Below are 57,312 nucleotides of genomic sequence, written 5' to 3' on the forward strand. Positions count from 1 at the left end.
ACGAGGACAACCCTCCGCCTTGCGATCGCACGCACCAGACGCCACGGGCCCCGCCCTTTGGGCGGACGGCGCTACTTCCAAAACACGGCCTAACCGATCGTGCCGTAGAGGCGGTCGCCCGCGTCGCCGAGGCCGGGGACGATGAACCCTTGGTCGTTGAGCCGCTCGTCGACCGCGGCGGTGACCACGGTGACGGGCTTGCCCGCGAGTTCACGCTCCATCAGTTCGACGCCCTCGGGGGCGGCGAGCAGGCAGAGGGCGGTGACGTCGTCGGCCCCGCGCTCGATCAGCAGCCGTATCGCGGCGACCAGGGTGCCGCCGGTGGCCAGCATCGGGTCGACCACGTACGCCTGACGGCCGGACAGGTCCTCGGGCAGGCGGGTGGCGTACGTCTGGGCCTGGAGGGTGTCCTCGTCGCGGACCATGCCGAGGAAGCCGACCTCCGCGGTGGGCAGCAGCCGGACCATGCCGTCGAGCATGCCGAGCCCCGCGCGCAGGATCGGCACCACCAGGGGCCGGGGGTGGGACAGCCGCACCCCGGTGGTGGGCGCGACCGGAGTGACGATGTCGACCTGTTCGGTGCGCACGTCACGGGTCGCCTCGTAAGCGAGCAGGGTGACGAGTTCGTCGGCGAGCCGGCGGAAGGTGGGCGAGTCGGTGCGCTCGTCGCGCAGCGCGGTGAGCTTGTGCGCGACCAGCGGATGGTCGACAACATGGAGACGCATGGGAGGACTGTATCCGGCGCCCTCCGCCCGGCGCCCCGCCTTCCTCACCCTCGCCCTCTGTGCGCGGGCACGGGTAAACCGCACCTTCGGGGGAAGGTTCCCGAGGAATCGCGACACAGACGCGGGGACGGTGGCACCCATGCCGGACACGACGGGCCGCGGCAGCGGCGGCGCACGCGGTGAGCGGACCGTTCCGCAGGCCCAGCACGAACGGGAGCGGGAACGGCGCCACAAGCGGGCCGCGTTCCTGCGCGAGCTGGACGAGGCGAAGGAGCTGCGCGACCGGGTCCAGCCCCGGCGGGCCCGGGCGGCGCGGATGCGCCAGCAGATGCGGATGCGCACCTTCCGCTGGTGATCCGCGCGTGGCCCGAGGGTGGTCCGCGGGCGTCGCCGAGGCGCCCCGCGCCCGCCGGCTCGATGTGCGCAACGTCACCATGTGGAGCGGTCGGGTGACCGCTGCGGCCGGTCGGGGGTCCGCCAAGATCGCGTTTTTCCCGAGAAGTGACCAAGTCCTGGCACGTCGCGGTGTCGAAGACCCTTCGCGACGCCCTTGTTTCTGCCACGATGCCGAGTGGGTGGGACCGTCATGAACCCTCATGAACCGCAAGTGGGCCCACCCGGTCCGGACGGCCTGAGACCTGTGGGAGAGTCACGGTGTACTTCGCCGCACTGCTCGCGCGCACCGAGGACGGTTGGCAAGCGAGCGAACCCGATCTCGACGATGTGGAAACCCTCGCCGACCTGAGCGACCTGGCTCGTACGGCCGGCGACGAGGAGGAAACGGTTCTGGTCTTCATCGAGCAGGAGGACGCCTGGTTCGGCGTCATCCGCGTCGACGGTGAAGAGGACCCCAGAATCTATGTGTCAGACGCGGCGGCCGCTGCCCGCAGCTCGTACGGAGAGATCCTGCTCACCGACGAGGTGCTGGGCCGCGACCCGGAGAACGCGGACGACCTCGACGACCTTGTCGACCTCGACGGCACCGAGGACGGCGACACCGACGACACCGACGAGGACGCCGTGGTCGGCTCCTCCGAGGACCATGTGCCGACCGGCCCGCTCGGCGAGACCGACCTGCTGGCCGACCTGGGCATGAGCGCCGCCGAACTGCTCGCGTTGAGCGGGGACGGCGCCCTGACCGGCGAGGCCCTGGGCGAGATCGCCGACGCGCTGGGGGCGGCCGACGTGCTGGAGGCCGTCCGCTGACCGACACCGGCGCCGAACCCGACGTCCTGCGCGACCCCTGGGCGCCCGCCATGCGGATCGCCCTGGCGGAGGCCGAGCACGCCCCGCTCACCGGTGACGTACCGGTGGGCGCGGTCGTGCTGGCCCCCGACGGCTCGGTGCTGTCCCGTGCGCACAACGAGCGCGAGGCGACCGGCGATCCGACCGCCCACGCCGAGGTGCTCGCCGTCCGCCGCGCGGCGGCCGCGCTGGGCCGGTGGCGGCTGACCGACTGCACCCTGGTGGTGACCTTGGAGCCGTGCACCATGTGCGCGGGCGCCATCGTGCTGGCCCGGCTGGAGCGGGTGGTCTACGGCGCCCCCGATCCGAAGGCGGGCGCGGCCGGTTCCCTGTGGGACCTGGTCCGCGACCGCCGCCTCAACCACCGCCCCGAGGTGATCGCCGAGGTGCTGCCCGCCCCGAGCGCGAACCTCCTCACCCGCTTCTTCCGCCCAAACGATTTCTGACCACGGCTCCCCGTGGGCTAAGCTCTCTCTCGGTAGCGTGTCCGAGCGGCCTAAGGAGCACGCCTCGAAAGCGTGTGAGGGGGCAACTCCTCCGTGGGTTCAAATCCCACCGCTACCGCCATGAGCTGGACGAACGGGACCGCCTCCCCTGTGGAGGCGGTCCCGTTCGCCGTGTTCCCCCAGGTGCCCGAAGTGGCCGCTCCGCCCCAGCCGCGCCCTGCACCACGTCGTCCACGTCGGGGCCGGGGCCCAGCAGGCCCAACGCCACGGCTCGCATGCCGACCTGACGCCGTTCCGGCAAAAGCCCCGGCCCGGTCACCGCACCGCGCCGCGCGGCCCTGGTGAGCGCCACGCCCCCGCCCCGCGCGTTCTCCCCCGGTCCCCGCTCCCGCGGGTCCGGCCATCGCGGGCCCTCCCGTCCGCTCGGCCGTCAAAGCCTCGCAATCATCATCGTTTTTGCGGATGATGATGCTGTCCGCTCGTCTGGTTACTCCGTACGGCGGATAGAATTCGGCGATTGCACACGTGTGACCGCTGGTGCCGAGTCGCTGCTGGGGAGGCCAAGGAGCATGGCGCAGGCGAGGAAGATCGCCACCATCGTGCTGGTGATCTTCGTGCTCTATACGATCATCGACCAGCCGGCTCGGGCGGCCGACCTCGTGCAGGTAGGGTTCGTCGGGATTTCGAACGCTGCCAAGAGCATCGGGCAGTTCATGCACGACCTGGCCAACTGACGGCCGTGGGGCAAGGCGAGGAGTGGCGATGATCCGTCATCTGGTGCTGTTCAAGCTGAACGAGGGCGTCAGCCGGGACGAGGAGAGGGTGGCCGCGGGCGCTCGCGGGTTCGCCGAACTCGGCGACCGGATACCCGAGGTGGCCTCCTGGGAGTGCGGCTGGAACGTGTCGGACCGGCCGATCGCCTACGACTTCGCGATCAACTCCTCCGTCCCGGACCCCGACGCGCTGGTGCGCTATCTCGAACACCCCGCGCACAAGGCGGCGGTCGCGCCATGGTCGAGCTTCGCCACCTGGGTCGTCGCCGACTACGAGATCTGATCGCACACCCATTCGCAGCAGCCCCTCGCCGTCCACGGTGGGGGGCTTCGCCGTGCCGGTCCACCCGCGGCCCGTTCGTACAACACGGCAATATGCGGTGCTTGCACAAAGCACACATGAATTGTGATGCTATGACCGCTTTGCCCGACGTTTTGACGGATGTTCGCCGGATGCTGCAGTCGCAGCAGGCTGGAGTGGACCGATAAGGGGTGTGGTGTGCCGGTGTCGGCCCGAACGGCGTCAACGTCAGCGACGACGTATCCGCGTGCCAGGACGCGGACGCCGAACAGCAACGCGGCCGACGCGCGGGCGCTGACCCAGGTGCTCTTCGAGCAGATCGTCGACCTGGAGCCGGGCACGCCCGAGCACAGCAGGGTGCGGGCCGCGCTGATCGAGGTGAACCTGCCGCTGGTGCGGTACGCCGCCGCCCGCTTCCGCAGCCGCAACGAGCCCATGGAGGACGTGGTCCAGGTCGGCACGATCGGCCTGATCAACGCGATCGACCGGTTCGACCCGGAGCGCGGGGTGCAGTTCCCGACCTTCGCGATGCCCACCGTGGTCGGCGAGATCAAGCGCTACTTCCGCGACAACGTGCGCACCGTGCATGTCCCGCGCCGGCTGCACGAGCTGTGGGTGCAGGTCAGCGGCGCCATCGAGGACCTGACGGTGCTGCACGGCCGCTCCCCGACCACCGCGGAGATCGCCGAGCGGCTTCGGCTGTCCGAGGAGGAGGTGCTGGCCTGCCTGGAGGCGGGCCGCGCCTATCACGCCACCTCGCTGGAGGCCGCCCAGGAGGGCGACGGCGCCCCCGGGCTGCTGGACCGGCTCGGCTACGAGGACCCGGCGCTCAACGGCGTCGAGCACCGCGACCTGGTCCGGCATCTGCTGGTGCAACTCCCCGAACGCGAACGGCGCATCCTGCTGCTGCGCTACTTCGGCAACCTGACGCAGTCGCAGATCAGTGCGGAGCTGGGGGTTTCGCAGATGCACGTGTCCCGTCTGCTCTCCCGCAGCTTCGCTCGACTGCGGTCCGCAAACCAGCTCGAAGCGTAACCCAACGGGATTAAGCCACCTGCACAGATAAGTCGACATGACGCTACAGCGTGTTGCCGACATGTGACATTCTGCGGATAGCGCGTTTGTGACGGCCGGACCTCCGGTATTCCAGTGGAGGAACAACCGTCGCTCGCGACGCCCGTCCGCGACCTCAAGGGGGTGGCATGTCCGTACAGTTGGGCAGTCCCAAGGTGCTTCGTACCGACGCAACCGACGCTGACGTACCGCATGACGCTGTGCACGACACGGTGCGCAGCGATGCCATCGACACCCGCACGCTGTCCCGTTCGCTCTTCCTGCGGCTGGCGGAGCTACCGGTCGACAGTCCGGACCGCACCTACGTCCGTGACACGCTCATCGAGCTGAACCTCCCGTTGGTGCGGTACGCCGCCGCCCGGTTCCGCAGCCGCAACGAACCGATGGAGGACATCGTCCAGGTCGGCACGATCGGCCTGATCAAGGCGATCGACCGGTTCGACTGCGAGCGCGGGGTGGAGTTCCCGACCTTCGCGATGCCCACCATCGTCGGCGAGGTGAAGCGGTTCTTCCGCGACACGTCCTGGTCGGTGCGGGTCCCGCGCCGGTTGCAGGAGCTGCGGCTGGCGCTGACCAAGGCGAGCGACGAGCTGTCCCAGAAGCTGGACCGCTCGCCGACCGTCGCCGAACTGGCCGGCTGCCTCGGCGTCTCCGAGGAGGACGTGGTCGACGGGCTCGCGGTCGGCAACGCCTACACCGCCAGCTCGCTGGACTCCCCGCCGCCCGAGGACGACGGCGGCGAGGGCACCCTGGCCGACCGGCTGGGATACGAGGACAGCGCCCTCGAAGGCGTCGAGTACCGCGAGTCGCTGAAGCCGCTGCTGGCCCAACTGCCGCCGCGCGAACGCCAGATCATCATGCTGCGGTTCTTCGCGAACATGACGCAGTCGCAGATCGGCGAGGAGGTCGGGATCTCCCAGATGCACGTCTCCCGGCTGCTGACCCGGACTTTGGCCCAGCTGCGGGTGGGACTGACCGCTGAGGCGTGACGAGCGAGCTCCCGGAGTGGCCGACCGAGGCACGAGGTCGTCCGCGCAGGGAGCGAGGAGGAACGCCGACCAGAGGATGCGAGGCGTAGGAGGGGGGAGTGGTCGCCGGATGTCCGGCGGACCCGCCGCTACTTCATGGCGAGTGCGACCACTCCCACGATCACCACCAGGACCACGATCACACCGATGATCAGGCCCGCGCGGCTGCGGCCCTGGGCACGCTGCACCTGCACGGCGGGCGGCTGCTCGTCGACGAAGGCGCGGAACATCTGGGTGCTGCCGGCCGGGTCGTAGTTGTTGTCAGGGTTGGGCGAGGAGTTCGACATGCCGCCTGACCCTAGCGTGTCGGCGGAATAACCCGCACCCCCCGGCTGTTGCATCAGCACATGGCACGTATCGGCAACTCGGCGCTCGACGTCTTCCCCCTGTCCCTCGGCGGCAATGTCTTCGGCTGGACGGCCGACGAGGCGCAGTCCTTCGCCGTCCTCGACGCGTACACCGCGCAAGGCGGCGACTTCATCGACACCGCGGACGTGTACTCGGCCTGGGTGCCGGGCAACTCCGGTGGCGAGTCGGAGACCATCATCGGTGCGTGGCTGGCCCGCCGCGGTCGCCGCGACGACGTGGTGATCGCCACGAAGGTCGGCAGCCACCAGGACTTCAAGGGGCTGCGGGCCGACACCATCAAGCGGGGCGCCGAGGCGTCGCTGCGCCGGCTCGGCGTCGACCACATCGACCTCTACTACACGCACCGCGACGACCCCGAGGTCCCGGTCGAGGAGATCATCACCGCGCTGGACGCCCTCGTGCGGGAGGGCAAGGTCCGGGCGATCGGCGCCTCCAACATCTCGGCCGAGCGGCTGGCCGCCTCGCTGGACTTCTCCGAGCGCGAGGGTCTGGCGCGGTACGAAATCATCCAGCCCAAGTACAACCTGGTCGAGCGCGACGAGTTCGAGGGCCCGCTGGCCGACCTGGTGGCGGCCCGCGGCCTGTCCACCGCCCCTTACTACGGGCTCGCCTCCGGCTTCCTCACCGGCAAGTACCGCTCGGGCGCCACCGAGGTCTACAGCGCCCGCGCCGAGCGCGCCGCGGGCTTCCTCGACACGGAGAGCGGCCCGAAGGTGCTGGCCGCGCTGGACGAGATCGCCGCCGCCCACGACGCCGAGGTCGGCACGGTCGCGCTGGCCTGGCTGGCCGCGCAGCCGACGGTGGTCGCGCCGATCGCCAGCGCGCGTACGGCCGAGCAGGTGCCGGCGCTGACCGCCGTGGCCGAGCTGAAGCTCACCGACGCGGAGGTGGCGGCGCTGACCGCCGCGGCGTCCTGACCGCCGTGCTGTCCTGACCGCCACGTCGTCCTGACCACTGTGCTGTCCTGACCGCCACCTCGTCCTGACCACCCTCTGACGGCGGCCGCTCCAGGCACCCCTTCCCGCGCGCCTTCTCTTCCCGCACTCCTTCCCGCGCGCCCTTCCCGCACCAGCGTTCGCCCGCTCCCGCCACGGGGGCGGGCGATTGCTCTGTCGTGACCTTGCTCTCAGTCGGCTCACAGCACTTGTGTCATACAACCATTTCCTCCTATGGTTGCTTCAGGCAACCAAGAGGAAGGCTGGCGAACCGAGCCGATGGCGACACCCACCCCGACCGCCGAGACGTCCGCACCCATGTCGCACCGCCAGATCATGGAGGCGCTGTCCGGTCTGCTGATCGGCCTGTTCGTGGCGATCCTGTCGTCGACGATCGTCTCCAACGCCCTGCCGCGCATCCTCTCCGACATCGGCGGCGGCCAGAGCGCGTACACCTGGGTGGTCACCGCCTCGCTGCTCGCGGTCACCGCGACCACGCCGATCTGGGGCAAGCTCTCCGACCTGTTCAGCAAGAAGCTGCTGATCCAGCTCGCGCTGGTGATCTACGTGGCCGGGTCGATGGTCGCGGGGCTGTCGAACAGCCCGGGCATGCTGATCGCCTGCCGGCTGGTGCAGGGCATCGGCGCGGGCGGGCTGTCCGCGCTCACCCAGGTGATCATGGCGGCGATGATCTCGCCCCGGCAGCGCGGCCGGTACAGCGGCTACCTCGGCGCCACCTTCGCGGTCGCCACCGTCGGCGGACCGCTGGTCGGCGGGGTGATCGTCGACTCCGCGCTGGGCTGGCGCTGGTGCTTCTACGTCGGGGTGCCGTTCGCGATCATCGCGCTGGTGGTCCTGCAGAAGACGCTGCACCTGCCGGTGGTCAAGCGGCAGGTACGGATCGACTGGGCGGGTGCCTTCTTCATCACCGCCGCCGTGTCGCTGCTGATGGTGTGGGTCTCGCTGGGCGGCCAGAACTACCCGTGGATGTCCACCCAGACCTATGTGATGGTGCCGCTCGCGCTGCTGCTCGGCCTGGTCTTCATCTTCGTCGAGACCCGGGCCGCCCAGCCGATCGTGCCGCTGCGGCTGTTCCGCAGCGCGACGATCACCCTCACCTCCTTCGCCAGCCTCTTCGTCGGCGTGGCGATGTTCGCGGGCACGGTGTTCCTCAGCCAGTACTTCCAACTCGCCCGCGGCAAGACCCCGACCGTGTCCGGGCTGATGACCATCCCGCTGATCGGCGGGCTGTTCGTGGCCTCGATGGTCAGCGGCCGGATCATCACCCGCACCGGCCGCTGGAAGGTCTTCCTGGTCGCCGGCGGCCTGCTGGTCACCGCGGGCTGCGCCCTGCTCGGCACGATCCGCCACGACACCGCGTATCCCGAAGTGGCGCTCTACATGGCGCTGCTGGGCCTGGGCATCGGCATGATGATGCAGAACCTGGTGCTCGCCGTGCAGAACCAGGTGACGGCGGCCGACCTCGGCTCGGCCAGTTCGCTGGTCACCTTCTTCCGCTCGCTGGGCGGCGCGATCGGCGTCACCGCGCTCGGCGCGGTGCTCGGCAACCGGGTCACCCACTTCACCTCCACCGGCCTGGCCGCGCTGCACATCAAGGCCACCGGGGCCGACGGCTCCGGCGGCATCCCCGACGTCGACAAGCTGCCCGCGCCGGTGCGCGGCGTGGTGGAGGGCGCCTACGGCCACGGCGTCGGCGACGTCTTCCTGTACGCGGCCCCGTTCGCGCTGATCGCCTTCCTGCTGGTGGTCTTCGTCAAGGAGGTGGCGCTGCGCGACCGCAGCGGGTTGCAGCAGGCCGTGAAGACCGCCGAGGCCCCGGCGCGGGTGGGCGACGGCCAGGCGGGGTAACCGAGCAGGTAGCGCACAGCACAGCGCCCCGGCAGGGGCGACAACTCCCGGTCGTACGGCCCGCACCCGCAGCGGAGAGGTCCGGTACGCACGACACGGGTCAGGGTTCCGGCGGCGACCGGAGCAGGGGACGGCCGAGGCCGCCGCCGGGACCCGCACTTCCTTCACGGACCGCACCACGCGGCGACGTAAGGTGCCGTCATGGCTCCCAACATCGCCACCACCACCAAAGTCGGCCTCGACGAACTGCTGGAGTTCATCCGGCCGCGGCACCACGCCATCCTGCTCACCACCCGCGCGGACGGCCGCCCGCAGGGCTCGCCACTCACCTGCGGGGTGGACGACTCCGGGCGGATCGTGATCTCGACCTACCCCGAGCGGGCCAAGGCCCGCAACGTCAAGCGCGACCCCCGGGTCAGCGTGATCGTGCTGTCCGACTCCTTCGGCGACGCGTGGGTCCAGGTCGACGGCAGCGCCGAAGTACTGGACATCCCCGAGTCCGTGGAACCCCTGGTGGAGTACTTCCGGAACATCTCCGGCGAGCACCCCGACTGGGCGGAGTACCGCGAGGCCATGGTCCGGCAGGGCAAGTCCATCATCCGCGTCACCCCCGAGCGGTGGGGGCCGATCGCGACCGGTGGCTTCCCGGCCCGCCTCGCCTGAGGACGAGGACGAGGACGCGCACGAACACGCGCGCGAACACCAGCGAGCCCGCGGACCGGCTGGACCGGTCCGCGGGCTCGGGCTTGCGGGCGTCCTACTTCGGCGCCGTGAGGTCGTAGACGGTCGTGCTGCCCACGGTCTTGGCGGTGAAGTGGGACTCGACCCACGAGCTGATGGCGGAGGACGCGTTGCTGCCGCCCATCGAGCCGCCGCCCATGCCGCCGCCGCCGATGAAGTAGTGGATACGGCCCTGGGCCACGTACTTCTCGAACTGGGCGAGGGTGGGTGACGGGTCGGAGCCGTTGAAGCCGCCGATGGACATCACCGGCTTCTGGGTGGCCAGTTGGTAGCTCGCCTGGTTCTGCGAGCCGATGGCGGCCGCGACCCAGGTGTAGTCGCCGGCGTTCTTCAGCAGCAGGGACTTCACGGCGGAGCTGACCTGGGCACCGTCGAGCAGGCCGCCCATGCCGCCTGCGCCGCCCCGGCCGTTCCCGCCGCCGAAGCGGGACTCACCGGTGGTGCCGCCCGGGAAGCCGTTCGTGCCCTGCCCGGGCAACTGGCCCTGGGACCCGCCCTGGCCGGGCGCCTGGCCCTGGCCGCCCTGGCCCTGACCCTGGCCGGGCGCCTGGCCCTGACCGGGCGCCTGGCCCTGGCCGAACCCGCCGGTTCCGCCGGTGCCGCCGGTTCCGCCCGTACCGCCGCCGGGGAACGTGCCGGTCGGCGGGGTGCCGCCCATCCGGCCCATGCCGCCACGGCCGCCGCCCCCGCCGGGGAACCCGCCCATGCCGCCCTGCACGGAGGGCCCCGCGGTCACGATGGACCCCTGGTGCCCGGTGCTCACGGTGTCGAGGGTGTACGCCACCGGTCCGCCCAGGACCGCGGCGATACCGACCACGGCCGACAGCACCGTCAGCCGGGCGCCGGCCCGCGCGGTGGCCATCCCCGGGAGCGCGCCCGCGAGCAGCGCCAGCGCGGCCACCGCTCCGGCCACGACCAGCGCGGTACGCAGCCACGGGTGCCAGTCGGGGCTGCGGTGCAGCAGGGTGTACGCCCACACGGACGTGCCCGCGACCGTGACCGCCAGGACCGAGGCGGCCGCGATGTGGGTCCGCCGCTGCCACAGCAGGGAGGCGCCCATCCCGACCAGCGCCGCGATGTACGGCGCGAGCGCGATGTTGTAGTACTGGTGGAAGATGCCGGACATGTAGCTGAACGTCGCGAAGGTCATCAGCAGCGCGCCGCCCCAGACCAGGAACGCCGCCCGGGTCGCCGAGGTGCGGCGGGCCTTCCGGGTGATCCACACCCCCGCGATCAGCATCACGAACGCGGCCGGCAGCAGCCAGGAGATCTGCCCGCCCATCTCGGAGTTGAAGAGCCGGCCGATCCCGGTCGCGCCCCACATGCCGCCGCCGTTGCCGACGCCGCCTCCCCCGCCGCCGCCGACACTGCCGGTCTCGTCGCCGGTGATCCGGCCGAAGCCGTTGTACCCGAAGGTCAGCGACAGGAAGCTGTTGTCCTGGGAGCCTCCGATGTACGGCCGCGAGGACTTCGGCCACAGCTCGACGATCGCCACCCACCAGCCGCCCGCGAGCACCATCGCACCGCCGGCGTACAGCAGTTGGAGCAGGCGGCGGCGCAGCGGGGTGGGCGCGCAGACCGCGTAGACCACGGCGAGCGGCGGCAGGATCAGCCACGCCTGGAGGGTCTTGGTGAGGAACGCGAAACCGAAGACGGCGCCGGCCAGCAGCAGCCACTTGGTACGGGCGTCCTCGATGGCGCGCAGCACGAGGTAGATCGCCGTGACCATGAGCAACGCCAGCAGCGCGTCAGGGTTGTTGAAGCGGAACATCAGCGCGGCGACCGGGGTGAGCGCGAGCACCGCGCCCGCGGTCAGGCCCGCGCCCGGCCCGAACCGCCGCCGTACCGCCGCGTACAGGACGCCGACGGTGGCCACGCCCATCAGCGCCTCGGGCACGAGGATCTGCCACGAGCCGAGGCCGAACAGCCGTACCGACAGGCCCATCGGCCACAGCGCGGCGGGGGGCTTGTCGACGGTGATCGAGTTCGCCGCGTCGGAGGAGCCGAAGAAGAACGCCTTCCAGCTCTGGCTGCCCGCCTGGACGGCGGCGGAGTAGAAGGAGTTGGCGTATCCGGAGGCGCCCAGGTCGTAGAGGTAGAGCACCAGGGTGGCGGCCAGCAGGGCGAGGAAGGCCGGGCGGGCCCAGGTCGGGTCCTCCGGGCGGCCGCGCCAGGTGCGGTGCAGCAGGCGCCGGGTGGAGCGGGCCGACCGCGCGGTGACCGAACTGTCGGCGGCCTGACCGTCGGACGGGGGGCCGTCGATGGCGTGGGGCGGGCCGCCGGGGGCGGCGACAGGACCGGGTGCGGGGCCGGGCAGGCCGGCCACGCCGTCCAGCGCGTGTGCGTCGCTCGGGGAGGTCATCGGGCGCTCCTCAGGTCGTGGTCGTCGCGGTCGTCGAAGTCGTCGAAGTCCGCCTGGCCGGCACGGTCGGCACGGTCGGCACGGTCGGCTCGTCCCTCGTGGTCGCCGGGGGCGGCCACGACGGCACGGCCCTCGGGGGCGGTGCCGGCGTCGCGGCCGTACTGGTCGGTGCGGTCGGGGAAGAGCCAGGCGCGGAAGAGCAGGAAGCGCAGCACCGTGGCGGCGAGGTTCGCCGCGACCAGGACGGCGAGTTCGGTGTGGTGCGCGGGGTGCGGCGCCGCGGTGTGCAGGGCGGCGAGCGAACCGCTGGTCAGCGCGAGGCCGATGGCGAACACCACCAGCCCCTGGGCCTGGTGGCGGACCGCCCGGGCCGGGCCGCGCACCCCGAAGGTGAGCCGCCGGTTGGCGGCGGTGTTGCCGAGCGCGGACAGCAACAGGGCCAGCGCGTTGGCGAGTTGGGAGTCCATCGCGCCGCGGAAGAGGAAGTACAGCGCGAGGTAGACGACCGTGCTCAGCACGCCGATCGCGCAGAACCCGACCAGCTGGCGGGCCAACCCGGGCGGCACGCCCGGCAGTTCGCGGTCGCGCGGGTCCTCCCCGAACGGCCTGCGCAGCCGGTCGAGCGCGAGCCGCCCGGTGGCCAGCGCCCGGCCGACCCGCCAGACGCCGCGCAGGTCGGCGGTGGCGGTCCGCACCAGGTCCACGCTGCTGTTCGGGTCGTCGATCCAGTCCACCGGCACCTCGTGGATGCGCAGCCCGGCGCGTTCGGCGAGCACCAGCATCTCCGTGTCGAAGAACCAGCCGGCGTCCTCCACCATCGGCAGCAGGCGCTGCGCGACGTCCGCGCGGATCGCCTTGAAGCCGCACTGCGCGTCGGAGAAGTGCGCGGCGAGCGAGCCACGCAGGATCAGGTTGTAGGCACGGGAGATGAACTCCCGCTTGGCGCCGCGCACCACCCGCGAGGACTGCGCGAGGCGCGAGCCGATCGCGAGGTCGGAGTGGCCGGAGATCAGCGGGGCGACCAGCGGCAGCAGGGCGTTGAGGTCGGTGGACAGGTCCACGTCCATGTACGCCAGCACCGGCGCGTCCGAGGCGGTCCACACGGTGCGCAGCGCCAGCCCGCGCCCCTTCTGCTCCAGCCGGAACGACTCGACCTCGGGCAGCTCGGCGGCGAGCCGCGCGGCGATCGCGGGGGTCCGGTCGGTGCTGGCGTTGTCGGCGATGGTGATCCGGAACGGGTACGGGAACGTGTCGACGAGGTGCGCGTGCAGCCGGCGCACGCCGGGGCCGAGGCCGGCCTCCTCGTTGTAGACGGGGACGACGACGTCGAGCACGGGCGCGACGGGCACGGGGGGCACGCGTGGTGCGCCGGTGGTCGGGTGGGTCGCGGCGCCGGACGGATGTACTGCGGCCGTGACCGGCAGGTGCCGACGGGCGGGCAGATTGCCGAGAGTGGTTCGCATGCCACGAGCCTCGACAACGGTCCTGTCATGGTGATGTGTCGAGGCTGAGCAGCACCTATGAGTCTGTTGGTGCGGGTGGGATGTGCGTGCCATGCGTCACCCGTGAGGCGCGCGCGGGCGGCCCGACGGCACCCCGCGCGGCCGCTGCGGGGGGCGCGGACACGGCCGGACCGGGTGCGGCCGTACCGGGTACAGCTGATCCCGGCGCATCTGAACCCGGCCCGCCCGCTTCCGGCCCGCCCACTCCCGGCGCTCCGCCTTTCGCGGGCACCTCGGTGGCGGGCAGCGTGACGGTGAAGACCGTACGGCCCGGGACGGACGCGACCTCCACGGTGCCGCCGTGCGCGGCGACCACCGAGTGCACGATGGCCAGGCCCAGTCCCGTGCTGCCCGCCGAGCGGGAGCGGGAGGCATCGCCGCGGGCGAACCGCTCGAAGACGTGCCGGCGCAGTTCGGGCGGGATGCCGGGGCCGTCGTCCTGGACCTGGAGCACGACATCGGACGGGCGGCGCAGCACCCGCGCGGTGATGGTCGTGCCGGGCGGGGTGTGGGTGCGGGCGTTGGCGAGGAGGTTGGTGAGCACCTGCTGAAGGCGCGGCGCGTCGCCGTGCACGGTCGCGGGCTCGTCGGGCAGTTCCAGCCGCCAGTCGTGGTCGCGGCCGGCCGCGCGGGCGTCGCTGACCGCGTCCACCACCAGCGGGGACAGGTCGGTCTCGGTCCGGTCGACCGGGCGGCCCGCGTCGAGCCGGGCCAGCAGCAGCAGGTCCTCGACGAGCGTGGTCATCCGGGCCGCCTCGGACTCGATCCGGCCGAGCGCGTGCCGGGTGTCGGGCCCGACCGGCTCCTGGCCGCGTCGGGTCAGCTCGGCGTAGCCGCGGATGGAGGCGAGCGGGGTGCGCAGTTCGTGGCTGGCGTCGGCGACGAAGCGCCGGACCCGGGTCTCGCTCTCCTGGCGGGCGTGCAGCGCGGAACCGACGTGCCCGAGCATCCGGTTGAGGGCGGCGCCGACCTGGCCGAACTCGGTGCGCGGGTCGGTGTCCGAATCCGGCACCCGGCTCAGCGGGGCCACCTCACCGCGGTGCAGCGGCAGTTCGGCGACCCGGGTGGCCGTGGCGGCGACCCGGCGCAGGGGTTGCAGGGCGATCCGCATCAGCGCGGCGCCGGCCAGCCCGGCCGCGACGAGCCCGGCGGCGGCGACCGAGACCTCCACCCACAGGAGGGTGGACAGGGTGTCCTCGGTGCCCGCGGTGCTCAGGCCGACCAGGATGGTGCTGCCGTCGTCGGCGGGCGCGGCCGACTCGACCCGGTAGTCCCCGAGGCCGGGGACGGTCACGTTGTGCGGCTTGCCGTCGTGCGGCACGCCGGCGAAGGCCGCGGCCTGCTTCGCGGTGAGGTCGTCGGCGACGAGCTGGCCGGTGCTGGGGCTGGTGGCGCTGACCGCGGCCTCGGTGACGGTGCCGGTGGAGCTGACGGTCGCGGCGACCGTCTCGCCCGGCTGGCCACCGCCGGCGAGGAAGACGAAGGGGATGCTGCGGGGCATGTCGGTGGCCCTGCCGTGGCCGGTCGGCCCCAGCGCGCCCCGGTCGCCGGGGGCGCTCTGGCCGGGGGTGGCCTGGTCGGGGCGCGGGCCGTCGGCGCGCACCGCCGTGTCGTGCACCTTGGCGTCCAGCTGCCCGTACAGGAAGTCGTGCAGCGCGAATATCGTGACCGCGCCGATCACCGCGCAGACCACCGCGACCAGCGCGACGCAGGAGGCGACCAGGCGGCGGCGCAGGGACCAGCGGCGCGGCGCCCAGCGCCCGCGGTGCGGCCGGCCGCGCGGGCGGGGGGGCGCCGTCGCACCGGGGGCGCGGGTCGAGCCGGTGCCGGGGGTCGAGCCGGTGCCGGGGGTCGCGCCGGGGCCGGGGGTCGCGCCGGGGCCCGTGCCAGGCCCCGCGCCGGGGCCCGGTCCGGCCTGCGGGGCCGGGCCGTCCGCGTGGGGTGCGGTCGGTGCGGGGCGGGTCACACCGGTTCGCCGGGCTTGATGAGGTAGCCGGCGCCGCGCCGGGTGTGGATCATCGGCGAGCGGCCGGCGTCGATCTTGCGGCGCAGGTAGGAGATGTACAGCTCGACGACGTTGGCCTGACCGCCGAAGTCGTACGACCAGACCCGGTCCAGGATCTGCGCCTTGCTCAGCACCCGGCGCGGGTTGCGCATGAGGTAGCGGAGCAGCTCGAACTCGGTCGCCGTGAGGTGGATGTTGTCGCCGCCGCGGCTGACCTCGTGGCTGTCCTCGTTCAGGACGAGGTCGCCGACGGCGAGCACGGACTCGTTGCGGATGGCGGCGGCGCCGGAGCGGCGCAGCAGTCCGCGCAGGCGGGCGACGACCTCCTCCAGGCTGAACGGCTTGGTCACGTAGTCGTCGCCGCCGGCGGTGAGCCCGGCGATCCGGTCCTCGACCGCGTCCTTCGCGGTGAGGAAGAGCACGGGCACGTCGGGGGTCTGGCGGCGCAGCCGGGCGAGCACTTCGAGCCCGTCCATGTCCGGGAGCATCACGTCGAGCACCACCGCGTCGGGGCGGTTCTCACGGGCGGAACGCAGCGCGCTCGCGCCGTCACCCTCGGTACGGACCTGCCAGCCCTCGTAGCGCAGGGCCATCGAGAGCAGGTCGGCGAGCGGGGCCTCGTCGTCCACCACGAGGACGCGGACCGGGGAGCCGTCCGGGCGGGCGAGGTCGCCGGCCGGGGCGGACGCGGGGGCGGTGTGGGTCGCGGGGGCGGCGGGGTGGGTGGAGCGGGTGGCCGCCGATGAAGTGGAAGGCATACGGGACACCCTGTGCACCGGCTATGAGAGGAGCCTTAATCCGTTTCTGTGAAAACTCTGAGAATCCGGTGACGGTGGAGTAAAGCGGGGCAGGGGTGCACCAGCCGGTGGACGGGGCGAGGCGGGGGCGGGGGCGGGCCGCGCACGTACGCGGGCGTACCGGCGCGGGCGTACCGGCGCAGGCGTACCGGCGCAGGCGCTTACCGGCGTACCGGCGCCCCCTTGCGGCCGCCCCACCCCGCGATGGTACGAAGGTACGAAGTCGACTGGCTGACAGCCATGATGACGTCACGTCACGAACGGGGGCAGGTCTCACGATGCAGGGTGGAGTCGGACTGACGGCATATCTCGTCAACGAGTCGCGGGCCCGCCGGCCCGACCTCGCCCAGGACGGGCCGGCGGCCGCGTGGATTCCCGAGGGGGAACGGCCGGGCGTCAAGGCGCTGTGGCAGGAGTTCGCCGACGCCGTCTACCCGCACGACGACCTGGTGGTCTCGCTCCGCGGCCGGTTCATCGCGGACACCCTCGCCGAGGCGCTGCGGGCCGACCCGGACACGGTGCTGGTGGTGTGCGGCGCGGGCTTCTCGTCGTACCCCTGGCTGCTGCGCTTCCCGGTCGCGGTCGAGGTGGACCTGCCGCACATGGCCGAGGCGAAGCGGCTGCGCGCGGCCGAGCTGACCGCCGACGGGACGCTGCCGGTGCGCGACGTGCGGCACATCGGTGCCGACCTGGCCGTGCCCGCGGACCGCGCCGCGGTGGCGGAGCAGGTGCGGGCGGTCGCGGCCGGGCGGCCGGTCGCGTACGTCGTCGAGGGCGTCGTCTTCTACCTGCCGCCCGCCGACGCGCGTGCGGTGGTGACGCTCGGCGCGGAGTTCGGCACGACCGCCGTCACCGCGGTGAGCTACTGGCCGGCGGCGGCCTCGGGCAGCGTGGTGCTGGCCGAGCAGCGCGCCTGGTTCCGCAGCAGGTCCGTCCCGGAGGAGGCGAGCCACCACACGCACGCCGAGCTGGCCGCGCTGCTGGGCGCGCCCCTGGACGACCAGGGCCCGGAGGATCTGCAACGGCGTTACCTGGACCGGGTGGTGGTGCCCGAGTCCGCCCTCATCCCGGAGTACGTGGCCGTGTCCTGGGGCACCCCGGGCACGCGGGGAGCGATCGGCGCGGCAGGGCCGTCCGGAGCGGTCGCGTGAGCACCGGGGTACTCCATCTCCAGTGCCGCGCCTACCCGTTGCACCACCGCACCCCGACCACCTCGCTCGACGCCTTCACCGTGCCCGGCCACGGCGAGTTACAGCCGGTCCTCGGCAGCCTGCGCTCCCTCGCCTACAACCCCGACATCACCGTCGAGTTGGACATGACCGGCATGATCCGACCGGCCGTCGCGCTGCCCGGGGTGGAGGTCGTCGCCTGCCACGCCCGCGTCCTGGCCGCCGGCACCATCCTGGTGGTCTACGCGCTGCGCCACGAGCAGGACCTGCGCGCGTTGAACCTGCTCGAACTCGACGCCCTGGACGCCGACATCAACCGGGTCCTGCGCGAGACCGACGCGCCGATCCTGTCCGCCGTGCTGTCCGCCGCCGTCAACAGCGGGCTGCTCCGCAGCATCGCGCTGCGCCCCGACCTGGCGGTGGCCGGCCCGAGTTCACCGATCGACCGCCGATCGGCCCGCTACAACGCGCACTTCGTCGGCCAGGACCCGCCATGGCAGCCGGACTCCCGCGTGCCCGCGGTCTCTTCGGGCCCGGACTGCCGCATCCTGCTGCCGTACACCTACGCCTGGGACCGCGACCCGGACACCGCGCTGGCCGAGCTGCTGACGATGACCGAGCCGACCGACATCGCGGTCGCGCAGCAGTCCCTGCTCGCCGGGGCGCTCATCGCCGGCCGCTGGGTGCTCGGCGACCTGGCGCACGCGCACCCCGCCAACACCGGCGTGCACGCCTTCCGCCGCTTCCTCGACGGCCTGTGGGCCGACTTCCACCACCTCGACAGCTACCGCGTGGAGTCCTCCCAGGCGCACCGCGCGAGCTACCTGGCCGCGCGGCAGACCATCGGCCTCGACGACACGCAGGAGCGCGCCGACAAACTCCTCGGCTACGTGAGCAGTTCACTGCTGGCCGCCGCCTCGGAGCGGGCCGAGGCCCTCGACACCCGGCTCAACCGGGTCGCCGCCGCGCTCACCGTGGTCAGCGCGGCCTCCTTCGGCCTGGACATCGCGGTGTTCGTGCTGCCGCAGGTGTCGCTGTGGACGAAGATCGCGGTCGTCGTGGGGCTGCTCGGGATGGCGACGTCGGGGCTGGTCGCGGCGATGCTGCCGGGGGCGCTGCGCAGGTCGTTCCAGCGGCGGGACGCGACGGAGGCGCCGGCCGGACCGAACGGACCGAGCGGACCGAACGGGCCCGCACCGGTGTCGACGGTGGTGGCGGCGGCGGGTGCGGGCGTGGCGGCGGCGGGCGCGGCGGCAGCGGCGGTCGGGGCCGCGGCCATCGAGGCCGTGACGGCTCCGACTGCCCTGCCGGCCACCGCGGTTGGGCCGACGGGGACGGTCGGTACGGTCGAAGGGGGCGGCGGCGCGGCGCCGGGTGCCGCGGGCGACGCGTCCGGGGTGCCGCAGCAGCCGGGTCAGTCCTCCGGCTCGTAGTACGCCATCAGCGCCGTGAAGTGGGCCAGCCACGCGGTGAGTTCGGCCGGGTCACGGGTACCGACCTCGCAGGAGTGGATGCTTCCGTCGTTCAGCGCCACCGCCACCAGCAGCACATGGCCGCGCCCGGTGGCCCGTTCGCACCAGGCGGTGTGGATCGCCGGCCAAGGGAACTCCGCGACACGGCCGTTGACCCCGAGGGAGATGCCGTCGGCGTCGGCGACGACCGCGTTCTTACGGTCCATGGCGAGGAACTCGGGTGCGTCGGGCGGGACTTGGTCCACGGGCGGCCCGGCGTACCCGGTGCCGGGAGCCGCGAGGGGCGTGGGCACGGCGGCGGGGAACGGCGGCGGTGCGGCATAGCCGTAGCCGGCCGCGGGGGCGTACGGCGAGGGCGGGGCGTACGGCGAGGGCGGCAGCGGGGCGGAGGGCGCGGGAGGCGCGGGGGCGTAGCCGGGCATCGGGGGAACCAGCGGGACGGATACGGCGGCGGCGACCGGGGCCGGACCCGTACCGGTACCCGTACGTGCGTCCGTGACGGCCACGCCCGGCACCACGTCAGCCGGGTCCGCCGGGTCCGCCACGTCCGCCGGGTCCGAGGGGTCCACCGGGTCGAGCCAGTCCAGCAGCCGGTCCGTATCCGGCCTGCGCGCCGGCTCCTTGTCCAGGCAGGCCGCCACGATCGGCCGCAACCGCTCGGGCACCGCGCTGAGATCGGCCTCGTGGTGCACCGAGCGGTACATCAGCGCGACCGGGGTGCCACCGCCGAACGCGGAGCCGCCCGCGGCCGCGACCAGCACCGCGCCGAGCGCGAACACATCGGCGGCAGGCCCGACTTCGCGCCCCTCCGCCTGCTCGGGCGCGAGGAACCCGGGGGTGCCGAAGGCCGTGCCCGTCACCGTCAGCCGGGTGTTCTCCACCGCCCGCGCGATGCCGAAGTCCAGCACCCGCGGCCCGTCCTCGGCCATCACGATGTTCGCCGGCTTCAGGTCCCGGTGCACCAGCCCGCAGCGGTGGATCGCCTGCAACGCCTCGGCGAGCGCCGCCCCCAGCCCGCGCAGCCGCGCCTCGTCCATCGGCCCCTGCTCCGCCACCAGCCGCGCGAGCGTCGGCCCCGGTACGTACGCGGTCGCCAGCCACGGCGCCTCCGCGTCCGGGTCAGCGTCCACCACCTGCGCGGTGTGGAACCCCCCGACGCTGCGCGCCGCCGCCACCTCCGCCCGGAACCGCTCCCGGAACACCGCGTCCGCCGCCAGCTCCGACCGGGCCACCTTCACCGCCACCAGCCGCCCGCCGCGCGACCTGGCCAGCCACACCACCCCCATGCCGCCCTCGCCGAGCCGCCGCACCACGCTGTACCCACCAATGCGTTCCAACTCCGACTCCCGCCCCCAAGCCGCCGACCAGCCGCCCCCACCCTCCCAGAGACCGCCGCCCGCCCCCAACCCGATCGCGGCACCGGGACCGGCACCGGGACCTGCACGACGGCGGCGAGCTGCGCGGAGGTGTGCCATCGTGGTGGCCATGGGGGGCTTCACCGGGGCGTACGTCGTCCGGCACGGCTGGACACGTGCCGGAGCGAGCTGGTTCGCGGTCACGGCCCTGCTGATCGGGGTGGGCTTCCTCCCGCACGTGGAACCCCCGGACCTGGACCACATCGAGCTGGTGTTCAGCCCGTTCGCGCTGTGGACCGCGGCGGTCTGCTCCAGTCGCCGCAAGGCCGTCCGGGTGGACAAGCGGGGCATCACGCTCCACCGCCTCCTGCCCTTCCGCGCACCGGAGTTCGTGCCCTGGGCCGACGTGGTGGCGGTGGACTGGTCGGGCGACGACCACTTCTGGGGCCGCACCAGCAGCTTGACGGTGCACCGCCGCGCCGCCCGTCCGGTCCCCGCCCTTCCCCCGGTTCCCGGTCTGGAAGAGCTGGACGCCTACCTCGCCACCCAGGTCGACCCCGGCGACGCCGCCGCCTTCCGGGGCGTCGTGCGGCTCGGGCTCGGCACCACCCTGAGCGACCTCGATCCGGTCCGGCTGGCCACGGCGATGGCCGTGCTGGCGCCGGAGGTCCGCAGGTTCGGCGATCTCGGCGACGTACCGTGCCCGGGGGCAGCCCCGGCACGACCGGCCGACCCTCTACCGTAGGAGCCGGAACGAGAGGACTGGCCCCATGAACACCTTCCCGGCCGACCGGACCTTGCGGATCGGCACCCGTAGTTCACCGATGGCGCTGGCCCAGGCCAACCTCGTGGCCGACCTCCTGCGCAAGGAACAGCCGGGTCTCCAGGTCGAGTTGGTGCCCGTCACCACCGAGGCGGACCGCTGGCACGGCGACCTGTCCGAGCTCGGCGGGAAGGGCCTGTTCGTCAAGCAGATCGACGTCATGCTCCAGCGCGGCGAGGTCGACCTGGCCGTCCACTGCGTGAAGGACGTCCCCGGCGACACCCCGCTGCCCGAGGGCCTGGTCTTCGCCGCCCACCTCCCGCGCGACGACGTCCGCGACGTCCTCCTCTTCCCCGAGGGCTCCGAACTGCGGACCCTCGACGACCTCCCGGCCGGCGCCACCGTGGCGACCTCGGCCGTACGCCGCAAGGCCCAACTCCACCGGCTCCGCCCGGACCTCGACGTCGTCCGGGTACGAGGCGCCGTCGGCACCCGCATCGACACCCTCGACGGCAGGAAGCAGACCGGCAGCCGGCCGGACGCCATGATCCTCGCGTCCTCCGGCCTGGCCCGGCTGGAGCTGACCCACCGCGGCCGCCAGGTCTTCACCGTCCAGGAGATCCTCCCGGCCGTCGGCTCAGGCGCCCTCGGCCTGGAGTGCCGCCACGACGACGGCCCCACCGCCGGCCTGCTGTCCCGCCTCGACCACGAGCGGACGACGGCCGAGATCACCGCCGAACGCGCCATGCTGGGCGACCTGCGCGGCCACTGCAACAGCCCCATCGCCGGCCACTGCACCACCGCGCCCGACGGAGCGCTCACCCTGCGCGGCATGGTCTTCTCCGCCGACGGCTCCACCTCCGTCCACACCCACCTCACCGCCCGCTCCACCGACACCCCCGCCACCCTCGGCGCCCGCGCCGCCGCGGACCTCCTCCGGCAGGGCGCCGCCGACATCATCCTCGCCATTCCCCACTGACCCGGGCAGATCCGGCCTGACCCGGGGCTGGGTTCGGGGCCTGGTCGGGGCCTGGTCGGGGCCGGGTCGGGGCCGGGTCGGGGCCGGGTCGGGCTCCTTACGCGTGCTGGTCCGCGGGGCCTTCGGCGTACGGGGCCGCGGCACCCGCGTAGCGCCGGGCGAGCGTGGCGCAGGCTCGCCGCAGGGCCGGCGGTCCGACGACGCGCAGGTCCGCGTCGAAGCGGCCCAGGCCGGCGGCGAGGGCGGTCCAGGACCAGGACCCGGCGACGAGCCGGCACCGCGCGGGGCCGAGGGGTTCGACCGTGCCGTCGTCGGCGTACGGGGCGACCTTCGTGGCGGGGAGGTCGATGACGACCTCGCCCTGGCAGGGCCAGGCGGCGCCGGTGCCGTCCGACCCGCGGAACCGGCCGGCGACGAACGTGGAGACGTCGTGGCCCGGCACCTGGCGCGGGGCGAAGCGCGGGCCCGTCGGCGCGCGGGGGGTCAGGTGGTCGGTGCGGAAGGTCCGCCAGTCGTCGCGGTCGAGGTCCCAGGCCAGCAGGTACCAGCGGGTGCGCCAGGCCACGAGGTGGTGCGGCTGCACCCGGCGCCGCTGCGGTGCGGCGTCGCGGTGCGGGGCGTAGTCCAGGCGCAGTTCCTCATGGCGCTGGATCGCGGCGCTCAGCACGGTGAGCACCTCCAGGTCCTCGGCCGGCGCCGAGGTCTCCGGTCCAGACGGTCCAGCCGGCCCAGGCGGCCCGGCCACGGTGACGTGGAGCGCGTCGACGCGTTGCCGCAGGCGTGGGGGCAGCACGTGCCGGATCGTCGCGAGCGCCCGGCCGGCGTCCTCCGCGAGCGCGCGGTGCGCGGTGGTCTGAAGGGCGACCGCCAGCGCGATGACCTGCTCGTCGTCGAAGAGCAACGGCGGCAGGTGCGCCCCGGGCTCCAGGCGGTATCCGCCGGCGGGTCCCTTGGCCGCGGCGACCGGATAGCCCAGCGCACGCAGCCGGTCGACATCGCGGCGCACCGTACGCACGGTCACCTCCAGCCGCTCGGCCAGGTCCGCGCCGCTCCACTCCCGGCGGGCCTGGAGCAGGGAGAGCAGGGTGAGGAGGCGCGAGGACGTCTTCTGCATGTCTCCATGATGGCCGGAGTAGCGGACACCACCTGTCCTCTACTGGTGCGACGGTGGATACCGAACCGCGGAGCAGGGCCTCTCACGCCGCCGCTTCGCGGTCGCCCCGGCCGGCGCGCATCCGTGCGCTTGTCCGTGCGGCTTGTCCGTGCGCACATCCCGGCACCCACCCAGGCGAGGAGCAGCCCATGTCCGTCACCACCACCACGCATCTGAACTTCCGCGGCTCGGCCCGCGAAGCGCTGGACTTCTACCGGTCCGTCTTCGGCGGGCGCACCGCCGCCGTGACCTACAAGGACGCCGGCAACGTCCAGGACGAGAGCGAGGCGGACTGGGTGATGTGGGGCGAGGTGTCCGCCGACGACGGCTTCCACGTCATGGCCTACGACGTGCCTTCGGCGATGCCGTACGAGCCGGGCGCCAACCCGTTCTTCGTGTCCGTGCGCGGTGAGGACACCGACGAGGTCAGCGCCCTGTGGCAGCGCCTGGCCGACGGCTCGACCGTGCTGCGCCCGCTGGAGCCCGCGCCATGGGCACCGCTGTACGGCATGCTCACCGACCGCTTCGGCGTGACCTGGGTCCTGGACGTCACCGCGCCCTACACCGGCTGACCGCCACACCCGCCGCCCTCCACGTCGCCGCATCGGCACGTAGATCGCCACGTAGATCGCCAGGTACATCGGCACGCACATCGCCACGCACATCGGCACGTACAGAAAGTGGACACGGTCATGCGCATGCGCCCGCTCGGCCGCACCGGCATCGAGGTCAGCGCCTACTGCCTGGGCACCATGATGTTCGGCCCGAACGGAAATCCCGACCACGACGCGTGCGCCCGCATCGTGCACCGGGCTCTGGACGGCGGCATCAACTTCGTCGACACGGCGGACGTCTACGGTTACAGCGAGGCCGAGCGGATCGTCGGCCGCGCCCTCAAGGGCCGTCGCGAGGACGTGGTCCTGGCGACCAAGTTCAACGGCCCCATGGGCGAGGGACCCAACAACGGTGGCAGCTCGCGCCGTTGGATCACCAAGGCGGTCGAAGGCTCGCTGCGCCGCCTGGACACCGACTACATCGACCTGTACCAGATCCATCACCCCGACCCGCGCACCGACATCGAGGAGACGCTGTCCGCGCTCACCGACCTGGTCAGGGCCGGCAAGGTCCGCGCGTTCGGCTCCTCCAACCTGCCCGCGAGCGACATCGTTTCGGCCCACTGGGTCTCCGAGCGGCGCGGACTGCACCGGCTGCGCACCGAGCAGCCGACCTACTCCGTCCTCAACCGGGGCATCGAACGCGAAGTCCTCCCCGTCGCACGCCACTTCGGCATGGGCGTGCTCGTGTGGAGCCCGCTGGCCATGGGCCTGCTCACCGGCCGGTATCGCCAAGCCCACGCGCCGAGCGGCAGTGCCCGCATGCGCTGGGTGCCCGCGCACCTGACCGACCCCCGCAAGCTCGACGCCGTCGAGCGGCTGATCCCCCTCGCCGAGCACGCCGGCCTGCCCCTGACCCACCTGGCCCTGGCCTTCGCCACCGCCCACCCCGACGTCACCTCGGCCATCATCGGTCCCCGCACCCTCGACCAGCTCGACGACCTGCTGGCGGGCGCCTCGACCGTCGTAGACGACGAGGTGCTGGACCGGATCGACGAGATCGTGCCACCGGGCACCGACCTCGGCCCGGTCGACGTCGCCTACCAGCCGCCCTCACTCACCGTTCCCGACCGGCGGCGGCGCCCCACCGCGGAACGCGCGGCGGCCTGAGGAGAGCGCGAGATGGACGTCCTGACCCACCCCGAACGCTCCGCCGTCGAGGCCGAGTCCCACCTGACAGCCGCCTTCCTCGACCAGCACCTCACCACCACCCACATCACACCGCCCGTCTGAGCCCCACCCCGAGCACCAAGGGCTTCGTGGATCACTCCACGGCGCCGGCACCCGGGCGACCGCTTTCCCGGGCCGGGCCCCGGCGCCGACCGGGCCCGTTGCCGCACTTCGCTGCCGTACGGAACGAAAGAGCCCCGCTCCGGGTGACCCGGGCGGGGCTCTGACCTGCTGTGCACTCGGCAGGGTGCGAACCTGCAACCCTCGGATCAGCTCAACCGATGCAGAGGATCAGGATGCACAGGCCCTGCTGGGGAGCCGGCGTCGTCGGTGAGGTGGTGGTCGGCGGGGTGGAAGGGGTGGAGCCGGTCGGTGGGGACGTGGCGGTGGTGCCGCCTCCGGTCGTACCCGTGCTTCCGCCCGTGGTCGTCGTGCCCGTGGAACCGCTCGTGCCCGTCGAACCGCCCGTGCCCGTACCGGAGTCGCCGGTCGTCGGAGCTGTGGTGGCGGACGTCTGCGGGGTCCGGCTGTGCTGGACGGAGGTCTGCCCGGTCGGGGAGCCGTCCGAGATGCGCACCGCGCCGGCGTTGTCGGTCACCGTGTGGGTGGCCTGCGCGGTCGGGTGGGACGGGGTGCCGGCGGCGTTCCGCTGCTGCGAAGCGGTGGCGTGGTGCGCGGGGGTCCCCGCCTGCTGCGGGGACACCGAGGACGGCCCGCCGTCCTGCGAGGTCTGGGTCCTCAGGTTCACCGGCGCCACCGTGTCGGACGAGGCGGTGGTCGCGCCGCCCTTGCCGTGGGCGTGCATCGACGCCACGGTCACACCGCCGCTGAACAGCGCGAAGGCGGTGGCAACGCCCGCACGGCGCCTGCTCTTCTTCCACCGCGCCATCTGGCGGCGCCGGGCCGCGCGACCCCGGTGCAGCGTCGGCGCGATCGACGCGGGCCCGAGCACGGACTCCGCCGCCGGCTCCTCCTCGGTCTCCGCTGCCGCGGCCGGGCTGAACCCGGTGGACGTGTACGGGGCCGGGTCGGCGTAACCGGTGGGCACGTACTCCGGCAGAGGGGCCGGCGCCGCGGAGTACCCCGCGGGCTGGAAACCGCTCGGCTCGGTGCGGCGGAGGTGACCGGTCGGGTACGCGCCGTCGTGCGGTCCACCGGCCATGGCGGCGGTCGACTCCGCCTCGGTCGCGTAGGCGCCGCAACCCGGGCACACCAGCACACCGTTGAGTATCCGTTGGCACGTGTAGCAGTAGTCCATCCGCGGTCTCCCTGTGCTGACTTCGCAGCCGAAGGCCGCCGGCATGTCCACGTTCTGCGCGCGAAGGGCAGGCGCATGACCGTAACAGCTGAAACGTCAGAGCTCGCAGAGGAGTTGTGAGGCTTTTGAAAACAAGCGTCGGCGACTCCGCCCGCCCGCCGTCGCGACCCCGCGTGGCAACGGGTGGTCCGCTCGATCCGGCGCCACGGGATGGCGCCTTCCGTCCGCCGGGATCAGCGGTCGTCCGCCTGCTCGGCTTCGCCCGGCCGGGATGGCACCAGCGGGAGGAATCACGTCGGGGACTCGAACGCCCTTCCCGTGTGCATGGCCGGCAGCGTCACGAGGAGGACGTACTCCAGGTGCCGTGTTGCCGGCCATGGAACCCCGCGCCCGCTTGGTGAGGCGGCTGCCGTCGAAGCCCGCCGTCGAGACAAACGTCAGAGGCCCCATGGAGTGATCCACGGGGCCTCTGGCCTGCTGTGCACTCGGCAGGATTCGAACCTGCAACCTTCTGATCCGTAGTCAGATGCTCTATCCGTTGAGCTACGAGTGCGGGTGGCTTCGCGGCTTTTCGGGGCCGGTCGGCGTCGCGGGAACAACATTACATGAGGGGGCGCGGGAGGTGAAATCGATAAGGGAGAGGGGCGGTGAGCTGGGGAAACGCGGCGCCGTGGGGGTGCGGGTGGTGGGGGGAAGGTGTGGAGGAGGTGCGCGGGAGGGGTGTGGCGCCCGGGGGACGGGAGCCCGGGGGGATGTGCGGGAAAAGGAAGGAGCCCCGGCCGTGGTGGGACGGCGGGGCTCCGGGAGAGGTGGCGGAGGCGGAGGGATTTGAACCCTCGATGGACGGTAAAGCCCAAACCGCATTAGCAGTGCGGCGCCATAGACCGGACTAGGCGACGCCTCCTGGTACGTGCCCGGGTGAGCGGGCGCGTGGGGAAATGATGGCACAGCCGGGAGGGCTGCGACCAATCCGAGAGTACGGTACAAGGCCGCGACCGGGCAGAGCAAAGGGATTGGCCGGTCGGCGGGTCCCTGGACGCGCCCACGAAGGGGTGGTTGGCCGGGGGGAGGAGCGGGCCGGCGGTAGGAGAAGGGCATGCACTCTTCGCCGCTCGCCCCCCTCCGGCCCGCCCGACCGGCTCGGCCCGCCCGATGGGCCCGCCTCGCCCGCCCGGGCGCCACGGCGCTGACCGGCGCGGCCGTACTGACCGCGGCGCTGACGGGCGTCGCGTACGGCTCGGGGAACCCGCCGCACCGTCCGTCGCACCGGCCACCGGGCCCGATCGCCTCGGTGTCCCCCCACTCGGTGCCGGCCATCTGGACCTCGGAACAGCCCGGCACGGGCCTGGACGTGGCGTACGACGACGGCGCGGGCCACACCCGCAGCTACCGGCTGAGCTGCTCCCCGACACCCGACCCCGCCCCGGCACCCGCACCCGCACCCGCACCCGCACCCACCCCGGTGCCCGCACCCGGCCCCGACCCGACCACCGCCTGCGCTCACCTCGCCGAGATCGGCGGCCCCGTCCCCGCCGTACCCTCCGGCCAGATGTGCTCGATGATCTACGGCGGCCCGCAGTCCGCCCGGGTGACCGGCGTCTGGCAGGGACAGGCGGTGCGGGAGTCCTACCGCAGGACGAACGGCTGCGAGGTGGCCCGCTGGAACCGCATGGTCCCGGCGCTGCCCAACCCGGTGGCCGACGCCTCGCGCCAAGACGCCGCCCCCGTACGAAGCTGAACGGCACATCACGCGGAACCCGAAGACCCGCGGAACCCGAAGAACGCGAAGAACGCGAGGAACCCCGCCGGCCAGGCACGGAACCCCCGCGTTCCCGCTTTCGTGACGTACACCACACCTTCACCACACAACCCCCAACCCCCCACCCCGTGACGGCACATGACCGTCCAACGCCACAGGAGCAACCCCGACCCGTACACTCGGTCTAGTGACATGGCCCGGTGGGCGGCGGCAAGATGGGCCGCCCGTGACGTCAGCCGACAGCGCCGTACGACTCAGGTGAGTTCGTCCGGACGCCGCGCCCGACACTGCGCGCCACACCGGGTACTGCGCCACGTGTAACAGCACATGCGGTAACAGGGAGGACGCGTCTCGTGAGCAGCAGGCCATCCAGAGGCGCTGCTCGCCTCGCCTCGATACTGGACGCCCTCCCGGACGCGCTGCTGCTGGTCAACGCCAACGGCACGGTGGTCAACGCGAACGCGATAGCGCTGGAGACCTTCGAGGCGCCGGGCACGGCACTGGTCGGGCGCGGACTGCTGGACCTGCTGCCGTCGTTCGACCCGAAGCGCATCCCCGGGTCGATGCGCAGCCCGCAGGAGGCGGCGGCCGACGACACCCGGACGAAGCCGACCCGGATGCAGGCGCGCCGCACCGACGGCTCGGAGTTCCCGGCCCAGGTGACGAGCGCGAACCTGGACGACAGCCGCACCGCGTACGCGGACTTCGGCGACGGCATGCCGCACTACACCGGCGACGAACTGCTGATGCTGGTGGTGCGCGACCTGTCCGGCACCGTGGACACCGAGGCCGAACTCGCCCGCCAGCAGCGGCAGACCGAGATGATCCTGCGGGCCGCGGCCGAGGGCGTGGTCGGCGTGGACACCGAGGGCAAGATCGTGCTGGTCAACCCGTCGGCCGCGCAGATCCTCGGCCACCGGGCGACCGACCTCGGCGGCAAGGAGCTGCACCCGCTGGTGCACCACTCCCGCCCGGACGGCTCGCCGCTGGCGTACGAGGAGACCCCGCTCGCCGACACGCTGCGCTCGGGCCGCAAGCACCGGGTACGCGGCCAGGTGCTGTGGCGCAAGGACGGCAGGGCGGTGCCGGTGGACCTGACCACGGCGCCGGTCCGTGACGGCGACCAACTGGTCGGCGCGGTCATGACGTTCACCGACCGGACCCAGTACGACGCGCTGGCCGCCCGCACCGGGCAGCTCCGCGCGCTGCTGGACACCTCGCTGCGCGGACCGCTGGCCGAGCTGCGCGCCGAGCTGACCGGGCTCGCCGCCGACCCGGCCGGGCAGCTGTGGCCGGAGGCCAACCAGATCCTGCACCACCTCTCCGCCGGATACGCCCGGATCACCACCCTGATCGACAACGTGCTGGACTTCCAGCGGCTGGACCGCGGCGACGACAAGCTGCACCGCTCGGTGATCGGCCTGGACGAGGTGGTGGCCGCGGCCGTCGAGGGCGCGGTCGAGCTGATCGGGCCCGGCCGGGCCCAGTTCGCCGTGCACGCGGCGCCGATCGAGGCGTCGGTGGACCCTGGGCGGATGGCCCAGGCGCTCGCCCACCTCGTCGCCGACGTGGCGGGGGTGGACTCGGCGGGCAACGCGATCGCGTACGCCGGGGACTCCACCATCGTGGTCGCGGTGGCCCAGCGCGGCGACGTCGTACGCATCGACGTGCGCGGACCGAGCGCCGGCGGCGACCCGGTGCACCTGCCGCTGGCGCGCGGCGTCATCGAACGGCACGGCGGGGTGCTGCAGACCCACGAAGTGCCGGGCCAGGGCAGCGCGTACGTCCTCGAAGTGCCGCTCGGCCTCGACCCGGACACGGTGCGCGCCGCCCGGGCGGCAGCCGCGGAAGGCGGTTCCGGAGCCGCCGGCGGCAGGGGTACGGGCGCGTCCTCGCGCGGGGGCGCGCACTCCGGCGGGAACGGCGACGCGGCGCGCGCGGGCGCGGGTACGGCCGCGGGAGCGGCGACGGGTGCGGGGCCCGACGGTCCGGTGCCCGGCGGGCGTGCTGCCCGCCGCTCGCACGCGGCACCCGGCGGCGGGACGGACGCGGAGCGGGGGGAGCGGTCCGAGCCGGGCCCGCAGCCGCCCCACCCCGGCGACGACACCGGTACGGTCCTGGCGCCGTGGTCGATCCCGCCGGCCGCCGACCAGACCGAGGCCCCGACCGGGCGCCGGCGTGCGCTGCGGCGGCCCGTCGGCCGTCCGGAACACCCGCAGGGGCAGGAGCAACCGCAGGCCGGGCAGCAGGACCAGCCGCAGGCCGCGGCCGAGCCGCAGCCGGAGGCCGGCGCGCGGTCACCGCAGGCGCAGTCGCAGCCGCAGCCGCAATCGCCGTCACCGTCGCCGCAGATTCCGCAGATCGGGCCAGGTGGTCCGGGCGGACCGGGCGGACCCGAGGGCGCCGACCCGGCGGAGGGCGTACGGCCGACCGGGCGCAGGGCCCGCAGGGGACGTCCGGCCGTGGAGGAGCAGTCCCCCGAGGGTGGCGGCGAGCTGCGGCAGCTTCCGGCGCCGCGCATCCCGAACGCGCTGCCCCCGGCCGACGGCGGCGCGGGCCGCGACGGCGCCCCGAACCCGGGCAACCAGTTGAACCCGGCGAACCCGCAGGGCGGCCAGGACCCGGCCCCCGGCACCGGCCGCCGCGGTCGCCGCGCCCTCGAAGCCGCGCCGCAGCAGCCGCCCGTACCCGGGATGCCCTACCGGGAGGACCCGCCGGACAACGGTCACCCGCGCCCGCCCGCCCAGAGCTGGCCGCAGCCGGGTCCCGACGCGCCCGGCACCGACCCCGCCGCGCGGGCCGAGCCGCGCCCCGCGCCCGCCCCCGAACCGGCGGCGCCCCCGCAGCAGCCGGCCCCCCGGACCTGGCCCGAGCCCGAACGGCCCGCGCCCGCAGCGCCGTCCGCGCCGAACGACCACCCCGGCCACCCCGCGGCCGGCCCCGGACCCACCTCCTGGCCGCAGGCCGGTGGCCAGGGCGCCGCGCACCAGGACCCGCAAGGTGCCCACGACGGCACGCCCGGCAGCCGGGGCGGCCCGCAGCAGGACCCGTCGCAGCAGGCCCACAGCCGGGCCATAAGCGTCCGCACCCTCGGCCAGGGCGTGCCGTTCGGCACCGACCCGCGCGAGCAGACGCCCACCCAGGCCGTACAGGCGCAGCACCCGCAGGGGCTTCCCGCGCAGGTCGCGGCGGGCGGTTCCGGGCGCCGGCGCAGGCTCGCCGCACCCCAGCCGCAGAACCCGCAAGGACCGCAGGAGCTCCAACCGCCGCCCGGCCCGCAGCCGTTGGTGCCGAACCAGCAGCCCGGCCCGGGCGGCGAGCACCAGGCCCGCCAGCACCCGCAGGCCGACCCCGACAGCGGCCAGCTCCCGGTGCGCAAGCCGGACCCGCGCGGCCGCGGCCAGGTCGGCGGGGAGCGCGACACCGCGCTGCTGCGGCCCGTGCCGCCGCTGGAGGAGCAGCAACCGCAGCCGCCGGGCCGGTCGTACGCGATCGGGGCGCCCGCGGCGGGCGCGGCCGAGGGACCGGAGTTGCTGGACGGGCCGAACGGCGCGGTGGACGTCACCGACGTGCCCGCCGGCGAGGCCGCCGACGACCGCCACGAGGAACCGCTGGACGAGCCGCGCCGCCTGCTGGTGTGGCCCGAGCCCGATGTCTCGACCCGGCAGGCGCTCACCGACCGGGGCTACCGTCCGGTGATCGTACGATCCCGCGAAGAGGTCGACGCGCAGGTCGCCGAGCCGCCCGCCGCGCTGTTCGTGGACCCGCTGACCGGGCCGATCACCCGGACCGCGCTCCAGGCGCTGCGCCAGGCCGCGGCCGCCGCCGAGGTCCCGGTGCTGGTGACGGCCGGCCTCGGCCAGGCGACCCGCGAGGCCGCGTACGGCGCCGACCCGGCGGTGCTGCTGAAGGCGCTCGCGCCGCGCGACAGCGAGCAGCACCCGCCGCGGGTGCTGCTGGTGGAGGGCCACGACCCGATCGCGATGGCGTTCTCGGCCACGCTGGAGCGGCGCGGGATGCAGGTCACCCACGCCGACTCCGAGGCCGACGCGATGACCAAGGCGGCCCAGATCCACCCGAACCTGGTGGTGATGGACCTCATGCTGATCCGGCGGCGCCGCCAGGGCATCGTGGACTGGCTGCGCGGCAACTCCCGGCTCAACAGCACGCCGCTGGTCGTCTACACCTCCGCGGACATCGACCCGGCCGAGCTGCCGCGGCTGGCGTCCGGTGAGACCGTGCTGTTCCTCGCGGAGCGGTCGACCAGCACGGATGTGCAGTCCAGGATCGTGGACCTGCTGGGGAAGATCGGCACGTAGTGGGGCGAGCGCGGACGGCGGGCCGCCGGACGGAAGGCGTCAGGCCGTCGGGCGTCAGGCGTCAGGCGTCAGGCGTCAGGAGTCAGGCGTCGGCGGCACCGGACCCTGCGTACGGGGCGAGCGCGGGTGCGGAATACCCGGGGGCGGTAATTCGTTCGGACCGCTCCAGGCGCTTTGCTAGGGTCGGCCCATGACCGCACACGCCTTCGCGATGATGCCCCGCAGGGGCCGCTGACGCGAACGTGTGACGCATCCGAGGCCCCGAGTCGGGGCCTCGTTCGCGTGTCGCGGGTCGGAGCCCCGCCGCCCTGATCGCAGGAGGTTCCGATGTCGCGCTTCTACGTCACGACCACGATCCCTTACGTCAACTCCCGTCCGCACCTCGGCTTCGCGCTGGAGCTGGTGCAGGCCGACGTGCTGGCCCGGCGGGCCCGCCAGGCCGGCCGGGACGTCCGCTTCCTGACCGGCACCGACGACAACTCGCTGAAGAACGTGCTCGCCGCCGAGGCCGAGGGCGTCCCCGTGCAGGAGCTGGTGGACCGCAACGCGACCGCCTTCGCCGACCTGCGCGAGCCCCTCGCGCTCTCCTTCGACGACTTCATCCGCACCAGCAGCGACCCCCGGCACCGGGTCGGCGTCGAGCGGCTGTGGGAGCGGGTCGCCGCGACCGGCGACCTGTACCGCAAGCACTACGAAGGGCTGTACTGCGTCGGCTGCGAGCAGTTCTACACACCGGACGAGCTCACCGCGGACGGCCTGTGCCCCGAGCACCTGACCAGGCCGCACCTCGTCGCCGAGGAGAACTGGTTCTTCCGGCTCTCCCGCTACGGCGACCGGCTGCGCGCGCTGATCACCGACGGCACCCTGCGGATCGAGCCCGCCGCGCGCCGCAACGAGGTGCTGGCCCTGATCGACTCCGGGCTGCACGACTTCTCCGTCTCCCGCTCGCAGCGCCGCGCCCGCGGCTGGGGCATCCCGGTGCCCGGCGACCCCGACCAGGTCGTCTACGTCTGGTGGGACGCCCTCGGCAACTACGTCACGAGCCTCGGATACGGCAGCGGGGCAACGGACTTCGAACGGTGGTGGGGCGCGGAGGCGGCCGGGGGTACGGCCGCGGGGACGGAAACCGGTACGGGCTCGGGCGACGGGCGGCGGGTGCACCTCGTGGGGAAGGGCGTGCTGCGCTTCCACGCCGTGTACTGGCCCGCGATGCTGCTGTCGGCCGGGCTGCCGCTGCCGACGGACGTCCTGGTGCACGATTACCTGACCGTCGACGGCCGCAAGATCAGCAAGTCGGCGGGGACCGCGGTGGACCCGGCGGAACTGGCCGCGGAGGTCGGCACCGACGCGGTGCGCTGGTGGCTGCTGCTCGACGTGCCCCGGATCGGGGACGCGGACTACACCCGGGAACGTCTGGTGGCCCGCGCGGACGCCGACCTCGCGGGCGGTCTGGGCAACGTGGTGAACCGGATCGTCACCATGGTGCACTCCTACCGTGGCGGCCGGGTGCCGGAGTCGGACGAACAGCCCCCCGGCACGGAGGAGCTGGCCGCCGCGTGCGAGGCGGCGCCCGGGCGGATCGACGCGGCGCTGGAGGCGTTCGACTTCCGTCGGGCCGGCGCGGCGGTGAGGTCGATCGTGGAGGAGGCGAACCGCGCGGTGGAGGCCACCCGTCCCTGGGAGTCGGCGAAGGCCGAGCGCGGCGGTGACCCGGCGGCGGGCGCACGGCTCGACGCGGTCCTGGCCGCGCTGCACCGCGGGTGCGTGGCCCTGGCGGTGGCGGTCGAGCCGTTCCTGCCGGGGGCGGCGGCCCGGATCGCCGCGCAGGTCACCCCGGTTGACGGGGTGCTGCCCCCGGCCCGCCCGCTGTTCCCGCGGATCGGGGCGGAGGCGAAGGGGTGAGCGCGGGTGCGTGACGACGGCGCGGGACCGTGGCGACGGCGCGGGCCCGTAACCGCGGCGCGGCACCGTCATTGGTCGGCGCGGCACCGCAACCGCGGCGCGGGACCGTACCGTTCGGCCGGTGCGGTCCCGCTCGTCGCGGCCGGCGCTAGAGGCGGGTGACGTCCAACTCGCCGTCCGCGTAGGACTTCCGGATCACCTTCTTGTCGAACTTGCCGACGCTCGTCTTCGGCACGGTCGGCACGATCGCCCAGCGCTCGGGCACCTGCCAGTGGGCGATCCGTTCGGCGAGGAAGTCGCGCAGCTCGGTGTAGTCGACGGTGGCGCCCTCGCGCAGCACGACGGTGGCGAGCGGGCGCTCGCCCCAGCGTTCGTCGGGGACGGCGACCACGGCCGCCTCGGCGATGTCGGGGTGCGCCATGAGGTGGTTCTCCAGGTCGACCGAGGAGATCCACTCGCCGCCGGACTTGATGACGTCCTTCGCGCGGTCGGTGAGGGTGAGGAAGCCGTCGTCGGAGATCACCCCGACGTCGCCGGTGCGCAGCCAGCCGTCCGGGCTGAACTTGTCCTCCGGCCGCAGCGGTTCCTCGCCGACGCCGCCGTAGTACGCGGCGGCGATCCACGGGCCGCGCACCTCCAGCTCGCCCGCGGACTGCCCGTCCCACGGCATCTGCGAGCCGTCCGGGCCGATCAGCCGCGCCTCGACGGAGGCGGGGAAGCGGCCCTGCGTGATGCGGTACTCCCACTCCTCCTCCGGGGTGAGGCCGCCCGGCGGGTGGGCGATGGTGCCCAGCGGGGACGTCTCGGTCATGCCCCACGCCTGGACCAGCCGCACCCCCAGCTGCTCGTCGAACGCCTTCATCAGCGCGGGCGGGCAGGCCGAGCCGCCGATGGTGACCTGCTTGAGCGAACCGACGTCGCGCGGTTTGGCGGTCAGCTCGCCGAGCAGGCCCTGCCAGATGGTCGGGACGGCGGCGGCGTGGGTGGGCCGCTCGCTCTCGATCATCTCGGCGAGCGGGCCGGGCTGGAGGAAGCGGTCCGGCATCAGCAGGTTGATCCCCGACATGAAGGCGGCGTGCGGCAGGCCCCAGGCGTTGACGTGGAACATCGGCACGACCGGCAGCGAGGTGTCGCGGTTGGTCAGGCCCATCGACTCGGCGGAGATGACCTGGAGGGAGTGCAGGTAGACCGAGCGGTGGGAGAAGACCACGCCCTTGGGGTCGCCGGTGGTCCCGGAGGTGTAGCACATGGCTGCGGCCTCGCGTTCGTCCAGCTCCGGCCAGTCGTACCCGGCCGGGCGGCCGGCGAGCAGCTCCTCGTAGTCGTGCACGGCCGGGCGGACGCCGTCCAGCGGCGACCGGTCGCCGGGGCCGACGACGACCAGGTGCTCGACGCTCTCCAGGGCCGGCAGCAGCGGGGCGAGCAGCGGCAGCAGGGTGCCGTTGACGAGGATCACCCGGTCGGCGGCGTGGTTGACGATCCAGCTCAGCTGGCCGGCGGGCAGCCGCAGGTTGAGGGTGTGCAGCACCGCACCCATGGAGGGGATCGCGAGGTACGCCTCCATGTGCTCGGCGTTGTTCCACATGAGGGTCGCGACCCGGTCGCCGCGGCCGACGCCGAGTTCGTCGCGCAGGGCGCCCGCGAGCTGGACGGCACGGGCGCCGGTCTCCCGGAACGTGCGCCGCTGCGGCTGGTCCCCGCCGGTCCAGGTGGTGATCGTGGACCGGCCGTGCACCAGCGTGCCGTGCACGAGGATGCGGGTGACGGTCAGCGGAACGTCCTGCATAGTGCTGAGCACGCGGGCCTCCGGGCGACTACGAGGGGTGTGCCCGCGATTCTGCGTCCATACCGCTAGGTATGTCACTACCCCGCGGGGATTCCGCCGGTCCGTCGCCGGGTGCGGTCAGGCGACGGACAGCTCCAGCTCGGCGTCGTCCCGGAGCTTGCCGAGGGCGCGGGAGACCGCGCTCTTGACGGTGCCGACCGAGACGCCGAGCGCCTCCGCGGTCTGCACCTCGCTCATGTCCTCGTAGTAGCGCAGCACCACCATGGCGCGCTGCCGCGGCGGGAGCCGCGCTATCGCCCGCAGCAGCGCGTCGCGCTGGGCCTGCTGCTCGATGAGGTCGGGCCCGATGGTGGCCGGCTCCGGCAGTTCGTCGGTGCTGAACTCGTCCACCCGGCGCTTGCGCCACTGCGACGTGCGGGTGTTGACGAGGGTACGGCGGACGTAGCCGTCGACCGCGCGGTGGTCGTCGATCCGGTCCCAGGCGAGGTAGGTCTTGGTCAGGGCCGTCTGCAGCAGGTCTTCCGCGTCGGAGGGGTTGGGGGTCAAGGAGCGCGCGGTGCGCAGCAGCGTCGGGCCCTTGCTCCGGACGTAGGCCGTGAACTGCGTCGTATTGGCGCTGGTGCACACTGGCGTGGTCATGGTTCAAAGGTAGGAGCCGGGGCACGGTCGGCGGATCGGCCGCAGGTGCCGACACGGAATCACCCTCAGGTCGTAGGCCGGGGGCTGTCCCCACCCCCCGGGGGTGGAGCCGGGGGTGGCCGTCCCGCAGGGGATCGGCTCGCGGGAGTAGGGGTCGGGCCGGGACGCGGGGCTGGTACGTCGGGCGTGTACGCCCGGCCGGCAGGCGGGTGGCGGTCCGCTACGGCTCAGCCGACGACGGCGACCGGGGCGTCCACCAGGTCGCGGTCGATGCTCAGCTTCTTCCCGCCGTGCGACTCGGAGACGGCGCCGTGGTACTGGTGGATACGCGCGTGCGGGGTCCACGCGTCGGACCCGAGCGACGGCTCGTCGGTGAGCGTCGGGGTCACCCCCCAGCGGGCGTACCAGAGCACCTGCGGCAGGTCGGACACGCCCGCCAGCCGCGACTTCGCCATGTGCTTGATGCCGGAGTCGGCGCTGCTGTAGAACCCGGAGACGTATCCGGCCGCCGCCACGCCCTTGTCCCATGCCTGGATGTACTTCAACGTCGCCGTCGCGCACGAAGCGTCCCCGATGTCGTACGCCTCCATGTCGAGGTAGAGCGCGCTGCCCGGGTCCAGCCCGAGGGCGTCCGCCTGCTGCACCGCGTCGGCGGCCTCGCTCGTGCCCTGGGACGTGGGCTGCTTGGTGTCGATCCGGTAAGGGTTCTTGTTGGAGCCCGTCACGCACGGGCTCTGCGAGCCGACGTAGATCGGCAGCAGGCTCCATCCGGCCTTGGTGGTCTGCCGGACCCAGTCCGGGGTCAGATGGGTCTGCGACTTGCAGGCCCTGGCCCGGCCGCCGAAGTAGATCCCCGCCGCCCGGTAGTCGGAGTGGGCGATCCACGCGTCCATGGTGGCGAGGTCGGGGGCCTGGCAGGTGTCGAACGCCTGCCCGCTGAAGTTGCGCTGGGCGTCGGACGGAATGGCGGCGTCCGCGGGCACTGCCGGGAGCAGCAGCCCGGTCAGCGCGAGGGCACCCGCAAGGAAATAACGGATAAAAGCACTGGTTTCGGTCATTCGTTGAGTCAACGATGATCACGCCGCCGCACCGCGCAGACACGCCGGGAGGCCACGAAAGCCGCCCGCCCGTCCGCCCCTGCCGCCCCTGTACGGGGGTAGAGCGGGCGGCGATGCGGGGCCGTACGGAGTGAGACGGGTCGGCGCGGACCAGCGGGCCCGGGCCCGGCAGCGACCCGACGGTGGCCCGGAGAACCAGCCCCGGCCGATATTTGTCCACAGGCTGTGGACAAGTTGTCGCCCCTCGCACCCCCACGCGAGCACCGCCCCTCCACTCCCTCCGCCCTATCCGCCCCCTCCACTCGACCGCGAGCGCCGCACCGCCCTCGGCCACGCCGCCACGAGCCCTCCCCGCGGCCCCTCCCGGGCCGGCATCCCCCGCAGCGCACCAGCAGGCCACCACGTGGGCGATCCCCCTCTCATCGCCCACCGCCCGACCCGGCACAGCGCCACCTCACCGCCGACCCCGATTCCGCGCCCGCCGTACGTCACCTCACCGCCCCACCCCATCACCTCGCGTCACCTCACATCAGCTCACCCCACTCGCCAACCTCCTCCTCACCCCTCCGCGTCGTGCCCGTCCCGCGCACCGTGACCGCCCATCGCTCCCCACGTCCGCCGCGCCCATGGCCCCACCCCGCCCTCGTCGCCGCCCTCCCCGAGGGTCCGGGACGCGCGACGGCACTCTCGCGCCGCCGCGCGTCCCGTGTGACCAGGCCCCTCCTCAGCGGACGGGTGCGGCAGGCGCGCCCGGTCCGCGGCTCACCACAGCGGCGAGAAGTGGATGCCCACCGTGTTCTGGTCGACGGACGTGAAGGCCGAACCCGCCACGTTGGCCGTGTTGTTCACGTTCGAGGCGCCGGCTCCGGTGGCGGCCTGCTGAGTCGTCGTCACGTTCCCGAAGTTGCCGCCGCCCACGTTGCCACCGGAGTTGCTCACCACCGTCGCGTTCGAGTGGCCACCCGCAATTGAACCGTTGTCGGCCGCGGCGGTGCCGGCGAACAGCACTCCCGCAAGGGGCAGTGCCGCGACGGCGGCCAGGACACGAACGGTACGGATGCTTGCCATGGTGTTCCCTCCCAGGGGACAGACTCTCTGAGGTTCGGGGAGCGGCCGGCCGACCGCTCCGCCGGCTTGTTCGGCGTCGCCATCAGCAGACTTGCCCACCCGATCGCCCGTAATGCCCCACCATGATCCGTTTCCCTCGCACGCGTGACGATCTGTCGATAAACCCGTCTTCCGCCCTTTTCCGCAGCACTTGACGCACTCGGTACGGGCTCGCACCACCCCGCGCCGGGATCAGCCGTCGAGGTGCGGCGTCCCGCCGATCACCACCGGCCGCATCCCCACGCCGTCGCGCACCCACCAGCTCAGCGACGCGTTCGGCACCTGCGCCGGCATCGTCGCGGCCCGCGCCCCACCGATCCCCGCGAGCACGCGGCCGACCGCCGGCACCACCGCGTCGTGCGCCACGAGCAGCACTCGCCGCCCGGCCGCCGCGGGCCCCAACTCCGTCAGGAAGTCCCTGACCCGCAACGCCACATCCGCCAACGACTCGCCGCCCGGCGGCCGGTAGAACCACTCGCCCACCCGCTCGCGCCGATCCGCCTCCGCGGGGGCGTACGCGCGTACCGCCGGCGGCGTCATCAGTTCCAGTACGCCCATCTCCCGGTCCCGCAGCCGCTCGTCCACGAGCGCGGGCCCGTACGACCCCCCCGCCGCGCCCGCGACCGACGCCATCACCTCCCACGTCCGCACCGCCCGCGCGTATGGCGAGCAGATCACCGACTGCGGCCGCTCCCGCGCTCCCAGCCCGGCCAGCCACCGCCCGAGCGCCTCCGCCTGCCGCACCCCGGTCGCCGACAACGGCACCTGCGCGTCGGTGGGCTCCGCCACCCGCAGGTCCGCGTCCCCGGTCTCCACGGCCCGCGCGAACAGCTCGTTCGCCGCGCTCTCCCCGTGCCGCACCACCGTCAGCCGCGCCAACTCGCAGCCGTACGGCATCGATCCGTCCACCACCGGGGCTCCTCCTCCACCGCGGCACCGCGCGTGGCCGCGTGCACCCCCCAACCTAGGCCCTGTCCGGGGGCGATCCACCGCCCGGCAGCGGCCCGCCCGCCCCCTCAACCCTCGTCGAACCAGGGCCGGTCCGCGGCCCAGTGCCGTACCCACCCCGCGAAACCCGCGTCACCGCCGGTGTGTCCGAACTCCGCGCCGAAGGGCACCGCGCCCTCACCGGTGATCAGCCACACGTGTCCCCGCTGCGGCCCCGAGACCACCAGGTGCCAGTACATGCCGCACCCGTCCGTCCCCAGCACGACGGAACCGTCGTCGAACACCCGCTCAAGGACGGGGTCGATCTCCGCCACGGGCCGCGGATCGTCCTCCCACACCCACGCGTCCGTCAGCGGAAACGGCCGCCCCAACTCCCTTTCCCGCCGACCGTTCTGCCCGTTCCGACCGTTCTGCCCGCTCCGCCCGTCGTCGCCGCCCGCACCGCCGAGGCTCACCAGCCCGAACTCCGGTGGCCCGAGCGACGAACCGTCCGCCACCTCGGCGACGAACGTCCGGTACGGCTCCGGCAGCACCACCCCGCACTCCGCCTCGAACGCCCGCACCCCCTCCCACCCGAGCGCCGACGCTCCCCCGTCGTCGACTTCGAACGCCGCCCGAAGCGCGTCCAATTCCTCCCGCGATGCGTTCTCCACGTCCATGACCCCATGCGTAGCACGCACCTACGACAACGCGGCCCGTCCGCGCCGACCCGTCACGCCCGTTGTCGTACCCCTGTGGTGAGGTGGCATCAGACGACAACGGGCGAGGAACGGTGGGGGCGATGGGCGAGCGTACGCAGTGGCGGCCGTTCCTGGAGCAGTGGAGCGCGGAGTGGGTCGCGGCGCACGACCCGGAGCAGCACCTACCGCTCGCGGAGGAGGTCGTCCGAGACACCTGGCTCGGCTTCGCGCCGGCGGGCGAGGCCGAGGTGGCGGCCGCCGAGGCCCGGCTGGGACGCCGGCTGCCGCCCTCGCTGCGGGAGTTCCTGCTCGTCACCAACGGGTGGCGCGACGCCGGCGACTTCATCTACCGGCTGGCGGGCACCGAGGAGCTGGCGTGGCTGCGGGACACCGACGACCGCACCTGGATCGAGGTGTACGAGGACCTCGCGGCCGACAGCGCCGAGGACGACGAGGACGACGAGGACGACGAAGAGGACGAGGAGGAGCCGTTCGAGGTCGCGGAGGCGAAGGTCCTCGCGCGTTCGCTGCGGCTGTCCCTCGACGGCGACGCCGCCGTCATGCTGCTCGACCCGGACGACGTGGACGAGGACGGCGAGTGGGCGGCGTACTGGCTCGCGTCCTGGTCCGGCATGGGTCCTGAGCGGTACGACTCGTTCCACGACCTCATGCGCCAGCAGTGGGTGTCCTTCCACGCCCTGCGCAAGCCGCCCGGCGCCACGCGCGACCACTGGGACGCGCAGGTCGAACAGGCCCGTCGTCAGGCGCTGGCAGGCGAGGTGGACGAGCCGCTCGCCCTGTTCGCCAAGGCGCACGAGTACGGCAGCGAGCGCGCCGATGTGCTGAGCGCGCAGATGACGGCGCTGCTCGGCGACTGGCGCGGCGTCATCGCGAACCTGCTGTGGCACGTCCCCGGCGGCGACGACCTCCTGCTCGGCCCGCTGTTCGCCACGGAGTTGCTGCCGTTGCTGGTCCGGCACGACCAGCTCGCCCACCCGCACGACCTGCGGCCCCTGCCACGCCTCAAGGAGCAGGCGTCAGAACCGGTGCGCGCGCTCATCCGCGACCACGAAGCCCGAGCCGCCGAGCCGGGCTTCCGACTCACCTTCGGCGGGGCCGAGTTCGACGCCGCGGTGCACGCCGTCGCCGACCGCCTCGCCGCACACCCCGCCTTCCGCACCCCCGACGAGCAGCCGGTGGACGGGGGCCCGATCGTCGCCACCCTCTACGCGACGCGCGGCGGCCCGCCCCCCGAACCGGGCCCGCTGTCCAACCCCGCCCTGGTCCGAGCGGCCCGCGAGGCCCTGTGCGAGGAGGCGTGGCCCGAACTCCGGGCGGCACTGGCCCTGTGGCGCCCGCTGAGCGAGGACCACATCGCCCCGATATCCCTGCTCGCCGACCCCGTCCTGGCCCAGCTGATCACCCCGGACCGCGGCCGTGCGATCCTCGCCACCCCCCGCAGCGCGGACCCCGGCGTCACTTCTTGATCAGCTTGCCGTTCGCGTCGAGTCCGTGGTCCTGCCAGTACAGGTCCCACTTGTCGCCGACGCGCTTCGGCACCTGCCCCTTCGGGTAGCGGACGGTGCCCGCCGGCGGCTCCTTGCCCTTGGTGACGCACTGGCCGCCGCCCTCCGGCCCGACCGCCTGGACCGGATACTCGTTCGACGTGCACTCGCGATCCCGCAGGTCCACGCCGCACGCCGTACTCACCGCCACGACCGCGGCGCCCACCAGCACCGCCCCGACCATCGACGCCCGTATCCCGCGCCGCCCCGCTGCCCTGACCGCGCCGCTCCGGCTCCGGCTGTCCTTCGTCGTCATCATCATCCGCTCCCTATGGTCGATGGGAACAGCCTGCCCGGCCGGAGATCATCCCTCATCGGCTCAGCTACTCAACCCCCGATGAGTACCCGCACCCGCCGGCCCGCCCGCCCCCTACCCAGGGTGGACGGGCCTGGCCGGCGGACGGGTGGGCAGAAGGTGAGCGGTCAGGCCGTCACGGTGGCCGGGTCGCTGGTGCTCGCGGCGCCGGTCTCCACGTGTCCGGCGAAGCGCCGCACGTACGCGGCGTCGGCGCCGGAGGTGACCGTGACGTCGTACCAGTGGTTGCCGGCGGCCACGCCCCAGCCCGGGACGCTGTGCGAGCCGCCCGCCGCGACGGTGTACGTGTAGTGGTCGTCGGGCGCGTACGCGTCGGTCGCGGTGAACGTGACCGGGTCGGTGCCGGGGTTGCTGAAGACCAGGGTGACCTGGCCGGCGGAGGCGTCGTTCCGGGCGGTCACCTCGGGGCCGACCGAGCCCGCCGTGCCGGCCATCCGGCGCAGGAAGCCGTTCGGCCCGTGGACCGAGAAGTCGTACGGCGAGGAGGCGCCGGGCATCGCCCAGGTGTCGGTGAGGGTCTTGCCCGCCTCGACCGTGTACGGCCAGGGGCCGTCCGAGCGCACCGCGGAGGTGACGAGGAAGGCCGCACCCGCCGCGCCGAAGTTGCCGAAGGTGAACTGCATCCGCCCGTCGACCGGTTCGGTGTCCGCGGCCAGGTCGTACGGCAGCGCGCGGGCGTTGCGCAGGCCGGCCTCCTGCGCAGGCACCGTACCGGTGGACGGCGGGGTCGGGACGTAGTCGCCGGGGTTGTCGTGGTTCGGCGGGGCGTAGCCGCCGGTGCCGGGGAGCGTGGGCGCGGCGGAGTCGCTGCGGGTGAAGTCGAAGGCGGCGGTGAGGTCGCCGCAGACCGCGCGGCGCCAGGGCGAGACGTTGGGGTTGTGCACGCCGAACCGCTTCTCGATGAACTGCACGATCGAGGTGTGGTCGAAGGTCTGGGAGCAGACCCAACCGCCGGTGCTCCAGGGCGAGAGGACCAGCATCGGTACCCGCGGCCCGAGTCCGTACGGCCCGGCGGCGTACCCGGACACGCCGCCGGTGTACAGGTCCTGGGTGACGTCGGCGGTGGACAGGCCGCGGGCGGCGGAGGCGGGCGGGAAGGGCGGGACCACGTGGTCGAAGAAGCCGTCGTTCTCGTCGTAGGTGAGGAAGACGGCGGTACGGCTCCACACGTCGGGGTCGGCGGTGAGCGCGTCGAGTACCTGGGAGACGTACCAGGCGCCGTAGTTCGCGGGCCAGTTGGGGTGCTCGCAGAACGCCTCGGGGGCGGCGATCCAGGAGACCTGCGGCAGCCGCCCGGCCAGCACGTCCGCCTTGAGCTGGTCGAAGTAGCCGTCCCCGCCGTTGACATCGGTGCCGGTGCGGGCCTTGTCGTAGAGCGGGTCGCCGGCCACGGCGTTGCGGTACTGGTCGAAGTAGAGCAGCGAGTTGTCGCCGTAGTTGCCGATGAAGGCGTCGCTGGTCCAGCCCCAACCGCCGCCGCTGTCCAGGCCGGTGCCGGTGTCCTGGTAGACCTTCCACGACACGCCCGCGTTCTCCAGGATCTCCGGGAAGGTGGTCCAGCCGTAGCCGGCCTCCTCGTTGCCCAGCACCGGGCCGCCGCCGCTGCCGTCGTTGCCCGCGTAACCGGTGTACATGTAGTAGCGGTTGGGGTCCGTGGAGCTGAGCATCGAGCAGTGGTACGCGTCGCAGACGGTGAACGCGTCGGCGAGGGCGTAGTGGAAGGGGATGTCCTCGCGGGTGAGGTACGCCATCGTGGTGGTGCCCTTGGCGGGAATCCAGTCGTCGTAGTTGCCGCCGTTCCACGCCTGGTGGGTGCCGTACCAGCTGTGGTCGAGGTCTTGGATGAACTGCAGGCCCAGGTTGTCGGCGTCCGGCCGGAAGGGCAGCGTCTCGTGCCCGGAGGAGTCCGCCTGGTGGAAGACGCTGCTGCCGCTCGGCAGGGTGGCCGGGCGCGGGTCGCCGAAGCCGCGGACGCCCCGCAGGGTGCCGAAGTAGTGGTCGAACGAACGGTTCTCCTGCATGAGGACGACGACGTGCTCGACGTCCTGCAACGTCCCGGTTCCGGCGGCGGCCTGGATCGCGGCGGCCTTGGCGATGCCGCCGCCGAGCACGGACGCGGCAGCGGTGCCGCCGGCGAGTTGGAGGAACCTTCGACGGTTGATGTTGGGCACGAATGCTCTCCTGACGGTCCGGTGGGGGCGGCTCAGGCGGAGATGCCTGCGCGATCGTGCGCGCTGAGGAGGTTTTCGCGACATACCCGATCAGGGATGCCGCGCACATGATGGTGACGGCCCGCGCAGGGTGTCAATGCCGCGTGAACAAGCCACCGTCGCCCAGGCCATCCCCTCCGGGTACCCCGGGTCGTCAGCCCGGCCCGCTCCCGAGCCGCCCGGCCGCCTGCTCCCGCGCCGCCCAGCCGTCGCCCAGGACTCAACCGGCCTGGCCGGAGGGGGACGCGCCGGCGGCGGAAGTGCCGGCAGCGGGAGCAGCGGCGGCGGCACGTACGAGCCCGGTCCGCGCGCGGGCCGCCGCCTTCGCCCCGCCCGCCACGGCCGCCTGCTCCGTCGAGAACTCTCCGTAGATGACGACGACGCTGCCCATGCGGGCGTAGACCGTGTACGTCCGCGTACCGTCGTCCGGCCTGGCCGACGGGGTGTCGCTCCCGCCGTCCCACGTCGTGGTCTCCTCGACGAACGCCTCGTCCCCCAACTCCGCCGCGGTCAGGCGGAATCGCAGCGTCTGGGGAGCCATCGGCCTGAACCCCGGCGCGGATACCGTGGTTTGCGGGCAGGTCGCCGCCAGGGACCGTTTCAGCGCCATGTAGTGCGCCGCCTGATCGCGCCGCATGGAGACGAGTTGCTCAACAGGGCTGGATGTCGGCGCCGTTGCTCCCCCGGCTGTTCCCCCGGGGGCTCCTCCGGGGGCTCCTCCAGGTGTTCCTCCAGCGGTGCGCGGCGGCGCGAACTGGACGGCACGGGGGGCCTGCATGCGGTACAGCTCGGTCACCGTGTCCTTGGCCCCGGCCGGGCAGTCCGCCCCCGCGGGCCTTCCGGCAGACCGGCACCCGTTCGAAGCCCGTCAGGCCTATAGGTCGGCTCCGCCGGGTCAGTGCCTCGGAGTCAGCGCCCCCGGGTCAGCGCCCCCGGGCCGTCTCCGGGTCAACGCCTCCGCACCACCCGTACGACGTGGACCAGCGTCATGCAGAACAAGACGAAGCAGGCCGTCGACAGCACGGCGATCACGTTCTGGGTGTCACCCGTGTCCGTTTCCGCCGCGCCCCAGGCGAGCAGGCCGGTCAGGACGAAGAACGTGGCCGCCCAGCCGACCGGCCATCGCAGCCGCGGAGTGCGCGCCGACCCGCCACCCGCCGGCCCCCTGCCGGCCCCGACCCGTACCGCTCCGTGAGCGTGAGTGCTCGGTGAGTTCATGACGAACCTCCAGGCATCGCCGGCGGCGCTCGGGCCGACCGCACAAGGCGCGGGATCGGCGCGGTGGGCGTCGCACGCCAGGTACGCGGACACGAGGGGCTTCGAGGGCTCCGGGAGTACGCGGCCACGCCGTCCGAGACCATGCCCGCGCGGCGTGACCCGGCGCCCCTCACCGATGGGCGACCCGCACCCTCATCGGCCCGCAGCCGTCCCTGTTCGTATCCCTACCCCGCCATTCTCCCGCGCGGGCTGAGCATGCGCACGTCCGACCGGCGCGGTGCCCCCGCGGAGGGACGACGGGCAGACGCGAGCGATCCCGTGCTCTCACGGTTCGACTTCTCACGGGTCGACGCGGGGCTCCCGCCCTGAGGCGGGCGGGAGCGCGGGATCGGAGCGGCGTCAGTCGGCGCGGGCCGCCGGCTCCAGGACGAAAACGGGGATCACCCGGTCCGTCTTCGTCTGGTACTCGGCGTACGCCGGCCAGACCTCGACCGCGCGGGGCCACCACAGCTCCCGCTCCTCGCCGGTGGCCTCGCGGGCCGTCATGTCCTGGCGCACGGCGCCGTCCTGCAACTCGACCAGCGGGTGCGCGACCAGGTTGTGGTACCAGGCGGGATGGCTCGGCGCGCCACCCTGGGAGGCCACCACGGCGTACGTCCCCTGGTGCTCCACCCGCATGAGCGCGTTCTTGCGGACCTTGCCGCTCTTGGCCCCGAGGCTGGTGAGGACGATCACCGGCACCCCCTCCAGGGTCGTGCCCTCCGTGCCCCCGGAACTCTCGTACAGGGCGACCTGATCCCGCACGAACGCGTCCGGGCTCGGCTGGTACTCACCGCTGAGAGGCATGCTGTCCTCTTTCCACTCGTGCAGGCGGCCCACCACGGCCGAGCTCACGTCAGCCGCCGACCGGCCCTCGGACTGATCTGCCACGCCCATGATCCTCCAGCCCGCGGCCGGGCTCGTCCTGGACCCGGTAGCCCAGCGCGCCGGCCCGCGGGGTGAGGGCCTCGAAGTTCGCCGTGGCAGAAAGCGCGGTGACCGTCTGGCGGGTCAGTGGGTCGCCCGCGAGCACCGCGCGCACGGCGTCCAGGTCGACCGGCCTCCCGTGGTAGTCCTGCGCATAGCCCACGTACGCCTCTGGGCTGCCTTCGGTGAGCAGGCCGAACAGCCAGCCCGCCCCGTCCGACTCGTCGTCCGCGAACTCGACCGGCCCGCACTCCCAGGCAGGCGCACCCGCCTCACGCCACACGCAGACCGTCGCGTCGAAGAAGCCGTCGAACTGGAACTCCGGAGTCGTCGCGTAGTGCGCGAGCGAGGCCGGCAAGCCGTCGAGGAGACCGGGCCAGTGCGCGCGAGGCTCTTCCCGCCACGGCGTCACGTCGCACTCGTGGTCGAACCCGTAGAGGAACACTCCGGCCGGGTCGAACACGATCGCGTACTGGTCACCCGCGCCGTTGTCCATGGAGGCCAGATCCACACCCGCCCGCCAGCCGGTCGCGAACGAGTGGGTGGGAGCGTCCGCGTCGAGGATGGCGTCAAGCATCGCGAACGCCCGGCAGCGAGCAGCCAGAACGACCGGGTCAGGAAGCTTGGTCAAGAGTTCGCGAACGGTCATGACGCCCATTGAACAACCGCCCACCGACACCCGGGTCCCAGTCCGCCCCCGGCCCCACCCGCACCGTCCCCCACCGGCCCGCCGGGCTGTTCCGGTGGGCCCCCGGACAGGTCGGAGGGGGCGCCCCAGAACCTGGGGCGCCCCTTCTGAACTGCTGAAACCACTACCTCTGCGGAGGCTGTGGGATTTGAACCCACGGTGACATCGCTGCCACGACGGTTTTCAAGGGGACTTCGCCTCAAGAGGGTTAGGGTTCCTGACGTGCAACGTAGACATGAGAAAGGGCAGTTGCACCCGGCCCGTGCATGGCCCGAGGGCAGAGCACTTCGAACAACAAGGCCCGCCCTCACCGCAGCACGCGAAGACCGGACCACCCCCCGCACCGCACCTGAACCCTCATCCGGACCCGAGGCACCGGTCACCGCCGCCCAGACGCCAGGGCCGGAACTTCCTCTTCCCGGCACTGAGTAACAACTTTCTCTATGAGTTCAAGGCACCCGCCGCGCACGCGCGGCAGGTGCGGCCCGGCGGCTCGGGGTAGATGAGTACGAACCGCGCCGGCCCACAGCCAGGGCGAAGACGATGCCTCCGGCGGGGGGCGCTCCGGCTCCGGGATGGCTCAGTCCCGATGGCGACCGTGGTTTCGTCGTGGGGAGGTGCGGGAGCTCGCATCCCACCTGCCATCGACCGGGGCAAACCGAGGAGTCGCGGCCCAGGGGGTCAAGGTCGTTCGTACAGTGGCGCGCTCCACCTTGACGCCCTGAACCACGCCCGCACGCCAGGAGTGCGGGCCGACGGCAGACGGGATGGCAGCTAGGACGAGCTGTGGTTGCTGTCAGCCGTAACAGGCTCAGGGGGCATCACAGGTGCTTCAGCGCCCCATACACCATGATCGCCATCCCACCGAAAGAGCAGAGCATGAACCATCCGCCGACCACCTTGGGAAGCACCAAGTTGAAGAACTCATGACCGGGGTGTTGCCGGACACGGATCCGCTCGGTGAAGACGCACCAGCCCAGCGTCCACATCGCAGCGACAATGGGTATCGCTATGAGGTAAGCCACGCATCCCCCCAGTGCACTCGCCCTGGCCCAGCAGAGCAGTGTAGGAGAATCACATCGAGCTGTGCGGTGTGCCCACGCGTAATCCGTGCCACTACCGCGCCAGATCGGGCGGGGAGCCACGGGAAACAGGGGCGAACGACGGGGCGCCGGCCCGGTCTCAGCCCAACCAGCCCAAGCGCGGGTCACGGGCCCGATCCGCCACCCGCTCTCCTAAAGCGGTGACTTCCTGGCAACCAGCGGCATTTGAGTCCTGCGGTACAGAAGCCAGGTACCGCAACCTCAACAACTGTTCCTGTCCGCAGCCGTCCCTTGGATGCCTCAAAACGACCGGAATAACCGTCGCTGATCGTTATAGCTAGTGCTGCGACCGGGAAGGTTCACCGGTTCATGGGTGGCCTGTGTGGCTGCTGATGCGATTGGGTGGGGATGAACGGCCCGATTCAGCGTCAGGAGGGTTGGCGGCACCCCTCCTGCGAGCCACAGGTTGACCAGGGCAAGCCTCCCAGGCGACGTGGCCTCGTCCGCGCCTCCCACGCCCCGATGCGCGCCAACTCCCGAAGCAGCAGGCGTACACCCTGCACGCCCAACCGCGTTCGCACAAAAGCCGCTGCACGAACCAATGCGCAAATCCCGTCGGCAGGCCGCGTGATTAACTCAGCGAGGGACGCCCACCAGACCCAGCCCGCCAAGACGGCCATCGATCAAGCAGAAATGACCGAAATGACCGAACCTGCAGAAGTAAGTAAAAACACGCCTCCCACTCCATAAAACTGCAGGCCACAGAGTGTGGTCCCCGCGCATGCGGGGCTGTTCCCCGGCCGTTCGTCGCGCTCTCCCAGGCGCCCCAGTGGTCCCCGCGCATGCGGGGCTGTTCCCTGGCCGCCGACTTCAGGCCGCTCTCCAGCGGTGTGGTCCCCGCGCATGCGGGGCTGTTCCCGTCCGCCGGGCGCTGGGCCTGACGGGGTACGCGTGGTCCCCGCGCATGCGGGGCTGTTCCCTTGACCTTGTCGCTGGCGGTCGTCCACAGGCGGTGGTCCCCGCGCATGCGGGGCTGTTCCCGCGGCGTCGGCGTCCTGGCATCGCATCAGCGTATGGTCCCCGCGCATGCGGGGCTGTTCCCCTGCTGCACATCGGCTCCCTCACCGAGCAGGAGTGGTCCCCGCGCATGCGGGGCTGTTCCCCGGAAGTGCCCGCCGATCCGTGAGATCGCCAAGTGGTCCCCGCGCATGCGGGGCTGTTCCCCCGGCTACCGCGTTCAGCAACAGCGGCGCGACCGTGGTCCCCGCGCATGCGGGGCTGTTCCCGCCTTGACGAGCGTCGCGGGGATCTGGAACCCGTGGTCCCCGCGCATGCGGGGCTGTTCCCCAGCGGTTGGTGTGCCAGCCCGTCACCAGGTCGTGGTCCCCGCGCATGCGGGGCTGTTCCCCCATAGCTACTGTCCGTCACGGCCATACCCCGGGTAGATCCCATCTCCAGCAAACGCTCATAAGAGATCAACATCGGGCAGATTACGACTTGCCGCCCTTGGTGGCGGCGCCATGCTGTGCACTACTGCCGTGAACAGCACTGGCCCGACCTTCGATGAGGCGTTCGATGGCTTCTCGGTCGCGGCGCGGGCGGCGTGGGGGAAGCACGATCGCCCCACCGACGGATGGCTGCCGTTGTGGCGGCATATGGCCGACAGCGGGGCCGTGGCGGGGCGGTTGTGGGACGCGTGGTTGCCGCGGAACGTCAAGGTGCTGGTCAGCGAGGCGTTGCCCGGGGGGATCGAGGACGGGCGGCGGCTCGCCGTGTGGCTCGCCGCAAGCCACGACGTCGGGAAGGCGACACCCGCGTTCGCATGTCAGGTGGAGTCCCTGGCGAACGCGATGCGGGATGCCGGACTGGCAATGCCGGACCGGAAACAGTTCGGAGAGGACCGGAAGTTGGGGCCGCACGGGCTCGCCGGTCAACTGATCACGCAGGAGTGGCTCGCCGAGGAGCATGGCTGGACCGACCGGATCAGCGGTCAGTTCGCGATCGTGGTGGGGGGCCACCATGGGGTGCACCCGGGGCATCAGCGAATTCACGACTTGGCGCTGCACCCGGAATTACTCAGAACGAGAGGTGCGAGCGAAGCCGCGTGGAAGGCCGTGCAGTTCGAACTGCTGGGCGCGTGTGCGCGGGCTGCGGAAGTGGAGGACCGGCTCGGCGCGTGGAGGACGGTGAAACTGCCGCAGTTGGCGCAGGTGACGCTGACGGCGCTGGTCATCCTGGCCGATTGGATCGCCAGTTCGGCGGAGCTGTTTCCCTATCAGACGGTCGATGAGGGCGGTGACCGGCGCACCACGGAACAGAGGCTGGCAGCAGCCTGGCGCGGACTGGACCTGCCGGCTCCGTGGGAGCCGGCAGAACCAAAAGGCCCCGCCGGGGAGTTGTTCGCCCGCCGTTTCGACCTGCCGGACGGCGCGTCGATCCGCCCCGTACAGGAAGAAGCCGTACGGGTCGCCCGGGAGATGAACCCGGCGGGCCTACTGATCATCGAGGCGCCGATGGGCGAGGGCAAGACGGAGGCGGCCCTGGCCGCGGCCGAGATCCTTGCCGCGCGTACGGGCGCGGGTGGCTGCATGGTGGCGTTGCCGACCCGGGCGACCGGGGACGCGATGTTCGCCCGACTGCTCGACTGGCTGGGCCACTTGCCGGCCGAAGGCCCGCGCTCGGTCTTCCTCGCCCACGCCAAAGCCGCCCTCAACGACACGTGGGCGGGTCTGGCACGCGACGGCAGCCGTACGATCGCGGCCGTCGACCTCGACGGCTCCGACGAGGTGTCGCGGCCGAGTGCGAAGACCCGGCGACGGCCGTCCGGCCTCCAGGCCCACCAGTGGCTGCGCGGGAGGAAGAAGGGACTGCTCGCGTCGTTCGCCGTGGGCACGATCGACCAGGTGCTGTTCGCCGGACTCAAGAGCCGTCACCTCGCCCTGCGGCACCTGGCACTCGCGGGCAAGGTCGTCATCATTGACGAAGTCCACGCGTACGACGCCTACATGAGCACGTACCTGGAGCGGGTCCTGGAGTGGCTGGCCGCCTACCGCGTCCCGGTCGTCCTGCTGTCGGCAACGCTCCCGGCGGGAAGGCGACGCGCGCTCGTCGAGGCGTACGTGGGTGAGGCCGTGCCGACGGCGGAGGCGCCCGCGGACGCGTATCCGCTGCTGACGGCCGTATCGCGGGACGGGAGCGCCATGATCGCGCAGCCGTCCGCGGCATCCGGGCGCGGTACCGACGTCCGGCTGGAGCCGTGGGAAGACGACGTTGCCGCGCTCGGCGATCGCCTGGCAGCCGAACTCGCCGATGGCGGCTGCGCCTTGGTCGTACGGAACACCGTCGACCGGGTGCAGGAGGCGGCCGAGCGACTGAGGGAGCGGTTCGGCGAGGACCACGTCACTGTCGCCCACTCCCGCTTCCTGGCCGCCGACCGGGCGCGTAAGGACTCCGAGTTGCTGGAGCGGTTCGGCCCGAAAGGCAATCGGCCGACCGGAGCGCACATCGTCGTCGCGAGCCAGGTCGTGGAGCAGTCACTCGACATCGACTTCGACCTTCTCGTCACCGACCTCGCCCCGGTGGACTTGATGTTGCAGCGCATGGGCCGCCTGCATCGCCACATACGCGACCGGCCTCCCCGGCTCCGAACGGCCCGATGCCTGGTGACGGGCACGGAGTGGACGATCGACCCGCCGAGCGACCCGCCGATCCCCGCGAAGGGAACCGTCGGCGTCTACGAGGGGAAGCACCTGCTGCTGCGGACGCTCGCGGCCCTCCAACCACACCTGGACGCGGAGCCGTTGCGGCTGCCCGACGACATCAGCCCTCTGGTGCAGGCGGTTTACGGTAACGCCCCTCTCGGCCGGAGCAGTTGGGCAGCGGAGATGGACGAAGCCCGCCGCGCGTACCGCCAACTCCTGGCCACCAAGCGCGAGCGCGCCGAGGTCTTCCGTCTCGGCCCGGTCCGCAAGCCGGGGAGGCCGGTCATCGGCTGGGTGGACGCGGGCGTCGGAGACGCGGACGACAGCGGTACCGGCAGGGCCCAGGTGCGCGACAGCGAGGAGAGCGTCGAGGTCCTGGTGATCCAGCGCCGCAGCGACGGCACCCTGACGACCGTGCCGTGGCTGGACAGGAACCGCGGCGGCCTGGAGCTGCCCGAGCACGCCGTACCGCCGCCGCGGGCCGCAGCAGCGGCGGCCGCCAGCGCCCTCACCCTTCCCTGGCACTTCTCCAAGCCGTGGGTGATCGACCGGACCATCGCGGAACTGGAGAAGTTCCAGGTCGAGGCGTGGCAGGCGAAGGAATGCCCCTGGCTGGCCGGGGAGTTGTTCCTCGTCCTCGACGAGGACTGTCGGACCCGGCTGGCAGGCTACGACCTCACCTACAGCCCGTCCGACGGGCTCCTCGTGACGCCTGCCGGCGCACGTCACTCAAGAGTGGTGGACCGCGTGCCCGACTTCGATCTCGTCGCCCGGCCCTGGCTGCCGGTGCAGCGCCTCGACGGCTCGACGGCCGAGCTGTCCCTGCGGGATGTCTTCGCCCACGCGGGAGAGCTGCGCCGTCTGGTCGGCGACGTGCCCACGCAGGAGTTCGCGCTGCTGCGGCTGCTGGTGGCCGTCCTGCACGACGCGCTCGAAGGGCCCGAGGACATCGAGGAGTGGGGTGAGTTGTGGGAGGCCGGCGAGGATGCCTTCGCCGACGTGCCCGACTACCTCGAACGGCATCGCGACCGTTTCGACCTGCTGCACCCGCACCACCCGTTCCTCCAAGTGGCCTACCTGCACACGGAGAAGGATGAGATGGGCCCGCTCAACCGGATCGTCGCCGATGTGCCGAACGGCGACCCGTTCTTCAGCATGCGGCAACCCGGCCCGGAGCGGCTGGAGTTCGCGGAGGCGGCCCGCTGGCTGGTGCATGCCCACGCCTTCGACGTGTCCGGCATCAAATCCGGCGCGGTCGGCGACCCGAGGGTCAAGGGTGGCAAGGGCTATCCCCAGGGTGTCGGTTGGACCGGCAACCTCGGTGGGATCTTCGCCGAGGGCACCACGCTGCGCGAGACCCTGCTGCTCAACCTCATCGCGGCGGACAACGACTTCGTCCAGGTCAAGAAGAACGACCGTCCCGCGTGGCGCCGCCCGGTCGTCGGCCCGGAACCGTTCGAGCCCGACCCTGACGATCCCCGGCCGTCCGGCCCGCGCGACCTCTACACCTGGCAGAGCCGCCGCATCCGCCTGCACCACTCGGGTGGCGCCGTCACGGGTGTGGTCCTGGCGTACGGCGACACACTGCTCCCGTTCAACAAGCACCTGCGCGAGCCGATGACCGGCTGGCGCGACAGCCCTCAGCAGGCGAAGAAGCAAGGCGTTCCGCAGGCGTACATGCCGCGCACGCACGACCCGAACCGGGCGGCGTGGCGAGGTCTGGCCGCACTGCTGCCCGCGCAGGGGCAGGCACGTGAGAGCGCCGAACAGCGGCAGGAGGCCGCGGCCATCCTGCCGTCCGGCGTGGTCGAGTGGCTGGCCAGGCTCACGAACGGCGGCTACCTCCCGAAGCTCGGCCTGCTCCGCACCCGGATCGTCGGCGCGTCGTACGGCACGCAGCAGTCGGTGATCGACGAGATCGTGGACGACGAGGTCGTGCTGCCCGTGGTCGCCCTGCACACCGCGCAACCCGAGTACGGGCGCACGGCAGTCGACGCGGTGGCCGACGCCGACCAGGCGGTGCGGGCCCTCGGCTACCTGGCGGGCAACCTCGCCCGCGCGGTCGGCGCGGAGCCGGGCCCGCCCGCGGACACCGCCCACGACCTCGGCTACGCGGCTCTGGACGGCCCGTACCGCCAGTGGCTGCGCAAGCTCGGCGAACACTCCGACCCGGCGGTGTACCGAGGCGAGTGGCAGGCCACCGTGTCCCAGATCATCCGCGACCTCGGCCGCGGTCTGCTCGACGCCGCCGGCCCGGCTGCCTCCGAAGGACGCTACGTGGAGCAGCGCGACGGCAGCGGGGCCCGATGGGTCAACGACGCGCAGGCGGATGTGTGGTTCCGCGGACGCCTCAACAAGGTACTGACGCTCCTGCCCCGCGCGTCCGCCGCTGCCGACGGACCGCTTGACCAGGAAAGCCGCCCGTCCGACAAGGCCCCCGACCAGGAACCGACGGAGCAACCGGAATGACGACCACCGCCCCCTACGTCTCGGGCCCCCGTGCGATCGGACCGGTGGGCACCAGCGCCGACCGCTTCATCCGCCGCCTCCAGCGTGGCTACCGCGAGGACCGCCCGTCCGCCGTATCGACCCTCGCCCGGCTGCGTCGGGGGGCCGGACAGCCCGCGAACTCCCTCCCCGACCTGTGGGGCCAGACCGGGACGGAGGACCTCGCCATGGTGCTCGCCGAGATCGCGGACGAATCGCCGGGCGACACCTCCCGCGGTGGCCGGCGCCCGATCGACCAGGCCCGCGCCGAGGAGGCGCTGCACCTGGCCGTGACGATGTGGGCCCTGCACCAGCAGTCCCACCGCGACATGGACACGCACATCTCCGGCTACGGCTTGGGCCGTTCGGTCCGCGCGCTGATGTCCAAGGCGGCGCCGGCCGCCGAAGGCGCCGGAGCCGCGGCCGTGAAGTCCGCGCCCGAACTGGACGAACCGGTGCGCCGACGCTTCGTCCGGGTCGGTACCGCCACGTCACTCGACATCCTCGGCCAGCGGCTGCGCGAGATCGTGCTTCTGCTCCGCAAGGACGGCGTCCCGCTCGACTACGCACTCCTGGCCGAGCAGCTCTACTGGTGGCAACTTCCCTCCGCGCAGGCCGGCATCCGGCGCGAGTGGGGCCGGGACTTCCACCTGGCGGGCGCCGTACGTGCCCATACCGCGACCGACAGCTGACCAGAGGGTCCACCGCTCCGACCCCTACCGCCCCCGCTTCGCGAAGGAACCGATCGCCCGTGACGCGCACCATTCTCGACGTCCATGTGCTCCAGACCGTGCCGCCGAGCAACATCAACCGGGACGACACCGGCTCGCCCAAGTCCGCGGTCTACGGGGGCGTGCGGCGATCCCGCGTGTCCAGCCAGGCGTGGAAGCGGGCGACCCGGCGGAAGTTCGAGGAACTCCTCGACCCGTCCGAGCTCGGCGTCCGCACGAAGAAGGTCGCCGAAGCGCTCGCCGATCGGCTGGCCGCGCTCGACCCGTCGCTGGACCGCACGGCCGCGCTCGAACTCGCCTCCGAGGCACTGCGCACCGCCACGGGCTCCAAGATCGAGCCGCCCAAGCGCAAGGTCAAGGACGGCGAGCCCGACCCCGCGCCGGAATCGTCGTACCTGATGTTCCTCAGCGCCGCCCAACTCGACGGCCTCGCCGCCCTGACGATCAAGGGCAGCGACGGCAACGGAGACGTGAAGGCGCTCAAGGAGTTCTTCAAGGCCAAGGAGAACAAGGCGGCTGCCCGCCAACTCGTCGACACCCGGCACTCCGTGGACATCGCGCTGTTCGGCCGCATGGTCGCCGACGCCACCGATCTCAACGTCGAGGCCGCCACGCAGGTCGCACACGCCATCAGCGTGCACGCCGTCGACAACGAGTCGGACTACTACACCGCCGTCGACGACCGGAACACCGACGCCGAGTCCGGTGCCGGCATGATCGGAGTCGTCGACTTCAACTCCGCGACGCTGTACCGCTACGCGGCCGTCGACGTGAACCGGCTCCAGGCCAACCTCGGCGCCGGGCTCGACGACTCCGAACAGGCCGCCGCCCCGACCCGGCGCGCCGTCGAAGCGTTCCTCGAAGGCTTCATCACCTCCCTGCCCACCGGCAAGGTGAACACCTTCGGCCACCACACCCTCCCGACCGCGGTCATCGTCAAGCTGCGCACCAAGCGTCCGATCAGCTTCGTCGCCGCCTTCGAACGGGCCGTCCGGCAAGGCGACGAGGGCGGTTTCGTCCGCGAGGCATGTGCCCGGCTCGCCCGCTACGTCCCCGACCTGGAGAAGGCGTACGGCGTCGCGGACGCGGACCGCACCTGGGTGGTGCGGGTGGGCGAGGACGCGGAACCGCTGGCCGGCCTCGGCCGGGAGGTCGGCATCGAGGAGTTGGTCTCGACGGTCGGCGCCGCCGTCGTGGAGCAGTTGGGGTCCGCCGAGCGCCCCGTCGAGCCGGTGGGGTCCGGGGCATGAGCGTGCTCCTGCTGCGGCTGTCCGGCCCGCTCCAGGCATGGGGGTCGGCCGCCCGCTTCGTACGCCGCACCACGGAGAACGCCCCGACCAAGAGCGGTGTGCTGGGCATGCTCGCCGCCGCGGAAGGAAGGGCGCGCGAGGCAGACCTCTCCGACCTGGCCGCGCTGCGCTTCGGGGTCAGGATCGACCAACCCGGCACCCGGGTAAGGGACTTCCAGACCGCCCACCACTTCGACACGGACAAGTCCATGCCGCTCTCCGAGCGCTTCTACCTCGCCGACGCGGTCTTCGTCGCCGGAGTCGAAGGGGAGGCCGATGTCGTACGGCGGCTGTACTCGGCCGTGCGGGAGCCGGTCTACCTGCCGTATCTGGGGCGCCGTTCCTGCCCTCCGGCCGCACCGGTCGACCTCGGCGTGCGCGACGACGCCGACCTGGCCACCGCGCTGGAGCAGGCTCCGTGGCAGGCGTCGCCCTGGTACCGGGACCGGCACCGCGAGGGAACCGAACTCACTCTCCTCCTCGACAGCTTGCCCGGCGAGGCACCGGAGCAGACCCTCCGCGACGCACCGCTCAGCTTCGACCCGCGGCACCGCCGCTACGGCCTGCGCGGCATCACCTCCGCGAACGTCCCCCGGCCCGAAGCGCCGCCGACCCGGCCGATGTTCGACCACGACCCGACCTCCGTCCTGGGACCCGTCTGATGTACCTGACCCGCTTCCGCGTCAACACCGCCCGCCGGGAGGGCCGCGAACTCCTGGGTTCCCCGCACCGCATGCACGCGGCCGTGAACATGTCGTTCCCCGATCCCCCCGCGCGCGACGGCTCCGGCCCGCG

General features: G+C 72.8%; 46 protein-coding genes, 3 tRNA genes, 2 pseudogenes and 1 CRISPR repeat array (1 of these 52 only partly in view). Of the genes and pseudogenes, 26 read left to right on the forward strand and 25 right to left on the reverse strand.

The window, feature by feature from the left end; all coding sequences use genetic code 11:
* Positions 1 to 89 precede the first annotated feature (89 nt).
* The gene (gene upp, locus AB0399_RS26450) at positions 90 to 725 is read right to left on the reverse strand and encodes a uracil phosphoribosyltransferase (protein WP_366413042.1); all 636 of its coding nucleotides are present in this window, start codon (positions 723 to 725) and stop codon (positions 90 to 92) included.
* 139 nt (positions 726 to 864) lie between these two features.
* On the opposite strand from upp, the gene AB0399_RS26455 reads away from it, so the two are divergent.
* From AB0399_RS26455 to AB0399_RS26470, 4 genes are all read left to right on the forward strand, one after another.
* A complete protein-coding gene (locus AB0399_RS26455) occupies positions 865 to 1,080 on the forward strand; it encodes a hypothetical protein (protein WP_328466375.1) in 216 nt (71 codons plus the stop codon).
* 299 nt (positions 1,081 to 1,379) lie between these two features.
* A complete protein-coding gene (locus AB0399_RS26460; RefSeq protein ID WP_366413043.1) occupies positions 1,380 to 1,931 on the forward strand; it encodes a hypothetical protein in 552 nt (183 codons plus the stop codon).
* 50 nt (positions 1,932 to 1,981) lie between these two features.
* Complete coding sequence (locus tag AB0399_RS26465) at positions 1,982 to 2,416, forward strand: nucleoside deaminase (RefSeq protein ID WP_366413044.1); 435 nt, start codon at positions 1,982 to 1,984, stop codon at positions 2,414 to 2,416.
* A gap of 31 nt (positions 2,417 to 2,447) precedes the next feature.
* Positions 2,448 to 2,537, forward strand: a tRNA-Ser gene (locus AB0399_RS26470).
* A gap of 90 nt (positions 2,538 to 2,627) precedes the next feature.
* Here AB0399_RS26470 and AB0399_RS26475 read toward each other — a convergent pair.
* Positions 2,628 to 2,768, reverse strand: a pseudogene (locus tag AB0399_RS26475) (sigma-70 family RNA polymerase sigma factor); the annotation flags it as partial.
* Positions 2,769 to 2,985: 217 nt separating this feature from the next.
* On the opposite strand from AB0399_RS26475, the gene AB0399_RS26480 reads away from it, so the two are divergent.
* The 4 genes from AB0399_RS26480 (at position 2,986) to AB0399_RS26495 (ending at position 5,553) form a co-directional block, all read left to right on the forward strand.
* The gene (locus tag AB0399_RS26480) at positions 2,986 to 3,150 is read left to right on the forward strand and encodes a hypothetical protein (protein WP_329367226.1); all 165 of its coding nucleotides are present in this window, start codon (positions 2,986 to 2,988) and stop codon (positions 3,148 to 3,150) included.
* 28 nt (positions 3,151 to 3,178) lie between these two features.
* The gene (locus AB0399_RS26485; protein ID WP_329367225.1) at positions 3,179 to 3,472 is read left to right on the forward strand and encodes a Dabb family protein; all 294 of its coding nucleotides are present in this window, start codon (positions 3,179 to 3,181) and stop codon (positions 3,470 to 3,472) included.
* Between the two features lie 216 nt (positions 3,473 to 3,688).
* Positions 3,689 to 4,525, forward strand: coding sequence for an RNA polymerase sigma factor SigF (locus AB0399_RS26490; RefSeq protein ID WP_366413045.1), 837 nt, complete (start codon positions 3,689 to 3,691; stop codon positions 4,523 to 4,525).
* Between the two features lie 167 nt (positions 4,526 to 4,692).
* Positions 4,693 to 5,553: an RNA polymerase sigma factor SigF gene (locus AB0399_RS26495; RefSeq protein ID WP_328466385.1), complete on the forward strand. Its 861-nt coding sequence runs from the start codon at positions 4,693 to 4,695 to the stop codon at positions 5,551 to 5,553.
* Between the two features lie 128 nt (positions 5,554 to 5,681).
* Here the strand turns inward: AB0399_RS26495 and AB0399_RS26500 are convergent, their stop codons facing one another.
* Complete coding sequence (locus tag AB0399_RS26500) at positions 5,682 to 5,879, reverse strand: hypothetical protein (RefSeq protein ID WP_328466387.1); 198 nt, start codon at positions 5,877 to 5,879, stop codon at positions 5,682 to 5,684.
* Positions 5,880 to 5,939: 60 nt separating this feature from the next.
* Here AB0399_RS26500 and AB0399_RS26505 point away from each other — a divergent pair, with 60 nt between their 5' ends.
* The 3 genes and pseudogenes from AB0399_RS26505 (at position 5,940) to AB0399_RS26515 (ending at position 9,428) form a co-directional block, all read left to right on the forward strand.
* A complete protein-coding gene (locus AB0399_RS26505; protein WP_366413046.1) occupies positions 5,940 to 6,878 on the forward strand; it encodes an aldo/keto reductase in 939 nt (312 codons plus the stop codon).
* 297 nt (positions 6,879 to 7,175) lie between these two features.
* Positions 7,176 to 8,690, forward strand: a pseudogene (locus AB0399_RS26510) (MDR family MFS transporter); the annotation flags it as partial.
* 276 nt (positions 8,691 to 8,966) lie between these two features.
* Positions 8,967 to 9,428, forward strand: a complete 462-nt coding sequence (locus AB0399_RS26515; RefSeq protein ID WP_329367218.1) for a PPOX class F420-dependent oxidoreductase — start codon at positions 8,967 to 8,969, stop codon at positions 9,426 to 9,428.
* Positions 9,429 to 9,522: 94 nt separating this feature from the next.
* On the opposite strand, the gene AB0399_RS26520 is transcribed toward AB0399_RS26515, so the two are convergent.
* From AB0399_RS26520 to AB0399_RS26535, 4 genes are all read right to left on the reverse strand, one after another.
* Positions 9,523 to 11,868: a glycosyltransferase family 39 protein gene (locus tag AB0399_RS26520; protein WP_366413047.1), complete on the reverse strand. Its 2,346-nt coding sequence runs from the start codon at positions 11,866 to 11,868 to the stop codon at positions 9,523 to 9,525.
* The gene (locus AB0399_RS26525) at positions 11,865 to 13,331 is read right to left on the reverse strand and encodes a bifunctional glycosyltransferase family 2/GtrA family protein (protein ID WP_366413048.1); all 1,467 of its coding nucleotides are present in this window, start codon (positions 13,329 to 13,331) and stop codon (positions 11,865 to 11,867) included. Before AB0399_RS26525 ends, AB0399_RS26520 begins: the two co-directional genes overlap by 4 nt.
* Positions 13,332 to 13,386: 55 nt before the next feature.
* Positions 13,387 to 15,105 (reverse strand): HAMP domain-containing sensor histidine kinase, encoded by a 1,719-nt coding sequence (locus AB0399_RS26530; protein WP_366413072.1) that lies wholly within the window; start codon positions 15,103 to 15,105, stop codon positions 13,387 to 13,389.
* Between the two features lie 227 nt (positions 15,106 to 15,332).
* A complete protein-coding gene (locus AB0399_RS26535) occupies positions 15,333 to 16,133 on the reverse strand; it encodes a response regulator transcription factor (protein WP_329367213.1) in 801 nt (266 codons plus the stop codon).
* 317 nt (positions 16,134 to 16,450) lie between these two features.
* On the opposite strand from AB0399_RS26535, the gene AB0399_RS26540 reads away from it, so the two are divergent.
* Together AB0399_RS26540 and AB0399_RS26545 are read left to right on the forward strand one after the other, a co-directional pair.
* Positions 16,451 to 17,323, forward strand: a complete 873-nt coding sequence (locus tag AB0399_RS26540; RefSeq protein ID WP_329367211.1) for a class I SAM-dependent methyltransferase — start codon at positions 16,451 to 16,453, stop codon at positions 17,321 to 17,323.
* Positions 17,320 to 18,774 carry a hypothetical protein gene (locus tag AB0399_RS26545; RefSeq protein WP_366413049.1) on the forward strand — a complete coding sequence of 485 codons (1,455 nt, stop codon included), beginning with the start codon at positions 17,320 to 17,322 and terminating at the stop codon, positions 18,772 to 18,774. The genes AB0399_RS26540 and AB0399_RS26545 overlap by 4 nt, the downstream gene beginning before the upstream one ends.
* On the opposite strand, the gene AB0399_RS26550 is transcribed toward AB0399_RS26545, so the two are convergent.
* Positions 18,756 to 20,150 carry a serine/threonine-protein kinase gene (locus AB0399_RS26550; protein WP_366413050.1) on the reverse strand — a complete coding sequence of 465 codons (1,395 nt, stop codon included), beginning with the start codon at positions 20,148 to 20,150 and terminating at the stop codon, positions 18,756 to 18,758. The two genes, AB0399_RS26545 and AB0399_RS26550, sit on opposite strands and share 19 nt — an antisense overlap.
* A 139-nt stretch (positions 20,151 to 20,289) precedes the next feature.
* Between AB0399_RS26550 and AB0399_RS26555 the strand changes: the two genes are divergently transcribed.
* Both AB0399_RS26555 and hemC read left to right on the forward strand, forming a co-directional pair.
* Positions 20,290 to 20,913, forward strand: coding sequence for a hypothetical protein (locus tag AB0399_RS26555; protein ID WP_366413051.1), 624 nt, complete (start codon positions 20,290 to 20,292; stop codon positions 20,911 to 20,913).
* Between the two features lie 25 nt (positions 20,914 to 20,938).
* Positions 20,939 to 21,910: a hydroxymethylbilane synthase gene (hemC, locus tag AB0399_RS26560; protein WP_366413052.1), complete on the forward strand. Its 972-nt coding sequence runs from the start codon at positions 20,939 to 20,941 to the stop codon at positions 21,908 to 21,910.
* A gap of 97 nt (positions 21,911 to 22,007) precedes the next feature.
* Here hemC and AB0399_RS26565 read toward each other — a convergent pair whose 3' ends face one another.
* A complete protein-coding gene (locus tag AB0399_RS26565; RefSeq protein WP_366413053.1) occupies positions 22,008 to 23,024 on the reverse strand; it encodes a WYL domain-containing protein in 1,017 nt (338 codons plus the stop codon).
* Positions 23,025 to 23,212: 188 nt separating this feature from the next.
* Here AB0399_RS26565 and AB0399_RS26570 point away from each other — a divergent pair, with 188 nt between their 5' ends.
* Together AB0399_RS26570 and AB0399_RS26575 are read left to right on the forward strand one after the other, a co-directional pair.
* A complete protein-coding gene (locus tag AB0399_RS26570) occupies positions 23,213 to 23,635 on the forward strand; it encodes a VOC family protein (protein ID WP_328466411.1) in 423 nt (140 codons plus the stop codon).
* A 120-nt stretch (positions 23,636 to 23,755) separates the two neighbouring features.
* Positions 23,756 to 24,787, forward strand: coding sequence for an aldo/keto reductase (locus tag AB0399_RS26575; RefSeq protein ID WP_366413054.1), 1,032 nt, complete (start codon positions 23,756 to 23,758; stop codon positions 24,785 to 24,787).
* 334 nt (positions 24,788 to 25,121) lie between these two features.
* On the opposite strand, the gene AB0399_RS26580 is transcribed toward AB0399_RS26575, so the two are convergent.
* From AB0399_RS26580 to AB0399_RS26590, 3 genes are all read right to left on the reverse strand, one after another.
* Positions 25,122 to 26,105, reverse strand: a complete 984-nt coding sequence (locus AB0399_RS26580; protein ID WP_366413055.1) for a hypothetical protein — start codon at positions 26,103 to 26,105, stop codon at positions 25,122 to 25,124.
* Positions 26,106 to 26,585: 480 nt separating this feature from the next.
* A tRNA-Arg gene (locus AB0399_RS26585) sits at positions 26,586 to 26,658 on the reverse strand.
* Between the two features lie 257 nt (positions 26,659 to 26,915).
* Positions 26,916 to 27,009: transfer RNA gene (locus AB0399_RS26590), tRNA-Ser, on the reverse strand.
* 192 nt (positions 27,010 to 27,201) lie between these two features.
* Between AB0399_RS26590 and AB0399_RS26595 the strand changes: the two genes are divergently transcribed.
* The 3 genes from AB0399_RS26595 to metG all read left to right on the forward strand — a co-directional run bounded on the left by AB0399_RS26595 (position 27,202) and on the right by metG (position 34,085).
* Complete coding sequence (locus tag AB0399_RS26595) at positions 27,202 to 27,843, forward strand: SSI family serine proteinase inhibitor (protein ID WP_366413056.1); 642 nt, start codon at positions 27,202 to 27,204, stop codon at positions 27,841 to 27,843.
* A 374-nt stretch (positions 27,844 to 28,217) separates the two neighbouring features.
* Positions 28,218 to 32,183, forward strand: coding sequence for a PAS domain-containing protein (locus AB0399_RS26600; protein WP_366413057.1), 3,966 nt, complete (start codon positions 28,218 to 28,220; stop codon positions 32,181 to 32,183).
* Between the two features lie 327 nt (positions 32,184 to 32,510).
* The gene (gene metG / locus AB0399_RS26605; RefSeq protein WP_366413058.1) at positions 32,511 to 34,085 is read left to right on the forward strand and encodes a methionine--tRNA ligase; all 1,575 of its coding nucleotides are present in this window, start codon (positions 32,511 to 32,513) and stop codon (positions 34,083 to 34,085) included.
* Positions 34,086 to 34,233: 148 nt separating this feature from the next.
* Here the strand turns inward: metG and AB0399_RS26610 are convergent, their stop codons facing one another.
* The 6 genes from AB0399_RS26610 to AB0399_RS26635 form a co-directional block, all read right to left on the reverse strand.
* Positions 34,234 to 35,883: a long-chain fatty acid--CoA ligase gene (locus AB0399_RS26610; protein ID WP_366413059.1), complete on the reverse strand. Its 1,650-nt coding sequence runs from the start codon at positions 35,881 to 35,883 to the stop codon at positions 34,234 to 34,236.
* A gap of 105 nt (positions 35,884 to 35,988) precedes the next feature.
* Complete coding sequence (locus AB0399_RS26615) at positions 35,989 to 36,510, reverse strand: SigE family RNA polymerase sigma factor (protein WP_328466419.1); 522 nt, start codon at positions 36,508 to 36,510, stop codon at positions 35,989 to 35,991.
* Positions 36,511 to 36,737: 227 nt separating this feature from the next.
* The gene (locus tag AB0399_RS26620) at positions 36,738 to 37,568 is read right to left on the reverse strand and encodes a glycoside hydrolase domain-containing protein (RefSeq protein ID WP_366413060.1); all 831 of its coding nucleotides are present in this window, start codon (positions 37,566 to 37,568) and stop codon (positions 36,738 to 36,740) included.
* A gap of 762 nt (positions 37,569 to 38,330) precedes the next feature.
* On the reverse strand, positions 38,331 to 38,636 hold the full coding sequence (locus tag AB0399_RS26625) for a hypothetical protein (protein ID WP_329367181.1): 306 nt from the start codon (positions 38,634 to 38,636) through the stop codon (positions 38,331 to 38,333).
* Between the two features lie 231 nt (positions 38,637 to 38,867).
* A complete protein-coding gene (locus AB0399_RS26630; RefSeq protein ID WP_366413073.1) occupies positions 38,868 to 39,572 on the reverse strand; it encodes a histidine phosphatase family protein in 705 nt (234 codons plus the stop codon).
* Between the two features lie 119 nt (positions 39,573 to 39,691).
* A complete protein-coding gene (locus tag AB0399_RS26635) occupies positions 39,692 to 40,282 on the reverse strand; it encodes an SMI1/KNR4 family protein (protein WP_329367180.1) in 591 nt (196 codons plus the stop codon).
* Between the two features lie 122 nt (positions 40,283 to 40,404).
* Here AB0399_RS26635 and AB0399_RS26640 point away from each other — a divergent pair, with 122 nt between their 5' ends.
* Positions 40,405 to 41,790: an SMI1/KNR4 family protein gene (locus AB0399_RS26640; RefSeq protein WP_366413061.1), complete on the forward strand. Its 1,386-nt coding sequence runs from the start codon at positions 40,405 to 40,407 to the stop codon at positions 41,788 to 41,790.
* On the opposite strand, the gene AB0399_RS26645 is transcribed toward AB0399_RS26640, so the two are convergent.
* The 7 genes from AB0399_RS26645 to AB0399_RS26675 form a co-directional block, all read right to left on the reverse strand.
* The gene (locus AB0399_RS26645; RefSeq protein ID WP_329367178.1) at positions 41,780 to 42,127 is read right to left on the reverse strand and encodes a hypothetical protein; all 348 of its coding nucleotides are present in this window, start codon (positions 42,125 to 42,127) and stop codon (positions 41,780 to 41,782) included. The two genes, AB0399_RS26640 and AB0399_RS26645, sit on opposite strands and share 11 nt — an antisense overlap.
* 164 nt (positions 42,128 to 42,291) lie before the next feature.
* On the reverse strand, positions 42,292 to 44,355 hold the full coding sequence (locus AB0399_RS26650) for a phosphocholine-specific phospholipase C (RefSeq protein ID WP_366413062.1): 2,064 nt from the start codon (positions 44,353 to 44,355) through the stop codon (positions 42,292 to 42,294).
* A gap of 259 nt (positions 44,356 to 44,614) precedes the next feature.
* Positions 44,615 to 44,935, reverse strand: coding sequence for a hypothetical protein (locus tag AB0399_RS26655; RefSeq protein WP_366413063.1), 321 nt, complete (start codon positions 44,933 to 44,935; stop codon positions 44,615 to 44,617).
* A 407-nt stretch (positions 44,936 to 45,342) separates the two neighbouring features.
* Positions 45,343 to 45,612 carry a hypothetical protein gene (locus AB0399_RS26660; RefSeq protein ID WP_329367173.1) on the reverse strand — a complete coding sequence of 90 codons (270 nt, stop codon included), beginning with the start codon at positions 45,610 to 45,612 and terminating at the stop codon, positions 45,343 to 45,345.
* Between the two features lie 399 nt (positions 45,613 to 46,011).
* Positions 46,012 to 46,458, reverse strand: a complete 447-nt coding sequence (locus AB0399_RS26665) for a nitroreductase family deazaflavin-dependent oxidoreductase (protein ID WP_329367170.1) — start codon at positions 46,456 to 46,458, stop codon at positions 46,012 to 46,014.
* A 49-nt stretch (positions 46,459 to 46,507) separates the two neighbouring features.
* Positions 46,508 to 47,155: a hypothetical protein gene (locus tag AB0399_RS26670; protein WP_366413064.1), complete on the reverse strand. Its 648-nt coding sequence runs from the start codon at positions 47,153 to 47,155 to the stop codon at positions 46,508 to 46,510.
* Positions 47,156 to 48,087: 932 nt separating this feature from the next.
* Positions 48,088 to 48,255, reverse strand: coding sequence for a hypothetical protein (locus AB0399_RS26675; RefSeq protein WP_366413065.1), 168 nt, complete (start codon positions 48,253 to 48,255; stop codon positions 48,088 to 48,090).
* 822 nt (positions 48,256 to 49,077) lie between these two features.
* A CRISPR array of direct repeats spans positions 49,078 to 49,717; the repeat unit is 29 nt; unit sequence GTGGTCCCCGCGCATGCGGGGCTGTTCCC.
* Positions 49,718 to 49,847: 130 nt separating this feature from the next.
* Here AB0399_RS26675 and casA point away from each other — a divergent pair.
* The 5 genes in view from casA to cas6e are tightly spaced (at most 59 nt apart) and all read left to right on the forward strand, a layout consistent with a single transcriptional unit that may run on beyond the window.
* The gene (casA, locus tag AB0399_RS26680) at positions 49,848 to 54,479 is read left to right on the forward strand and encodes a type I-E CRISPR-associated protein Cse1/CasA (RefSeq protein WP_366413066.1); all 4,632 of its coding nucleotides are present in this window, start codon (positions 49,848 to 49,850) and stop codon (positions 54,477 to 54,479) included.
* The gene (casB, locus tag AB0399_RS26685) at positions 54,476 to 55,189 is read left to right on the forward strand and encodes a type I-E CRISPR-associated protein Cse2/CasB (protein ID WP_366413067.1); all 714 of its coding nucleotides are present in this window, start codon (positions 54,476 to 54,478) and stop codon (positions 55,187 to 55,189) included. Before casA ends, casB begins: the two co-directional genes overlap by 4 nt.
* Positions 55,190 to 55,248: 59 nt before the next feature.
* Positions 55,249 to 56,478 (forward strand): type I-E CRISPR-associated protein Cas7/Cse4/CasC, encoded by a 1,230-nt coding sequence (gene cas7e / locus AB0399_RS26690; RefSeq protein WP_366413068.1) that lies wholly within the window; start codon positions 55,249 to 55,251, stop codon positions 56,476 to 56,478.
* A complete protein-coding gene (gene cas5e / locus AB0399_RS26695) occupies positions 56,475 to 57,179 on the forward strand; it encodes a type I-E CRISPR-associated protein Cas5/CasD (protein WP_329367160.1) in 705 nt (234 codons plus the stop codon). Before cas7e ends, cas5e begins: the two co-directional genes overlap by 4 nt.
* Positions 57,179 to 57,312, forward strand: partial view of a type I-E CRISPR-associated protein Cas6/Cse3/CasE gene (gene cas6e, locus AB0399_RS26700; protein WP_366413069.1) — the beginning only. It continues 568 nt past the right edge of the window; only the first 134 of its 702 coding nucleotides appear in the window; the start codon lies at positions 57,179 to 57,181; its stop codon lies beyond the right edge, outside the window. The genes cas5e and cas6e overlap by 1 nt, the downstream gene beginning before the upstream one ends.

The organism is Streptomyces sp. NPDC088194, assembly GCF_040702025.1.
Lineage (GTDB): Bacteria > Actinomycetota > Actinomycetes > Streptomycetales > Streptomycetaceae > Actinacidiphila.

Coding starts and splice junctions, on each gene's coding strand:
- upp (WP_366413042.1), bottom strand. CDS start 725: ATGCGTCTCCATGTTGTCGACCATCCGCTGGTCGCGCACAAGCTCACC.
- AB0399_RS26455 (WP_328466375.1), top strand. CDS start 865: ATGCCGGACACGACGGGCCGCGGCAGCGGCGGCGCACGCGGTGAGCGG.
- AB0399_RS26465 (WP_366413044.1), top strand. CDS start 1,982: ATGCGGATCGCCCTGGCGGAGGCCGAGCACGCCCCGCTCACCGGTGAC.
- AB0399_RS26480 (WP_329367226.1), top strand. CDS start 2,986: ATGGCGCAGGCGAGGAAGATCGCCACCATCGTGCTGGTGATCTTCGTG.
- AB0399_RS26485 (WP_329367225.1), top strand. CDS start 3,179: ATGATCCGTCATCTGGTGCTGTTCAAGCTGAACGAGGGCGTCAGCCGG.
- AB0399_RS26495 (WP_328466385.1), top strand. CDS start 4,693: ATGTCCGTACAGTTGGGCAGTCCCAAGGTGCTTCGTACCGACGCAACC.
- AB0399_RS26500 (WP_328466387.1), bottom strand. CDS start 5,879: ATGTCGAACTCCTCGCCCAACCCTGACAACAACTACGACCCGGCCGGC.
- AB0399_RS26505 (WP_366413046.1), top strand. CDS start 5,940: ATGGCACGTATCGGCAACTCGGCGCTCGACGTCTTCCCCCTGTCCCTC.
- AB0399_RS26515 (WP_329367218.1), top strand. CDS start 8,967: ATGGCTCCCAACATCGCCACCACCACCAAAGTCGGCCTCGACGAACTG.
- AB0399_RS26520 (WP_366413047.1), bottom strand. CDS start 11,868: ATGACCTCCCCGAGCGACGCACACGCGCTGGACGGCGTGGCCGGCCTG.
- AB0399_RS26525 (WP_366413048.1), bottom strand. CDS start 13,331: ATGCGAACCACTCTCGGCAATCTGCCCGCCCGTCGGCACCTGCCGGTC.
- AB0399_RS26535 (WP_329367213.1), bottom strand. CDS start 16,133: ATGCCTTCCACTTCATCGGCGGCCACCCGCTCCACCCACCCCGCCGCC.
- AB0399_RS26540 (WP_329367211.1), top strand. CDS start 16,451: ATGCAGGGTGGAGTCGGACTGACGGCATATCTCGTCAACGAGTCGCGG.
- hemC (WP_366413052.1), top strand. CDS start 20,939: ATGAACACCTTCCCGGCCGACCGGACCTTGCGGATCGGCACCCGTAGT.
- AB0399_RS26565 (WP_366413053.1), bottom strand. CDS start 23,024: ATGCAGAAGACGTCCTCGCGCCTCCTCACCCTGCTCTCCCTGCTCCAG.
- AB0399_RS26570 (WP_328466411.1), top strand. CDS start 23,213: ATGTCCGTCACCACCACCACGCATCTGAACTTCCGCGGCTCGGCCCGC.
- AB0399_RS26575 (WP_366413054.1), top strand. CDS start 23,756: ATGCGCATGCGCCCGCTCGGCCGCACCGGCATCGAGGTCAGCGCCTAC.
- AB0399_RS26580 (WP_366413055.1), bottom strand. CDS start 26,105: ATGGACTACTGCTACACGTGCCAACGGATACTCAACGGTGTGCTGGTG.
- AB0399_RS26595 (WP_366413056.1), top strand. CDS start 27,202: ATGCACTCTTCGCCGCTCGCCCCCCTCCGGCCCGCCCGACCGGCTCGG.
- metG (WP_366413058.1), top strand. CDS start 32,511: ATGTCGCGCTTCTACGTCACGACCACGATCCCTTACGTCAACTCCCGT.
- AB0399_RS26615 (WP_328466419.1), bottom strand. CDS start 36,510: ATGACCACGCCAGTGTGCACCAGCGCCAATACGACGCAGTTCACGGCC.
- AB0399_RS26620 (WP_366413060.1), bottom strand. CDS start 37,568: ATGACCGAAACCAGTGCTTTTATCCGTTATTTCCTTGCGGGTGCCCTC.
- AB0399_RS26625 (WP_329367181.1), bottom strand. CDS start 38,636: ATGGCAAGCATCCGTACCGTTCGTGTCCTGGCCGCCGTCGCGGCACTG.
- AB0399_RS26630 (WP_366413073.1), bottom strand. CDS start 39,572: ATGCCGTACGGCTGCGAGTTGGCGCGGCTGACGGTGGTGCGGCACGGG.
- AB0399_RS26635 (WP_329367180.1), bottom strand. CDS start 40,282: ATGGACGTGGAGAACGCATCGCGGGAGGAATTGGACGCGCTTCGGGCG.
- AB0399_RS26640 (WP_366413061.1), top strand. CDS start 40,405: ATGGGCGAGCGTACGCAGTGGCGGCCGTTCCTGGAGCAGTGGAGCGCG.
- AB0399_RS26645 (WP_329367178.1), bottom strand. CDS start 42,127: ATGATGACGACGAAGGACAGCCGGAGCCGGAGCGGCGCGGTCAGGGCA.
- AB0399_RS26655 (WP_366413063.1), bottom strand. CDS start 44,935: ATGGCTCCCCAGACGCTGCGATTCCGCCTGACCGCGGCGGAGTTGGGG.
- AB0399_RS26660 (WP_329367173.1), bottom strand. CDS start 45,612: ATGAACTCACCGAGCACTCACGCTCACGGAGCGGTACGGGTCGGGGCC.
- AB0399_RS26665 (WP_329367170.1), bottom strand. CDS start 46,458: ATGCCTCTCAGCGGTGAGTACCAGCCGAGCCCGGACGCGTTCGTGCGG.
- AB0399_RS26670 (WP_366413064.1), bottom strand. CDS start 47,155: ATGCTTGACGCCATCCTCGACGCGGACGCTCCCACCCACTCGTTCGCG.
- AB0399_RS26675 (WP_366413065.1), bottom strand. CDS start 48,255: ATGTGGACGCTGGGCTGGTGCGTCTTCACCGAGCGGATCCGTGTCCGG.
- casB (WP_366413067.1), top strand. CDS start 54,476: ATGACGACCACCGCCCCCTACGTCTCGGGCCCCCGTGCGATCGGACCG.
- cas5e (WP_329367160.1), top strand. CDS start 56,475: ATGAGCGTGCTCCTGCTGCGGCTGTCCGGCCCGCTCCAGGCATGGGGG.